Annotated in this window: 50 protein-coding genes (1 of these 50 running past the window's edge); 24 read left to right on the forward strand and 26 right to left on the reverse strand. The window is 66.7% G+C overall.

Annotated features, from left to right (window positions below; all coding sequences use genetic code 11):
* From gltB to HFP48_RS00285, 4 genes are all read left to right on the forward strand, one after another.
* On the forward strand, positions 1-2,303 hold the 3' portion of the coding sequence (gltB, locus tag HFP48_RS00270) for a glutamate synthase large subunit (RefSeq protein WP_006942166.1). It extends 2,293 nt beyond the left edge of the window; 2,303 of the gene's 4,596 nt are visible here — the last part of the coding sequence; its start codon lies beyond the left edge, outside the window; the stop codon is at positions 2,301-2,303.
* The gene (locus HFP48_RS00275; protein WP_050034272.1) at positions 2,296-3,747 is read left to right on the forward strand and encodes a glutamate synthase subunit beta; all 1,452 of its coding nucleotides are present in this window, start codon (positions 2,296-2,298) and stop codon (positions 3,745-3,747) included. The genes gltB and HFP48_RS00275 overlap by 8 nt, the downstream gene beginning before the upstream one ends.
* Positions 3,748-3,853: 106 nt before the next feature.
* Positions 3,854-4,633: a PE-PGRS family protein gene (locus HFP48_RS00280; RefSeq protein ID WP_231385978.1), complete on the forward strand. Its 780-nt coding sequence runs from the start codon at positions 3,854-3,856 to the stop codon at positions 4,631-4,633.
* A gap of 91 nt (positions 4,634-4,724) precedes the next feature.
* Positions 4,725-5,639: a cutinase family protein gene (locus HFP48_RS00285; protein ID WP_006942159.1), complete on the forward strand. Its 915-nt coding sequence runs from the start codon at positions 4,725-4,727 to the stop codon at positions 5,637-5,639.
* Between the two features lie 78 nt (positions 5,640-5,717).
* On the opposite strand, the gene HFP48_RS00290 is transcribed toward HFP48_RS00285, so the two are convergent.
* Positions 5,718-6,026 carry a hypothetical protein gene (locus HFP48_RS00290; protein WP_006942158.1) on the reverse strand — a complete coding sequence of 103 codons (309 nt, stop codon included), beginning with the start codon at positions 6,024-6,026 and terminating at the stop codon, positions 5,718-5,720.
* A 54-nt stretch (positions 6,027-6,080) separates the two neighbouring features.
* Between HFP48_RS00290 and HFP48_RS00295 the strand changes: the two genes are divergently transcribed.
* Both HFP48_RS00295 and HFP48_RS00300 read left to right on the forward strand, forming a co-directional pair.
* Entirely contained in the window at positions 6,081-6,812 is a 732-nt protein-coding gene (locus HFP48_RS00295; RefSeq protein WP_168578836.1) for a MerR family transcriptional regulator, read from the forward strand.
* Between the two features lie 279 nt (positions 6,813-7,091).
* On the forward strand, positions 7,092-7,925 hold the full coding sequence (locus HFP48_RS00300) for an alpha/beta hydrolase (protein ID WP_029546831.1): 834 nt from the start codon (positions 7,092-7,094) through the stop codon (positions 7,923-7,925).
* 45 nt (positions 7,926-7,970) lie between these two features.
* On the opposite strand, the gene HFP48_RS00305 is transcribed toward HFP48_RS00300, so the two are convergent.
* Positions 7,971-8,885 carry an SDR family NAD(P)-dependent oxidoreductase gene (locus HFP48_RS00305; protein WP_006942155.1) on the reverse strand — a complete coding sequence of 305 codons (915 nt, stop codon included), beginning with the start codon at positions 8,883-8,885 and terminating at the stop codon, positions 7,971-7,973.
* 62 nt (positions 8,886-8,947) lie between these two features.
* Between HFP48_RS00305 and HFP48_RS00310 the strand changes: the two genes are divergently transcribed.
* Positions 8,948-9,241 carry a putative quinol monooxygenase gene (locus HFP48_RS00310; RefSeq protein ID WP_102799439.1) on the forward strand — a complete coding sequence of 98 codons (294 nt, stop codon included), beginning with the start codon at positions 8,948-8,950 and terminating at the stop codon, positions 9,239-9,241.
* Between the two features lie 19 nt (positions 9,242-9,260).
* Here the strand turns inward: HFP48_RS00310 and HFP48_RS00315 are convergent, their stop codons facing one another.
* The 11 genes from HFP48_RS00315 to HFP48_RS00365 form a co-directional block, all read right to left on the reverse strand.
* Positions 9,261-9,416 (reverse strand): hypothetical protein, encoded by a 156-nt coding sequence (locus HFP48_RS00315; protein ID WP_168578837.1) that lies wholly within the window; start codon positions 9,414-9,416, stop codon positions 9,261-9,263.
* Between the two features lie 148 nt (positions 9,417-9,564).
* Positions 9,565-9,909, reverse strand: coding sequence for a YtxH domain-containing protein (locus HFP48_RS00320; RefSeq protein WP_029546834.1), 345 nt, complete (start codon positions 9,907-9,909; stop codon positions 9,565-9,567).
* 203 nt (positions 9,910-10,112) lie between these two features.
* Positions 10,113-10,712, reverse strand: a complete 600-nt coding sequence (locus HFP48_RS00325) for a histidine phosphatase family protein (protein ID WP_006942144.1) — start codon at positions 10,710-10,712, stop codon at positions 10,113-10,115.
* 68 nt (positions 10,713-10,780) lie between these two features.
* On the reverse strand, positions 10,781-14,080 hold the full coding sequence (lysX, locus tag HFP48_RS00330; RefSeq protein ID WP_168578838.1) for a bifunctional lysylphosphatidylglycerol synthetase/lysine--tRNA ligase LysX: 3,300 nt from the start codon (positions 14,078-14,080) through the stop codon (positions 10,781-10,783).
* A 124-nt stretch (positions 14,081-14,204) separates the two neighbouring features.
* Positions 14,205-14,885 (reverse strand): response regulator, encoded by a 681-nt coding sequence (locus HFP48_RS00335; protein WP_050034277.1) that lies wholly within the window; start codon positions 14,883-14,885, stop codon positions 14,205-14,207.
* Positions 14,882-17,428 (reverse strand): sensor histidine kinase KdpD, encoded by a 2,547-nt coding sequence (locus HFP48_RS00340; RefSeq protein WP_168578839.1) that lies wholly within the window; start codon positions 17,426-17,428, stop codon positions 14,882-14,884. The genes HFP48_RS00335 and HFP48_RS00340 overlap by 4 nt, the downstream gene beginning before the upstream one ends.
* A 7-nt stretch (positions 17,429-17,435) precedes the next feature.
* Entirely contained in the window at positions 17,436-18,095 is a 660-nt protein-coding gene (locus HFP48_RS00345) for a potassium-transporting ATPase subunit C (RefSeq protein ID WP_168580487.1), read from the reverse strand.
* Between the two features lie 5 nt (positions 18,096-18,100).
* Positions 18,101-20,185 (reverse strand): potassium-transporting ATPase subunit KdpB, encoded by a 2,085-nt coding sequence (gene kdpB, locus HFP48_RS00350; RefSeq protein WP_246872583.1) that lies wholly within the window; start codon positions 20,183-20,185, stop codon positions 18,101-18,103.
* A 100-nt stretch (positions 20,186-20,285) separates the two neighbouring features.
* On the reverse strand, positions 20,286-21,986 hold the full coding sequence (gene kdpA, locus HFP48_RS00355) for a potassium-transporting ATPase subunit KdpA (protein WP_006942128.1): 1,701 nt from the start codon (positions 21,984-21,986) through the stop codon (positions 20,286-20,288).
* Positions 21,987-21,993: 7 nt separating this feature from the next.
* Entirely contained in the window at positions 21,994-22,092 is a 99-nt protein-coding gene (gene kdpF / locus HFP48_RS00360) for a K(+)-transporting ATPase subunit F (RefSeq protein WP_065923246.1), read from the reverse strand.
* A gap of 301 nt (positions 22,093-22,393) precedes the next feature.
* On the reverse strand, positions 22,394-22,555 hold the full coding sequence (locus HFP48_RS00365) for a hypothetical protein (protein WP_168578840.1): 162 nt from the start codon (positions 22,553-22,555) through the stop codon (positions 22,394-22,396).
* Positions 22,556-22,559: 4 nt separating this feature from the next.
* Between HFP48_RS00365 and HFP48_RS00370 the strand changes: the two genes are divergently transcribed.
* Entirely contained in the window at positions 22,560-22,703 is a 144-nt protein-coding gene (locus tag HFP48_RS00370) for a hypothetical protein (RefSeq protein WP_168578821.1), read from the forward strand.
* 7 nt (positions 22,704-22,710) lie between these two features.
* On the opposite strand, the gene HFP48_RS00375 is transcribed toward HFP48_RS00370, so the two are convergent.
* The 5 genes from HFP48_RS00375 to HFP48_RS00395 all read right to left on the reverse strand — a co-directional run bounded on the left by HFP48_RS00375 (position 22,711) and on the right by HFP48_RS00395 (position 29,156).
* A complete protein-coding gene (locus HFP48_RS00375; RefSeq protein WP_168578841.1) occupies positions 22,711-23,469 on the reverse strand; it encodes a GntR family transcriptional regulator in 759 nt (252 codons plus the stop codon).
* 343 nt (positions 23,470-23,812) lie between these two features.
* Positions 23,813-24,979 carry a CoA transferase gene (locus HFP48_RS00380; RefSeq protein ID WP_006942122.1) on the reverse strand — a complete coding sequence of 389 codons (1,167 nt, stop codon included), beginning with the start codon at positions 24,977-24,979 and terminating at the stop codon, positions 23,813-23,815.
* A 1-nt stretch (position 24,980) separates the two neighbouring features.
* Positions 24,981-26,090, reverse strand: coding sequence for a zinc-binding dehydrogenase (locus HFP48_RS00385; RefSeq protein WP_246872492.1), 1,110 nt, complete (start codon positions 26,088-26,090; stop codon positions 24,981-24,983).
* Between the two features lie 62 nt (positions 26,091-26,152).
* Entirely contained in the window at positions 26,153-27,667 is a 1,515-nt protein-coding gene (locus tag HFP48_RS00390; protein WP_168578843.1) for an aldehyde dehydrogenase, read from the reverse strand.
* 118 nt (positions 27,668-27,785) lie between these two features.
* Positions 27,786-29,156: an MmgE/PrpD family protein gene (locus tag HFP48_RS00395; RefSeq protein ID WP_168578844.1), complete on the reverse strand. Its 1,371-nt coding sequence runs from the start codon at positions 29,154-29,156 to the stop codon at positions 27,786-27,788.
* Between the two features lie 547 nt (positions 29,157-29,703).
* Between HFP48_RS00395 and HFP48_RS00400 the strand changes: the two genes are divergently transcribed.
* From HFP48_RS00400 to HFP48_RS00410, 3 genes are all read left to right on the forward strand, one after another.
* Positions 29,704-30,990 carry an MFS transporter gene (locus HFP48_RS00400; RefSeq protein WP_006942118.1) on the forward strand — a complete coding sequence of 429 codons (1,287 nt, stop codon included), beginning with the start codon at positions 29,704-29,706 and terminating at the stop codon, positions 30,988-30,990.
* A 9-nt stretch (positions 30,991-30,999) separates the two neighbouring features.
* Positions 31,000-31,746: a GntR family transcriptional regulator gene (locus HFP48_RS00405; protein ID WP_050034286.1), complete on the forward strand. Its 747-nt coding sequence runs from the start codon at positions 31,000-31,002 to the stop codon at positions 31,744-31,746.
* Between the two features lie 96 nt (positions 31,747-31,842).
* Positions 31,843-33,105, forward strand: a complete 1,263-nt coding sequence (locus HFP48_RS00410; RefSeq protein WP_144414981.1) for an MFS transporter — start codon at positions 31,843-31,845, stop codon at positions 33,103-33,105.
* A 5-nt stretch (positions 33,106-33,110) separates the two neighbouring features.
* Here the strand turns inward: HFP48_RS00410 and HFP48_RS00415 are convergent, their stop codons facing one another.
* Positions 33,111-36,575 carry a serine/threonine-protein kinase gene (locus HFP48_RS00415; protein WP_168578845.1) on the reverse strand — a complete coding sequence of 1,155 codons (3,465 nt, stop codon included), beginning with the start codon at positions 36,573-36,575 and terminating at the stop codon, positions 33,111-33,113.
* Positions 36,576-37,138: 563 nt separating this feature from the next.
* Here HFP48_RS00415 and HFP48_RS00420 point away from each other — a divergent pair.
* Positions 37,139-37,633, forward strand: a complete 495-nt coding sequence (locus tag HFP48_RS00420; protein WP_268778314.1) for an alanine racemase C-terminal domain-containing protein — start codon at positions 37,139-37,141, stop codon at positions 37,631-37,633.
* On the opposite strand, the gene HFP48_RS00425 is transcribed toward HFP48_RS00420, so the two are convergent.
* The 4 genes from HFP48_RS00425 to HFP48_RS00440 form a co-directional block, all read right to left on the reverse strand.
* On the reverse strand, positions 37,548-38,891 hold the full coding sequence (locus tag HFP48_RS00425) for an MFS transporter (protein WP_168578847.1): 1,344 nt from the start codon (positions 38,889-38,891) through the stop codon (positions 37,548-37,550). The genes HFP48_RS00420 and HFP48_RS00425 overlap by 86 nt on opposite strands.
* A 183-nt stretch (positions 38,892-39,074) precedes the next feature.
* On the reverse strand, positions 39,075-39,854 hold the full coding sequence (locus HFP48_RS00430; protein WP_168578848.1) for an alpha/beta hydrolase: 780 nt from the start codon (positions 39,852-39,854) through the stop codon (positions 39,075-39,077).
* A gap of 115 nt (positions 39,855-39,969) precedes the next feature.
* Positions 39,970-41,286 (reverse strand): MFS transporter, encoded by a 1,317-nt coding sequence (locus HFP48_RS00435; RefSeq protein WP_168578849.1) that lies wholly within the window; start codon positions 41,284-41,286, stop codon positions 39,970-39,972.
* Between the two features lie 632 nt (positions 41,287-41,918).
* Complete coding sequence (locus HFP48_RS00440) at positions 41,919-42,650, reverse strand: GntR family transcriptional regulator (protein WP_006931474.1); 732 nt, start codon at positions 42,648-42,650, stop codon at positions 41,919-41,921.
* 280 nt (positions 42,651-42,930) lie between these two features.
* On the opposite strand from HFP48_RS00440, the gene HFP48_RS00445 reads away from it, so the two are divergent.
* From HFP48_RS00445 to HFP48_RS00500, 12 genes are all read left to right on the forward strand, one after another.
* A complete protein-coding gene (locus tag HFP48_RS00445) occupies positions 42,931-44,436 on the forward strand; it encodes an aldehyde dehydrogenase family protein (protein WP_168578850.1) in 1,506 nt (501 codons plus the stop codon).
* A gap of 31 nt (positions 44,437-44,467) precedes the next feature.
* Positions 44,468-45,580, forward strand: a complete 1,113-nt coding sequence (locus HFP48_RS00450; protein ID WP_050034293.1) for an NDMA-dependent alcohol dehydrogenase — start codon at positions 44,468-44,470, stop codon at positions 45,578-45,580.
* A gap of 218 nt (positions 45,581-45,798) precedes the next feature.
* Entirely contained in the window at positions 45,799-46,977 is a 1,179-nt protein-coding gene (locus HFP48_RS00455; protein ID WP_168578851.1) for a thiolase family protein, read from the forward strand.
* The gene (locus HFP48_RS00460; RefSeq protein ID WP_081636920.1) at positions 46,974-47,375 is read left to right on the forward strand and encodes a Zn-ribbon domain-containing OB-fold protein; all 402 of its coding nucleotides are present in this window, start codon (positions 46,974-46,976) and stop codon (positions 47,373-47,375) included. Before HFP48_RS00455 ends, HFP48_RS00460 begins: the two co-directional genes overlap by 4 nt.
* Positions 47,372-48,508 carry a CaiB/BaiF CoA-transferase family protein gene (locus HFP48_RS00465; protein ID WP_072633852.1) on the forward strand — a complete coding sequence of 379 codons (1,137 nt, stop codon included), beginning with the start codon at positions 47,372-47,374 and terminating at the stop codon, positions 48,506-48,508. The genes HFP48_RS00460 and HFP48_RS00465 overlap by 4 nt, the downstream gene beginning before the upstream one ends.
* Positions 48,508-49,446, forward strand: coding sequence for an SMP-30/gluconolactonase/LRE family protein (locus HFP48_RS00470; RefSeq protein WP_168578852.1), 939 nt, complete (start codon positions 48,508-48,510; stop codon positions 49,444-49,446). Before HFP48_RS00465 ends, HFP48_RS00470 begins: the two co-directional genes overlap by 1 nt.
* Positions 49,443-51,125, forward strand: a complete 1,683-nt coding sequence (locus HFP48_RS00475; RefSeq protein ID WP_168578853.1) for an AMP-binding protein — start codon at positions 49,443-49,445, stop codon at positions 51,123-51,125. The genes HFP48_RS00470 and HFP48_RS00475 overlap by 4 nt, the downstream gene beginning before the upstream one ends.
* 5 nt (positions 51,126-51,130) lie before the next feature.
* Positions 51,131-52,297: an acyl-CoA dehydrogenase family protein gene (locus tag HFP48_RS00480; protein WP_072633855.1), complete on the forward strand. Its 1,167-nt coding sequence runs from the start codon at positions 51,131-51,133 to the stop codon at positions 52,295-52,297.
* A 3-nt stretch (positions 52,298-52,300) separates the two neighbouring features.
* Positions 52,301-52,693 (forward strand): OB-fold domain-containing protein, encoded by a 393-nt coding sequence (locus HFP48_RS00485; RefSeq protein WP_049904081.1) that lies wholly within the window; start codon positions 52,301-52,303, stop codon positions 52,691-52,693.
* Complete coding sequence (locus HFP48_RS00490; protein WP_006931494.1) at positions 52,690-53,835, forward strand: thiolase family protein; 1,146 nt, start codon at positions 52,690-52,692, stop codon at positions 53,833-53,835. Before HFP48_RS00485 ends, HFP48_RS00490 begins: the two co-directional genes overlap by 4 nt.
* Positions 53,832-54,329, forward strand: coding sequence for a hypothetical protein (locus tag HFP48_RS00495; protein WP_050034299.1), 498 nt, complete (start codon positions 53,832-53,834; stop codon positions 54,327-54,329). Before HFP48_RS00490 ends, HFP48_RS00495 begins: the two co-directional genes overlap by 4 nt.
* Positions 54,326-55,120, forward strand: a complete 795-nt coding sequence (locus HFP48_RS00500) for an SDR family NAD(P)-dependent oxidoreductase (RefSeq protein WP_050034300.1) — start codon at positions 54,326-54,328, stop codon at positions 55,118-55,120. The genes HFP48_RS00495 and HFP48_RS00500 overlap by 4 nt, the downstream gene beginning before the upstream one ends.
* 234 nt (positions 55,121-55,354) lie before the next feature.
* On the opposite strand, the gene HFP48_RS00505 is transcribed toward HFP48_RS00500, so the two are convergent.
* From HFP48_RS00505 to HFP48_RS32025, 3 genes are all read right to left on the reverse strand, one after another.
* Complete coding sequence (locus HFP48_RS00505; RefSeq protein WP_210432790.1) at positions 55,355-56,791, reverse strand: hypothetical protein; 1,437 nt, start codon at positions 56,789-56,791, stop codon at positions 55,355-55,357.
* A gap of 153 nt (positions 56,792-56,944) precedes the next feature.
* Positions 56,945-57,103 (reverse strand): hypothetical protein, encoded by a 159-nt coding sequence (locus HFP48_RS00510; protein ID WP_006931502.1) that lies wholly within the window; start codon positions 57,101-57,103, stop codon positions 56,945-56,947.
* 231 nt (positions 57,104-57,334) lie between these two features.
* Positions 57,335-57,457 (reverse strand): hypothetical protein, encoded by a 123-nt coding sequence (locus HFP48_RS32025; RefSeq protein ID WP_006931504.1) that lies wholly within the window; start codon positions 57,455-57,457, stop codon positions 57,335-57,337.
* Positions 57,458-57,671: the final 214 nt, after the last annotated feature.

Raw genomic sequence — 57,671 nt, forward strand, 5'->3', positions numbered from 1 at the left:
ACGAGTACTTCACCGGGATGCAGTCGCAGCTCGGCGGAATCGGCCTCGACGAGATCGCCCAGGACGTCGCCGCCCGGCACTCCCTCGCCTTCATGGACCGTCCGTCGGAGCACGCCCACCGCGAGCTCGAGGTCGGCGGTGAGTACCAGTGGCGCCGCGAGGGTGAGTTCCACCTGTTCAACCCGGACACGGTGTTCAAGCTCCAGCACGCCACCCGCACCGGGCAGTACTCGATCTTCAAGGAGTACACCAGGCTGGTCGACGACCAGTCGGAGCGGCTCGCGTCGCTGCGTGGCCTGTTCGAGTTCCGCAAGGGTGCCCGCCCGGCGGTGCCGCTCGAGGAGGTCGAGCCGGCGAGCGAGATCGTCAAGCGGTTCTCCACGGGTGCGATGAGCTACGGCTCGATCTCCGCGGAGGCGCACGAGACCCTCGCGATCGCGATGAACCGCCTCGGCGCCCGCTCGAACTCCGGTGAGGGCGGCGAGCATCCGGACCGCTTCACCCCGGACGCGAACGGCGACTGGCGTCGCTCGGCGATCAAGCAGGTCGCCTCCGGCCGGTTCGGTGTCACCGCGCACTACCTGACGAACTGCACCGACATCCAGATCAAGATGGCGCAGGGCGCCAAGCCGGGTGAGGGTGGTCAGCTGCCCCCGCACAAGGTGTACCCGTGGGTCGCCGAGGTGCGTGGTTCGACGCCGGGCGTGGGCCTGATCTCGCCGCCGCCGCACCACGACATCTACTCGATCGAGGATCTCGCGCAGCTGATCCACGACCTGAAGAACGCCAACCCGCAGGCCCGCATCCACGTGAAGCTGGTCTCCGAGATCGGTGTCGGCACCGTCGCCGCGGGTGTGTCGAAGGCCCACGCCGATGTGGTGCTGATCTCCGGTCACGACGGTGGCACCGGCGCCTCCCCGCTGACCTCGCTCAAGCACGCGGGTGCGCCGTGGGAGCTCGGCCTCGCCGAGACGCAGCAGACGCTGCTGCTCAACGGTCTGCGCGACCGCATCGTCGTGCAGGTGGACGGGCAGATGAAGACCGGCCGCGACGTGGTCATCGCCGCCCTGCTCGGCGGTGAGGAGTTCGGCTTCGCCACCGCTCCGCTGGTGGTGTCCGGCTGCATCATGATGCGCGTGTGCCATCTCGACACCTGCCCGGTGGGCGTGGCGACGCAGAACCCGGTGCTGCGCAAGCGGTTCACCGGCAAGCCGGAGTTCGTCGAGAACTTCATGCTCTACATCGCCGAGGAGGTGCGCGAGTACCTGGCCGAGCTGGGCTTCCGCTCCCTCGACGAGGCGATCGGCCGGGTCGACATGCTCGACACCACCAAGGCCGTCGACCACTACCGTGCCTCGAAGCTGGACCTGTCGCCGCTGCTGGAGCAGACCCGTTCGCCGATCTTCTGCGAGCAGGACCTGCACTGCACCAAGGAGCAGGACCACGCCCTGGACAAGGCGCTCGACAACGAGCTCATCACGCAGGCGAGGCCGGCGCTCGAGTCGGGTACGCCGGTGACGATCGAGACCAAGATCGCCAACGTCAACCGCACCGTCGGCACCATGCTCGGCCACGAGCTCACCAAGGTGTACGGCGGGGAGGGCTTGCCGGACAACACGATCGACATCACCTTCACCGGTTCGGCCGGCAACAGCTTCGGCGCGTTCGTGCCCAAGGGCATCACGCTGCGGCTGTTCGGCGACGCCAACGACTTCGTCGGAAAGGGCCTGTCCGGTGGCCGGATCGTCGTCCGCCCGCCGCTGAACGCGGCGCCGGGCTTCGTCGCCGAGGACAACATCGTCGCCGGCAACGTGATCCTGTTCGGTGCCACCAGTGGCGAGGCTCTCATCCGCGGCGTGGCGGGTGAGCGGTTCGCCGTGCGTAACTCGGGTGCCACGGCCGTCGTCGAAGGCGTCGGCGACCACGGCTGCGAGTACATGACCGGTGGCAAGGTGGTCATCCTGGGCAAGACCGGCCGCAATTTCGGCGCCGGCATGTCCGGGGGTGTCGCGTTCGTGTACAACCCCGATCGCGACTTCGAGGACAACCTGAACACCGAGCTGGTCGATCTCGAGGACCTCGAGGGCGAGGACTTCCTCTGGCTCAAGGGCGCCATCGAGCGCCATCGTGACGAGACGGGCTCCGAGGTTGCAGCCCGCATTCTGGCCGACTGGTCGCAGCAGGTCAGTCACTTCGCGAAGGTCATGCCTCGCGATTACAAGAAGGTACTCATGGCAATCAAGGACGCCGAGATTCGAGGCGCGAACGTGGACGAGGCGATCATGGAGGCGGCTCGTGGCTGATCCGACCGGTTTCCTCAAGCACGGCTCGCGCGAAACCCCTGTGCGCCGGCCGGTTCCGCTGCGGCTGCTCGACTGGAAGGAGGTGTACGAGCCGTTCCCGCTCGACACCCTCCAGGTCCAGGCCAGCCGCTGCATGGACTGCGGTATCCCGTTCTGCCACAACGGTTGTCCCCTCGGGAACCTGATTCCCGAGTGGAACGACCTGGCCTACAAGGGTAAGTGGAACGACGGCATCGAGCGCCTGCACGCCACCAACAACTTTCCGGAGTTCACCGGCCGGCTGTGCCCCGCACCGTGTGAGGCCTCCTGCGTCCTGGGCATCAACCAGGACCCGGTGACCATCAAGCAGGTCGAGGTCGAGCTCATCGAGAAGGCCTTCGACGAGGGCTGGGTCGCGCCGGTCATGCCGTCGAAGCTGACCGGCAAGAAGGTCGCGGTCGTCGGCTCCGGTCCGGCGGGTCTGGCTGCAGCGCAGCAGCTCACCCGCGCCGGCCACGCGGTGACCGTGTTCGAGCGCGAGGACCGCATCGGTGGTCTGCTGCGCTACGGCATCCCCGAGTTCAAGATGGAGAAGGCAGTCATCGACCGCCGCCTCACGCAGATGGAGGCCGAGGGCACCGTCTTCAAGGCGGGCGTCAACGTCGGTGTCGACATCACCGCCGACGAGCTGCGCGAGCAGTTCGACGCGGTCGTGCTCGCCGGTGGCGCCACCGAGGCCCGTGACCTGCCGATCCCCGGTCGTGAGCTCGACGGCATCCACCAGGCGATGGAGTTCCTGCCGATCGCCAACCGCGTGCAGCTCGGCGACCTGCCGGAGCCGACCATCACGGCGAAGGGCAAGAAGGTCGTCATCATCGGTGGCGGTGACACCGGCGCCGACTGCCTCGGCACCTCGCACCGTCAGGGCGCGGCCAGCGTGCACCAGTTCGAGATCATGCCGCGTCCGCCGGAGCAGCGCGCCGAGTCGACCCCGTGGCCGACCTACCCGCTGATGTACCGCGTGTCCTCCGCGCACGAGGAGGGCGGCGAGCGCGTGTTCTCCGTCAACACCGAGCAGTTCGTCGGCAAGGACGGCAAGGTCGCCGCCCTGAAGGCGCACGAGGTGAAGATGGTGAACGGCCGCTTCGAGAAGGTCGAGGGCACCGACTTCGAACTCGAGGCCGACCTGGTGCTGCTCGCCATGGGCTTCGTCGGCCCCGAGAAGCCGGGCCTGCTCACCGACCTCGGCGTGGACCTGAACGAGCGCGGCAACGTCGCCCGCTCGACGGAGTGGGCCACCAACGTCGACGGCGTCTTCGTCGCCGGCGACATGGGCCGTGGTCAGTCGCTCATCGTGTGGGCCATCGCGGAGGGTCGTTCCTGCGCGGCGGCGGTCGATCGGTACCTCGAGGGTGCAACGGTGCTCCCTTCGCCGATCACCACCACCACGATGCCGCAGCGCTGAGCGCTGAGGTAGCAGAACCCACGACGGGCGCGCCCACCGGAAATCCGGTGGGCGCGCCCGTCCCGTTTCGTCCGTTCGGGACGGTTCGCGCGTTATGGTCGTGCGCATGGGTCACCGGATCACGAGACGATCACTTGCGGCAGGAATGCTCGGGGCCGGAACCCTGGCGGCGCTGGCGGCCGCTCCCGCCGCCGCGCAGGCCCCCGGCGAGTGCGTGCGCAACGTCGGCGGCGCCGTCACCGTGAACGGCACGCCGCAGGCGCCGCCGGTGGTCGGGTACGACGGCCTGCGCCTCCTCGGAGTCGATGGGGGAGCGGGGAACTCGTGCATCACGAACGTGGGTCCGGGCGGCGTGTCGGTGACCGTCCCGCCGCGCCCGGCCGCCGGTGCGGCCGGTGAATCCTCCGGCGCGCCCGTCGAGATGCGCGTGGACGGCGGTAACGGCAACGTCGCGGTCACCAACCTCGGCGTCGGCACGGTCACCGTCGACCGCGACCGCACTCTCGCCGGGCCATCGCCGTCCCCGGAGCGGCCGGCGGCGTCCCCGCTCGCGGGCCTCACCCCCGAACTCACGCTCGACGCCGGCACCGACGGCGTCTACGTGACGAACATCGGCGCCGGCAACGTGACGATCGCGGACCACGATCCGACCGTCGGACCGCTGCCGGCGGAGCTGCTGCCTCCCGGTGTCGTGGTCACGGATCCGTTGACCGGCAACGTCTTCGTCACCAACATCGGCGGCTCGGCGGTGACCGTCGTGGACCGTCCTGGGCAGCTGCAGCGCGTGGTGGACCGCGGCACGGTGGGGACGGCGGTCGACTACGGGGCGGGGAACGTGTTCGTCACCAACATCGGCGGAGGAGTGGTGACCGTCCTGCGCGAGTAAAGATGCTCTCCCATCCCGTTCATCTTTGTGTCATATTTCTTAGGCATCATTTCGTGACGGAGTCGAGATCGGCAGGAGACCTCAGGGGGCCGTGGTGGGGTTGAGAAGTGCGTTGACGCTGGTGGCGGTCGCCGCGGCGACCGTGGTGGGGTCGGTTGCGACGGCGCCCGCGGTCCAGGCCGACCCGGCCGGATGCCCGAAGCTACAGGTCGTCGCCGTGCCCGGCACGTGGGAAACCTCGAATACTCCCGATCCTCAGCGGGGCAACGGCATGCTCGCCGCGGTCACCTCCGGCCTTCCCGCCGGCACCCGGGTGGACTACGTCCGGTACGCCGCGACGGCGTTCCCGTGGGAGGGTGAAGTCTACGGTGCCTCGCGGCAGGAGGCCGTCGACAACGCCCGCGGCATCGTCGCCGCCACCGCGGCCGCGTGCCCCGGCGCCCGGTTCGCCCTCGTCGGCTACAGCCAGGGCGCCGACGCGGCCGGCGATCTCGCCGCCGAGATCGGCACGGGCTTCGGCGTGGTCCCGCCGCATCGGCTCGCCGCGGTCGGCCTGCTCTCCGACCCGCGCCGTTCCGAGGCGGACATCCTGGTCGGCCCGCCCGTCGCGGGCAACGGCGCCGGCGGGCCCCGCATCGGCGGGTTCGGGTTCGTCAGCGGCGACGTCCGCACCTTCTGCGCCGTGGGTGACCTGTACTGCTCGACGCCCAAGGACGATTTCGTCACCCGCGCCGCCGGATTCCTCGCGATGGCCTCCGGCGGCGACCCGTCCGCCGTCGACCGGTACCGCGCCGAGGCCGACGCCATCTACCTGGACCTGATGAACGCGGGCGGTCTGCCCATCCTGCAGTCCCAGCTCACCGAGCAGGCCAACGACGAACGCGAGATCAAGCTCCGGCAGTTCTACGAGTCGCAGATCCACCAGGACTACTCCAACTACGCGGTCGACGTGAGCGGCACCTCGGCGACGACGTGGCTGCGGAACTGGCTGGCTTCCAAGGTCTGACGCCGGCCGGTCCGCGAGCCGCGTCGTGCGCGCACGGTGATGCCGCGCGCGGCGCGCAGGGCGGCGCCTGGAGCGCCGCTACAGCGGGCGATCGGATCCTCGATCCCGGTGTTCGTCGGCCGGCGCCTTCAGCAGCCGGTCCAGTTCGTTCCCGGCCTCGTCGTACCCGGCGTCGGAGATCCGTTGCAGCTCGCGCAGGTCGCCGGCCGCGGCCGCGCGCCGAGTGAGCAGGAACCCGGCGCGCACGGATCCCTCGTCCAACAGCTCGTTCAGCTCCCCAAGGTCACCGGCTGCGTCGGCGAGGTCGGCCAGCCGGTCCAGAGCGGTCTCGTTGCCCGCATCGGCCAGTTCGCGCAGGGTCTCCCGATCGAAGTTCGTGTTCGCCATGACTCCATCGTGCAACCCTGCCCATGGGGAAAGGTCAAGTGGGACGATGGCCGGGTGATCACCATCGGGCAGCTGGCCGGGTACGTGGGTGTGTCGATCAAGACCGTCCGCGTCTATCACGACAAGGGGCTGCTCCCCGAGCCGAACCGCGATGCGTCCGGCTACCGGCGGTACGGCGCGAACGACGCCATCGACCTGATCAAGATCCGGACGCTCGCCGAAGCCGGCGTCCCTCTGGCCCGTATCCGTGATCTGAGATCAGCGACCGGCGAGGAGTTCCAGCAGGCGCTGCGCGAGATCGACGACGAGCTCACCGCCCGCATCCGTGGCCTGCGGGCAACGCAAGGGCGCCTGCGCCAGCTCGCCGCCGGGCATCTGACACCGCTGCCCCCCGAGGTCGGTACCCATCTGGAGCGCCTGGATCGTTGGGGCTTCACGCCTCGATGGGTGGAGCTGCAACGCGACCTGTGGATCCTCGTGTTCGCCACCCACCCGGACCGCGCGATCGCACTGTTTCACGACCAAGCCGAGATCCTGGCCGACCCGGCGCTGCGGCAACTCTTCCTCGACTACGACCACGCGCACGACCTCGACGCCGACGATCCCCGCATCGACGACCTCGCCCGCCGGATCACCGGGGCGACCCGGGAACGCTACGGCAGGGACGAACTACCGGAGCTGGATGAAGCCTCCGATATCGCCGCACTCATCCAGGGCGCGGTCAACGCCTCGTCCCCGGCATGGCAGCGACTCGACACGCTCATCCGCACAGAACTGGACCCGTGAGTCGACGTTGCGGACAACGGTGAATCCGTCGGCGGTCGCCGCGTAACGACAGGGCAAACGTCGCAGGATGCGGTGCTCGTGGAAAGTGCTGCTGCACAAGCTGATCTGCGTTCTCGCTGGTTCTCTGTGCCAGGGTGGGTGTGGCTCGCAGAAGTAGACGGGTATGCCGGTGTCGGCGGTGAATTCGTGGTGACGGGCGGAGATGTCCGACAGATCGCTATAGGCTCGCACCTGGCTTTCCGAAGCCAGTGGTACGTCTCCAGCTACGAGAGGACCATGATGGGCTACATCGCCGTCGGCACCGAGAACTCCACCCCGATCGAGCTCTACTACGAGGACCACGGTTCCGGGCAACCGGTGGTACTCATCCACGGCTATCCGCTGAGCGGCACGTCGTGGGAGAAGCAGACCGCCGCATTGCTCGAGGCCGGCTACCGCGTCATCACCTACGACCGTCGGGGCTTCGGACGCTCGAGCAAACCGACGATCGGCTACGACTACGACACCTTCGCCGCGGACCTCCACACCGTCCTGTCCACCCTCGATCTGCGGGACGTGGTTCTCGTCGGCTTCTCCATGGGCACCGGTGAGGTCGGCCGCTATCTGGGGACTCACGGCTCGCAGCGGGTGGCGAAGGCGGCCTTCCTCGGCTCCCTCGAACCGTTCCTGCTGCGCACCGACGACAATCCGACCGGTGTACCCCGGGAGGTCTTCGACGGACTGCGGGCCGCGGTAGAGGCGGATCGGTACGCCTTCTTCACCGACTTCTTCCGGAACTTCTTCAACACCGACGACTACCTCGGCACCCGGCTGAGCGAGGAGGCTCTGCGAGCCAGCTGGCAGGTGGCCGCGGGGGCCTCACCGTACGCGTCGGTCGCCGCCCAGCCCACCTGGCTCACCGACTTCCGCGAGGACATCCCGAAGATCGACGTGCCGGCACTGATCGTCCACGGCACCGCCGACAACATCCTGCCCATCGACGCCACCGCTCGGGAGTTCGCCAAGCGCCTGCCCGCCGCCGACTACGTCGAGATCGAAGGCGCCCCGCACGGGCTGCTGTGGACGCACGGCGAAGAGGTCAACGCGGCCCTGCTCGAGTTCCTCGCCAAGTAGAACGCCGTGCGGGGCTGCGCCGGCCGGTGCAGCCCCGCACGGCGCTCATCGGTCCGGCTCGAAGCGTGCGCCGAATCGCATCGCCGGCGGGGCGAGCCGGCTGATCCACTGCCGGGCCTTCGCTTCCGGCATCACGGTGACCAGGGCTCGGTTGTGCCGCACCGCGGCGACGATCGCCTCACCGACCTTCTGCGGTGGGTAGCTTCGGGTGCGATACAGCGCCGTGACCCGCTCGCGGAGCTTGCGCTGCTCCCGGACGCCGAGTCCCACCATCTCGGCGCTGGGAACCAGGTTGGTGCCCACCAGCCCCGGACAGATCGCGCTCACGCCGATCCCGTGGCCCATCAGTTCCGCCCGCAGGCAGTCCGTGAACATCAGTACCGCGGCCTTGCTCGTCGAGTAGGCGACGAGGCTTTTCTGTGGGGTGAACGCGGCCGCCGACGCGACGTTCACGATGTGCCCGCCGGTGCCGCGCTCGAGCATCTGGTCCCCGAACGCCCGGCACCCGTACACCACACCCCAGAAGTTGACGTCCATGACGTGCTCGAACGTCTCCTGCGGTGTGCCGGTGAAGGTGCCGATCACGGCGATGCCGGCGTTGTTGACGAGCACGTCCGGCACGCCGTGCTGGGAGCGGACCGTCGCGGCGAATCGCCGCACCTGCTCCTCGTCGGCGACATCGAGTTCGTACGCGTGCGCGCCACCACCGTACACCGCTCGGGAGCCACCGGCCTGGGGGTCGGGCGTGTTGAGCATCTCGGCGGTCTCGCGGGCGGTGTCGAGGTTGCGGTCGGCGACCACGACGATCGCCCCCACGTCGGAGAAGGCCCGGGCCGTCGCACGGCCGATGCCGCTGCCCGCCCCGGTGACCACGGCGAGCGTCCCGGTCAGGTCGTGCAGGCGCTGATGTACCACTGTCCCTGCGCGCCATCGGCGCATCTCCGCGATCCGCGATCCCATGGGTTACATCTTCCTCGCCCGGGCCGCTCGTGCACGGCAAGCGCGCGCGGTACCGTCGAGAGATGACGGAACTGCGCGTGGTGGCGACCATTCCGGCGAAGCCCGGGTCGGAGGATGCGGTGCGCGGCGTGCTGGTGGCGCTGGCGGCCGCGAGTCGCGACGAAAACGGCTGCGTCTCGTACGAGTTGTTCGAATCCGCCTCGGCGCCCGGCACGTTCGTCACGGTCGAGGTCTGGACGGGTCAGGAGGCGTTCGATGCGCACATGACCTCCCGGCACATCACGTCCGCCTTGGCGACCGTGGGGGAGCAGCTCGCGGCCGCCCCGGTGATCCATCCGCTCACGGTCGTGGCGTAGCGGCTCGACCGGTCCGAACTCACCCGTTCTCGACGTCGGTGGACGGGCCCTCCTCGGTGGCGCCGCCTTCCCCGGACCACTCGGCGGGGTCGGACAGGACGTCGTCGTCGGCGCCCGGGGTTCCGCTGTCGGTGTCGGCGGTTGCCGGGTCACCGTCGCCGTCGGGTCTGGTCATGTCGCCTCCTGTGGCAATCGTGTCGGGCCGGGCCGTTCGGGCCCCGGCCCGTATGCGTTCGGTGTACCCGTTCGGCACGCGAGTACGCCTGCCGGTGCCGCACCGGAACGCGGCCGATGCGGCACCGGGCCGGTTCGCGGCCGGGGTCCTACAGCGAGTGCTTGCCCTCCGGAGCAGGCGGGACGATCGGCGCGCCCGCGGCGGGGGAAGTGACGGCGGGCCCACCCCCGGCGGCGCCGGGCGCCGTGTTGCCGCCACCCGGGAGGTGGGCCTTCTCCGCGGCCTTCTTCGCCAGGTCGCCGGCCTTCTCCTGCACCTGCGGTGCCTTCTCCTGCACGGTCGCCCTCGCTTCGGTGACCTTCTGCTGCACGGCAGGCTTGTTCCACAGTTGCGCGGACTGATCCCGCATCTTCTCGTAGGTGTCGCGCCCGGCTCTGGTGCCCAGCACGAAGCCCACGGCGGCGCCGGCGGCGAAGGTCAGAACTCTCATCATGGCAATCTCCTGCTCGTCGAATCTCGGTCGTGAGGCCCGGCATCGTCGACGCCGGCCAGCGGTCGCCCCCGACGGATACTCACCGCCCGGTCGGCTGCGCCCTCGCGGAGCCCGCGTCGTCGCGGCTCCGCCCACCCCGTACCGATACCCGGATCCGGTCCGCTTCACACCGGTCGCGACGAACTACCGGCATCCGTCCGGATTCAGACGCGGAGCATGTCGCGCACATGCCCGGTCTCGTTGACCGATGCGGCCCGCCGGGCGCCGTTACGGGAGACGAGGATGCGGGTCACCGACGTGTACTCGATGGGGAACATCAGCGGCCGGTCGAGCCCGAGCAGATCCTGGAGCAGAACGTTGATGACGCCCCCGTGGGCGAACACGGCGACGGTGTCCCCGTGGTCGCAGGTGTCGACGATGTGCTGCGTGGCGGCGAGAACGCGGGTGCGGAATTCCTCCGCATCCACGAAATCGGGCAGCTGACCGGCGCGGATGCGCGCCACGGCATCCGGCGCGAGTTCCTGCGCGACGTGGAACGGGATGTAGTGGTCGAGGTGGTAGTCGTACTCCGCCAGGCCCTCGAGCTGCGTGATCGGTAGTCCCCGGATCTCGGCGAGCGGCGCCGCGGTCTCGAGGGCGCGGCGCTGCGGACTGCTGAACAGCCGCGCGATGCGGTAGGGCTCGAGCGCGGTGGGCAGCCGCGCGGCCTGTGCGTGGCCCTCGTCGGTCAGCGACGGGTCGGCGCGTCCCTCGCTGACCCGCGCGAGCTCGGGTAGGGCGTGGCGAATAAGGAGAAGCTGCACGTCACCACGATCCCACGGCGACCGAACGCGCGCTCGGTCGACCCGGTGTTTCACGTGAAACCGGGGCCTCAGCGTCGAGCGCGCGGCTTGGCGAGGGGGAACGCGAGGGACTCGCGGATGCTGCCGCCGGTGACCAGCATGACGATCCGGTCCACGCCCATGCCGAGGCCGCCCGTGGGCGGCATGGCGTGCTCGAGTGCCTGCAGGAAGTCCTCGTCGAGCTCCATGGCCTCCTCGTCGCCGCCCGCGGCGAGCAGCGACTGCTCGGTGAGCCGGGCACGCTGATCGATCGGGTCGGTCAGCTCGCTGTAGGCCGTCCCCAGCTCGATGCCCCACGCGACGAGGTCCCACTTGGCGGCGACGAGCGATTTCGTCGGGTGCGGGCGCGTGAGCGGGGAGACCGATGTGGGGAAGTCGGTGTAGAAGGTGGGGAACTCGGTGCGGGATTCGACGAGATGCTCGTACATCTCCTGCGCCGTCGCGCCGGCGTCCCACTCGGGGTTGTACGGGATCTCGTGCTCGTCGCACAGCCGGCGCAACTCCTCGACGGGGGTCTGCGCGTCGATCTCGGTGCCGAGTGCCTCCGAGACCGCCCCGTGGAACGTCTTCACCGGCCACTCGCCGGAGATGTCGATCTCGACGGGCCGCCCGTCGGGGCCGGGCCGGACGATCACCTCGCGTCCGTGGGCCGCGACGGCCGCGGCCTGGATCAACTCGCGCGCCAGCACCCGCATGACCTCGTAGTTCGCGTGTGCCTCGTAGGCCTCGAGGATCGTGAACTCCGGGTTGTGCTTGAAATCCGCGCCCTCGTTGCGGAACACCCGGCCGATCTCGAAGACCCGTTCCATACCCGCCACGCACAGGCGCTTGAGGTACAGCTCGGGTGCGATCCGCAGGTACAGGTCCAGGTCGTAGGCGTTGATGTGGGTGGTGAACGGTGCGGCGTTGGCGCCACCGTGCACGGGCTGCAGGATCGGTGTCTCCACCTCGAGGTAGCCGCGGGCCTGCAGCTGCTCGCGCAGCGACCGCACCACCGCGCTGCGGGCCGTGAGCAACCGGCGCGCGGTGCGGTTGATCGCGAGGTCCACGTACCGTTGGCGTACCCGCGCCTCGGGATCGGTCAGGCCCCGCCACTTGTCGGGCAGCGGGTGCAGGCACTTGCCGTCCAGCCGCCAGTCCTCCGCGAGCACCGAGAGCTCGCCGCTGCGGCTGCGGCCCGTCACCCCGCTCACCTCGACGAGGTCGCCGAGGTCGAACACGAAGCGGCGGCCGCCGACGCGGCCGCGGTCGACGAGGATCTGCACATCGCCCGACCAGTCCCGCAGCACCGCGAACAGCACGCCGCCGAAGTCCCGGAGCCGCAGGATGCGGCCGGCGATCCGCACCGCGGTGCCCTCGGGTGCGGCGACGGCCGTCGCGGCGGTGTGCGACGGGGGGTTCGCCACCGGGTACGGGTCCACGCCCGACTCCACGAGCCGCTCGAGCTTCGTCATCCGCACCCGCACCTGCTCCGGCCGCCGGGGACCGGTGCGCGACTCCGGCGCCGGCTCGACGTCGGGGGCGGCACCGTCGTCGTGCAGGGTTCCGGACTCGACGAGCGCCGGGGGAGCGGACGTCTGCGTCCCGGTGTGGCGGCGGGCGCTTCGTTCCCGGCCGAAGCTGGGCAGCGTGAGGAAGCCTTCGGCGATCGCCGACGCGATCCCGACCCGGGGCAGCACCCTGTTGTCCGCGAAGCACAGGAACCGCGGCGCCCACTCGGGCTGGTACTTCACGTTCGACCGGTACAGCGCCTCGAGCTGCCACCAGCGGGAGAAGAACACGAGCACCGAACGCCACAGCCGCAGCACCGGACCGGCGCCGATCCGTGCGCCCTCCTCGAACACCGAGCGGAACACCGCGAAGTTCAACGAGATCCGCGTGATCCCGAACTCGCCGCCGTGGGCGGCGAGCTCCGACACCATCATCTCCACGACACCGTTGGGCGCCTGCGGGTTCCGGCGCATCAGATCGAGCGACACGCCGTCGGCCCCCCACGGCACCAGCGACAGGATCGCTACCACCTCGTCGTGGGACATCGCCTCCACGAGCAGGCAGTTCCCGTCGAGCGGGTCGCCGAGACGCCCGAGGGCCATCGAGAATCCGCGCTCGGTCTCGGTGTCCCGCCATTCGTCCGCGCACCGCATCGCCAGTGTCATCTCCGCCTCGGGGACGTCCCGATGCCGGCGGATGCGCACCGTCACCCCCTGCTTGTGGGCACGCGAGACGGCCTGGCGCACGGGCCGCATCTCCCGGCCGGAGAGCGAGAATCCGGCGGTGTGGAGGATGGCCTCGTCGCCGAGCTGCAGTACCGACAGACCGGCCCGGCGGTAGGCGGTGGCGCCGGCCTCGCTCGCACCCATCACGGCCGGCGCCCAGCCGTAACCCCGAGCGAGCGCGAGCCACTCGTCGATCGCGTGCGGCCACGCCTCCGGATTGCCGACGGGGTCACCGCTGGCGAGGCACACCCCGACCTCCACGCGGTAGGTCACCGCGGCCTTACCGCTGGGCGCGAAGACGACCGCCTTGTCGCGGCGGGTCGCGAAGTAGCCCAGCGAATCGTCGCCGCCACGCTCGAGCAGGCCCCGGATCGCGGATTCGTCGCTCCCGGTCAGTGCGTTGGTCGCCCGTTGCGACCGGAACAGCACGATCACCGCCGCGATCAGCGCCAGCGCCCCCAGCAGGCCGAGCAGGGTGTTGACGAATCCGTGTGGGCGCCCGCTGAACTGGTCGTTGTCGAGCAGGGACAGGGCGGTCACCCGGTTGACCGCCCACAGCAACCGCTCGTCGGACGGCAGGGTGCCGGGGAACAGTTCCACGAGCCCCCACCCGATCAGGGTGCCGACGGCGAGCCCGGCGACGAGGACGCCCAGCGATTTCCACACCGCCCCGCGACGAACCCGCGTGTAGAACTCCGGATACGCCGCGAGCAGGAGCCCGACCGCCGCGACCTGCAGCACCAGACCGATCGCCGCGTCGATGCTGCGGTCCGACACCGCCACGAACCCGTTGTAGATCGCGAATCCGGCCAGGTACACCGTGAGGATCCACCACGCGATCCGCTTGCGGCTCGCCAGTGCCGCCGCGAGCAGGCCGAGCACCAGCGCGTACGACAGGCTGGTGTCGGGCGCGTCGAACAGGTACGTGTCCACGTATTCCCGTGGCGTATGGACGAAGTAGCGCAGGGTGGGGGAGATCGACCACAGCGCCACCGCGACGGCGAAGATCCCGAGGGTCAGGCCCACCACGTGCGGGACCGAGTTCAGGCGGCCGCGGGGCCGGGCAGGCAGGTGGGGGTGCGCCGCAGGTGCCGCAGCAACGTCCGCTGACATGCGTCGACGGTAGCGCCGCCCGGGACGTCGTGCTGCTCGGAACCGGGATTTGGTTACGAATCCGTCGTGCCGGACGTCCGGCGGCGCTGCTCGGACCGCCCCGCTTCGTCCCGCGCGAGTGGCTTCACGGTTCGAAGCGGTATCCCATTCCCGGTTCGGTGAGCAGGTGGCGAGGGTGCGCAGGATCGGGTTCGAGTTTGCGGCGCAGCTGCGTGAGATACACCCGCAGGTAATGGGTCTGGGTCGTGTAGGACGGCCCCCACACCTCTTCGAGCAGTTCCCGTTGGCCGACGAGCTTGCCGCGGTTGCGCACCAGCATCTCGAGCATCCCCCACTCGGTGGGGGTCAGGTGCACCGGTGCACCGTCGCGGGTGACCTTCTTCGCGACGAGGTCGACGGTGAAGTCGTCGGCGTCGATCGTCGGTTCGGTCGTGTCCGAGGTGGTGCCGGCCCGGCGGACCGCGGCGCGGATGCGGGCGAGGAACTCCTCCATCCCGAACGGCTTCGTGACGTAGTCGTCGGCTCCGGTATCGAGGGCGGCCACCTTGTCGAGGGCGTCGGTGCGTGCCGAGAGGACGATGACGGGGGCCGTGCACCAGCCGCGCAGCCCGGCGAGCACTTCGATCCCGTCGAGGTCGGGCAGGCCCAGGTCGAGGACGATCACATCGGGATGCTGCTGGGCGGCGGCACGGAGGGCGGAGTGTCCGTCGCCGGCGGTGATCACCTCGTACCCGCGTGCGGCGAGGTTGATGCGCAACGCACGCAGGATCTGTGGTTCGTCGTCGACGACGAGGATGCGGGTCATCGCGGCACCCTGGCCGGCGCGGCGGCGAGCTCGACCACCATGGTCGTCCCGCCACCGGGTGTCTCGGTGGCGGTGACGGTCCCGCCCATCGCTTCGGCGAATCCGCGGGCGACGGTCAACCCGAGCCCCGCCCCGCGGCTGCTGCGGTGGTCCCCGGCGCGGGGAAAGGCGGCGAAGACGTTGCCGGTGTCGCCGGGTGCGAGTCCGGGACCGCAGTCCGCGATGGTGACGGTGGTGCGGTCACCGGAGGTGCCGGCGCCGACGCGGATCGGACCGGTGGGTGCGTAGCGCAGGGCATTGTCGAGAAGATTGGCCAGGACCCGTTCGAGCAGCCCGCTGTCCGCGCCGACCACGGTGTCGTCGACGTCGACCTCGATGCGTTCGCGAACGTTGCGGGCGGTGTCCGAACCGCCGCTCGAAAGCGTGACCATGGCCCGGTGCACCACCTCGTCGAGGTAGACCGGCTGCAGGACGGGCGTGATCACCCCGGCCGCGAGCCGGGAGGAGTCGAGCAGGTTCGACACCAGGCCGGTGAGCTGGTCGGTGGATTCCTCGATGGTCGCGAGCAGCTCCGCGGTGTCTTCGGGGGAGAACTCGACATCGGTGCTGCGCAGGCTCGACACCGCGGCCTTGACGGCAGCGAGCGGGGTGCGCAGGTCGTGGCTCACCGCCGACAGCAACAGCCGCCGCAGGCGGTCGGTCTCGGCCAGGGCCGACGCCTGGGCGGCCTCGGCGGCGAGTTCCTGCTGCCGGACCAGTCCGGCGGCCTGTCCGGCCACCGCGGTGAGGATCCGGCGGTCGCGGGCGCGCAGCTGCGGACCACCGAGCAGGAGGGCGTACGCGCTGTCGTCGACCTCGCAGACGGTGTCGGCGGCCTGCATCGACGTCGGTGGCGCCGACCCGGCCGTCCCCAGGACCTGTGCCGGCTCCCGGTCGGTGCGGACGAGGCTGACGCCGTGCTGGGCGTAGGTTTCCCGGACCTTCTCGAGCAGCCGGGGCAGGTCCGCACCCCGCAGGACCGCGCCGGCGAACAGCGCGAGCAGTTCGGCCTCCTGGGACGCGAGCCGGGCCTCGCGGGCCCGGGCCGCGGCGGCATCGACCAGTGCGGCGACCGCCACGGCGACGACGAGCAGCACCACGGTGGTGACGAAATTGGCCGGCTCGGCGATGGTGAAGCTGTAGCGCGGCTCGGTGAAGAAGAAGTTCAACAGCAGGGCCGACAGCAGGGCCGCGACGATGGCCGGACCGATTCCGCCGAACAGCGCGACGGCGAGCACGACGACGAAATACAGCGTGTGCTGGCCCTCGAAGCCCGTGAAGTGGTCGATCAGCGCCATCACGCCGGTGGCGACGACGGGGATGACGAACGCCGCGATCCAGGACTGCAGTCGCCGCTCGTGGCGGCCCAGCAACGCCATCCTCGGCCCACGGGCGGTGTGCTCGTGGGTCACCATGTGCACGTCGATCTTGCCGGAGTCGCGGACGACCGCCGCCCCGATGCCCTCGTCGAGGATGCGTGCCCACCGCGGGCGCCGGGACGTGCCGAGCACCAGCTGGGTGGCGTTCACCTCCCGCGCGAAGTCGAGCAGCGTGGTGGGCACGTCGTCGCCGACGACGCTGTGCAGGCTTGCCCCCAGGCTCGCCGCCAGAGTCCGGACCTTCCCCATCTGCGGCGCCGAGACGCCGGTGAGCCCGTCGCCGCGGACGACGTGCACGACCATCAGTTCCGCACTCGCCTTGGCGGCGATGCGGCTGGCCCGGCGCACCAACGTCTCCGATTCGGGCCCACCGGTGACGGCGACGACGACCCGCTCGCGGGCCTCCCAGGTGTCGGTGATGGCGTGTTCGCCGCGGTACTTGGCGAGCGCGAGGTCGACCTGGTCGGCGAGCCAGAGCAGGGCGATCTCGCGCAGGGCGGTCAGGTTGCCCTCCCGAAAGTAGTTGCGCAGCGCGGCATCGACCTTCTCGGGCGCATACACGTTCCCGTGCGCCAGGCGCCGCTGCAGGGCCTGCGGGGTGATGTCCACCAGCTCCACCTGGTCGGCGCGGCGCACGACGTCGTCGGGGACGGTCTCGCGCTGCACCACGCCGGTGATCTGTTCGACCACGTCGTTGAGGGACTCGAGATGCTGGATGTTCACCGTCGACAGCACGTCGATTCCCGCGTCGAGCAGTTCCTCGACGTCCTGCCACCGTTTCGCGTGGCGGCTGCCGGGAACGTTGGTGTGGGCGAGCTCGTCGACCAGGGCGACGGCCGGCCGGCGGGCCAGCACGGCATCGAGGTCCAGTTCCTCGAACACCGCGTCCCGGTAGCCGATCCGTCGGGGCGGGACGGTCTCCAGGCCGGCCAGTTGTTCGGCGGTGCGGGCACGACCGTGCGTGTTCACGATCGCCACCACCACGTCACCGCCCCGGGCGATCCGCCGATGGGCCTCGCCCAGCATGGCGAACGTCTTGCCCGCGCCGGGGGCGGCACCGAGGTAGATCCGCAGCCGCCCCCGGCGCGACGCCTCGGGGGCGGCGGTGCGTGCAGTACCGGTCACGACGCCATCATCCACCCGAGGGGACCCCGTCGCAGTCGGGTGCGGTCAGTCCCAGCGCCACGTTCAGCTCGGGCACGTTCACTCGTTCGGCGCCGAGGAACCCGAGTTGCCGGCCCTCGGTGTGCGCGGCGACCAGCTCCCGGACCCGCTGCTCGGGGATGCCGGTGACCCGCGCCACCCGCGGCACCTGCACCGCGGCGTAGGCCGGGGAGACGTGGGGATCGACGCCGGAGCCGGACCCGGTGACCGCATCGACCGGAATCTCCTGCGGCGGCACCTGCTCGCGCGCGGCGATCACGGCACGCCGTTCGTCGACGAAGGCGGCCAGGACCTCGCTGCTCGGGCCCTGGTTGGACGGCAGCGCGGCGGCCGGGTCGCCCGGCGCGAAGGCGTCTGCGTCGGCGACCGAGCCGACGACCCGAGTGTGGAAGAACGGATCGGGCTCGCCGGGCGCGACCTGCGGGTCGACGCCGATCAGCCGGCTGCCGACGACGCAACCGTTCGTGTCGGTCAGTGGCGAGCCCTCGGCGCTCGCCGAACCGAGCCGTCCCACCGCCCACACCGCCGCCGGATAGGCCACTCCGACGATCACGGTCAGTGCGACCAGCATCAGCAGGCCGGCTCGCGCCTGCCGCATCAATCCTGCGAAGAAGTTACCGAATCCCATCAGTGTCACCCGATTCCCAGACGCACCACGAGGTCGATCAGCCAGATCCCGACGAACGGGGTGATCACCCCGCCGAGGCCGTAGACGAGCAGATTCCGCCCCAGCAGCGACGACGCGTTCGCCGGCCGGTACCGCACACCCTTCAGGGCCAGCGGTATCAGCGCCACGATCACGAGGGCATTGAAGATCACCGCCGACAGGATCGCGCTCTGCGGGGTGGCCAGCCCCATGATGTTCAGCCCCGCCAGTTGTGGGTAGATCCCGCTGAACAACGCGGGCAGGATCGCGAAGTACTTCGCGAGATCGTTCGCCAGCGAGAAGGTGGTCAGTGCCCCGCGCGTGATGAGCAGCTGCTTGCCGATCTCGACCACCTCGATCAGCTTCGTCGGATCGGAGTCGAGGTCGACCATGTTCCCCGCCTCCTTGGCCGCGGAGGTGCCGGTGTTCATCGCCACCCCCACGTCGGCCTGGGCGAGGGCGGGCGCGTCGTTGGTACCGTCACCTGTCATCGCGACCAGCCGTCCGCCCTGCTGTTCCGAGCGGATCAGCGCCAGCTTGTCCTCGGGGGTCGCCTCGGCCAGGAAGTCGTCGACCCCCGCCTCGGCTGCGATCGCCTTCGCGGTGAGGGGGTTGTCCCCGGTGATCATCACCGTGCGGATGCCCATCGCCCGCAGCTGGGCGAATCGCTGTGCCATGCCGGGCTTGACGACATCGGACAGCTCGACGACGCCGACCACCGATGCGCCGCGATCGTCGGATCGGGCCACCACGAGCGGTGTTCCGCCGACGCGGGCGATGTCGTCGACGACGGTGCTCACCGCCTCGGGGATCCGTCCGCCCTGCTCGGCCACCCAGCGGGTCACCGCGTCGGCGGCGCCCTTCCGGATGCGGACCGGGATGCCGGCGTCTCCGGCGGTGTCGAGGCCGCTCATCCGGGTGTGCGCGGTGAATGCGACGAACTCGGCGGAGCGCTCGGCGCCCGACGGGCTCGGATCGAGGTGGAACCGCTCGGCGCACAACTCGACGATGCTGCGCCCCTCGGGGGTTCCGTCGGACAGGCTCGACAGTCTTGCCGCAGAAGCCATTTCGAGATCCGTGACGCCGGGGGCGGGGTGCAGTGCGGTGGCGCGCCGGTTGCCGTAGGTGATGGTGCCGGTCTTGTCCAACAGCAGGGTGTCGATGTCCCCGGCCGCCTCGACGGCACGACCGGACATGGCCAGCACGTTGCGCTGCACCAGCCGGTCCATCCCGGCGATGCCGATCGCGGAGAGCAGGGCACCGATCGTGGTGGGAATCAGGCACACCAGCAGCGCGATCAGCTCGACCGGTCCCTGCTCGGCGCCGGCGTACGCACTCATCGGACCGATCGCGACGACCGCGAGCAGGAACACGATCGTCAACGCCGCGAGAAGGATGTTCAGGGCGATCTCGTTGGGGGTCTTCTGCCGGGCGGCCCCTTCGACGAGAGCGATCATCCGGTCCACGAAGGTCTGCCCGGGTGGTGCGGTGATCCGCACGACGATGCGGTCGGAGAGCACGGTGGTGCCGCCGGTGACGGCGCATCGGTCGCCACCCGACTCGCGGATCACCGGCGCCGATTCTCCGGTGATCGCCGACTCGTCGACCGTGGCGATGCCCTCGATCACGTCGCCGTCACCGGGGATCGTCTGACCGGTCTCCACCACGACGAGATCGCCCATGCGCAGCTCGGTGGCCGATACGGATTCCTCGGCGTCCGGACCGGTGAGGCGACGGGCTGTCGTGTCCTGCTTGACCTTTCGCAGGCTCGCCGCCTGCGCCTTGCCGCGCCCCTCGGCGACCGACTCGGCGAGGTTGGCGAACAGCACGGTGAACCACAGCCACGCCGCGATCGACCACGCGAACAGCGTGGGTTCGACCATCGCCGCGACGGTGGCGACCGCCGATCCGACCAGCACGACGAACATCACCGGATTCCGCGCCACATGCCGGGGATCGAGCTTGCGGATCGCTCCCGGCAGGGCCTCTGCCAGCTGACGGGGGCTGAACACGCCCCCGCCGACACGATGCGGGTGGGAGGCGATGGTCTCCCGGTGGGAATGAAGGTCGATGGTCACCGAAGTATCTCCGTGATCTCCGCCGCGGGGCGGGAGGACGAGCCGTGGTCGCGGCGCCGCAGGTGCGTGTGAGGCGCCGAGGGGGAGACGAGGGTCAATGCAGTGCCTCCGCGACGGGGCCCAGGGCGAGGGCCGGGAAGAAGGTGAGAGCCGCAACGAGGACGGCCGTTCCGGTGAGCAGCCCGGCGAAGGCCGCACCGGTGGTGGGCAGCGTGCCCGCACCGGCCGGGGTGCGACGCTGGGCGGCCAGCGATCCGGCCAGGGCCAGGACGAACACGATCGGCAGGAACCGCCCGAGCAGCATGCACATGCCCAGCGAGGACTGGAACCAGTCGCTGGTCACGGTCAGCCCGCCGAAGGCGCTGCCGTTGTTGTTCGACGCCGAGGCATAGGCGTAGAGCACCTCGGTGAACCCGTGGATCGCGCCCGGAGTGCCCGGATCCCCGGAGTTGCCGAGATACCCGGTGGTGGTGGACAGGATCACGGTGATCGCGGTGCCGGTCAGCACCAGCGCCGGCATCACCAGCACCGCCAGCGCGGCAAGGGTGATCTCGCGCCTGCGCAGCTTCTTGCCGAGGAACTCGGGCGTGCGCCCCACGAGCAGGCCCCCGACGAACACGGCGATCACCGCGAGCACCAGCATGCTGTACAGGCCGGTGCCGACTCCGCCCGGCGCGATCTCGCCGAGCAGGATGTTCAGCAGGACGGCCCCACCGCCGAGCGGGGACATGCTGTCGTGCGCCGAGTTCACCGCACCGGTGCTCGTGCCGGTGGTCGACACCGCGAACAGCACCGAACCGGGGATCCCGAACCGGACTTCCTTGCCCTCCATCATCGCGCCGGCGGCGTTCGCCGCCACGCCCCGCGTGCCGGATTCGGCGGCCAGCGCCACCGCCAGGACGGTGCCGTAGAGCAACGCCATCACGCCGAGGACGGTCAGGCCCTGCCGTCGGTTGCCGATCATCGTGCCGAACGTGCGCGTCAGCGTCACCGGGATCAGCAGGATCGCGAGGATCTCGACGATATTGGTGACGGGGGTGGGGTTCTCGAACGGGTGGGCCGAGTTCGCGGCGAGGATGCCGCCGCCGTTGGTGCCCAGTTCCTTGATCGCCTCCTGTGAGGCGACCGGCGCCAGCGCGGTGGTGACCGCGTTGCCGTCCAGTCCGGTGGCGGAGAAGCCGCTGCGGTACGACTGGATCACGCCCTGGGACAACAGAATCAACGCGATCACGAACGCCAGCGGCAAGAGAATCCGCAGGGTCCCGCGCACCAGGTCCACCCAGAAGTTGCCGATCTCGCCGCCGCGCCCGACGCGCACCAGGCCGCGGATCAGGGCGATCGCGACCGCCATGCCGACCGCCGCCGAGACGAAGTTCTGCACCGCGAGGCCGGCGGACTGGGTGAGTGGGCTCATCGTCGTCTCGGGCACGTAGGACTGCCAGTTGGTGTTGGTGACGAACGAGACCGCGGTGTTGAATGCCACCGCCGGACTCACTCCACCCAGGTCCCGGCCGAGCGGCAGGACACCCTGCAGTCGCTGCACCGTGTACAGCAAGAGCACGCTCGCGAGCGAGAAACCGAGCACACTCGCGGCGTATCCGTACCAGGTCTGTTCTGCGCGCGGATCGATCCGGCACAGCCGGTACATCAGGGACTCGATCCGCAGGTCCTTCCACCTCAGGTCGGTGTCGGTCGTGTACACCCTCGCCATGTAGTCGCCGAGTGGAACGTATGCCAACGCCAGGACTGCAACGACCAGGCCGATCTGCAGTCCCGCGGCAACAGCTGGAGTCATCGGATCGTCAGAACCTCTCCGGATCGAGCAGCGCGATCAGCAGGTACACCACCAGTGCCGTCGTGAGCACGACGAGCGCGACGCTCGCCACCCCTGCCCAGGTCATCGGCTCTCACCTCGCACATGCAGCGCGCGCAGGACCAGAGCGCATACCAGGAACCCTGCCAGGATCAGCACCACGTACGCGGTGTCGGCCATGTCGTCTTCCCTTGTCGTAGACACGAATCAGGCGCCGATCGGCGCCCCGCACCACACTGTCGCACCGCGCCCGTCCGTGGACCGCGATCCATACGGAATCTTGACGCCCGCGGCCGATGTCCTGACGAATTCTTTACACCCCGGGTCCGGCGTCCCTGCGGCGCAGCGCCCGCGGGCCCCGACGCCGGAACGGCTCGGGGCCGCCGGCATCACCGCAGCGCCACGTCGACCAGGCGCGCACGCACGTCGGCCACCTCGTCGAGCGGGGGGAGCTGCTCACGGTCGTACGAGTAGCGGGTGCGCAGGTGCCCGAGCAGCCGGCGCCGATCGGTGTGCAGGTGCGCCCGGGCGCCCACCCAGCAGATCAACACGTTCGTGCGGACACCGCACCGCTGCACCGACCGCGGCTACCGCGACCGAATCGCGGAGTGCTGCTTCGAACATGTTGTCGCAGCCGGTGATCTGAACCTGCTGCTCTACGACGTGACTACCTTGTACTTCGAGGCCGAGAAGGAATAGGACCTGTTCAGGCTCCTCGCCGCCTCAGTTCCATGCGGTACGAGTACCGACGTGGATTGAAATGAGAGGATGTGAACTCGACGAACTTGCCGTCCGCGTCGTAATAGAGACGCTCGATCAGCAGTATGGCGTCTCCAGCTTGACATCCGATCAGCTCAGCCTCCTGCTCGGGGGCGTTCATGGCGGTGATCTCCTGGCGCGCGCCCATGATCGGCTTGGTGAGGAGTTTTTCGGCCGCCCCGATCACGGTTCCTTCGCCGACCGACGGGACCCCGTCCGCGGCCAGTTTCGCACCGAGTTCGGGTTCGACGTAGTGACGTGTCAGGACGAAGGGGAGTCCCTCATAGGAACGTCGAACGGTGGCCTTGCTGACCTCGATGTACGGCAATTCCAATCGGGCCGCGATGGAGGGCTCGACGACGACGGTGAATGGTTCGATCACCTCGGTGTTCGTATCGGGCCAGACGATAATTTCGTCGAGGGAGCCGATCGAGCGGACATAGCGGCCCCGGGTGTCCTGTTGACGCCCGCTCACATAGGTTCCGCTGCCTTGGACGCGGTAGATCAGCCCGTCCGAGAGCAGTATCTGGAGCGCCTCACGCACCGTGTGGCGGCTGACGTTGTGGACCGACTGCAACACGCTTTCGGTGGGCATTTTCCGTCCCACCGAGTAGACACCTGCCTCGATGTCGGCCCGCAACTTCTCGGCCAACTCTCGGTACGCTGGGACACCACGCTCCGCGGGAGCGGCCTTCTTCGTCACCACGGGCTCCTCCTTCTCCCTGATGCGATCGGCAGGGTGTCATCCACCACACTAGCGCTCGTACGGATGAATCTTCAACGTGGGAGACTCGGTAACGGGAATTTACTGCAACGACAGCATATTCGTGGTGTCAGATTGCTTACTACTTCTGCTACCTCGAAAATTGATACTGATGAATCGAGTGTGGAGGTGTGACCGTCTGCGATCACACCTCCACACTCGGTCCTTCCGGCGCCGGAGTTGGGCGACCGATGGACGTCTGTCACCGCAGCACGACGGACCCGATACGGATGTGGGCCCTGTCGCGGTGGTGCTGGTGTCCCCGCCATCCATGTCGGCGGGCGCCTCAGGCCGTGGTCGGTTCCACCTCAGCAAGCAGTTCGTCGTTGTGGGCGCCGAGCTGGGGCGCCGAGTCGGTGCGTGGCTCCTCGTAGGTGTCGGTCAGGAACGGTGTCCGGATCATCCTTCGGCGACCGGCATACGGATCGTCGATCTCGAGGAACATGCGACGCGCGTCAAGGTGAGGGCACCGGTAGAGCTCGTCCACGGTCTGGGTTTCCCCGGCGGGAAGCCCATGGGCGGCGAAACGTTCGACGATCTCGCGGCGGGTGCGCGACCGTGTCCACCGTTCGACTTCGGGGCGGATCACCGATGCAAAGTTCTCGGCCCGGTGAACGACGGTGTCCAACAGTGGATGGTCGAGCAGGTCGGTCCGCTCGATTGCCACACACAGCCGCCGCCACATTTCGTGGGTGGGCAGAATCAGTGCAACATAACCATCCTCGGCCTCGAGGGCACCGAGTGGAGAGTAGCGATCCACCCCGCGCACTCGATGCTCGCCCGTGAAATCCCACAGCATCAGTTCGCGTTCGAGCAGGGACGCCACGGAGTCGTACATGCTCTGATCGACGAACGCGCCCACACCGGTATTCTGACGTCCCTGTAGAGCGGCGAGCACGCTGACGGTGGCGTGGACCGCGGTGAAGACGTCCGCGAAACCGGTCACCGTCGGCAGCGGCGGGCCCCCGGGTTCTCCGGTCACCGACATCAATCCGCCGACTGCCTGGATGGCGGTGTCGAAGGCCGGCCGTTCGGCAAATTCACCTCGATGCGTCCGCAACCGTCCGTAGCCGCTGATGGCGCAGTAGATCAGGCGTGGATTGGCCTCCTTGAGCGCTTCGTATCCGACTCCCATACGGTCGACGGCACCGGGACGGAGGTTTTCCACGACTACGTCCGCGGTCGCCGCAAGGGTCCGGTATCGGGCTCGGTCGCCTTCTGTGCTCAAGTCCAGCGTGACGGACTTCTTGTTGCGGTTGTAGCTCAGGAACCCGCCGCTCATAGATCCGGTCTCGGTCTGCTCGAGCGGATCGTAGATTCTGCGCGGATCGCCGCCGTCGGGCTTCTCGATCTTGATGACCTCCGCGCCCAGGTCGGCCAGCATCATCGCACAGTAGGGGGCGGCGATGTACTGGCCCATCTCGAGCACCCGAATGCCGTCGAGGGGCCTCACGTCAGATTCCTTCGGTTGCGTGCGGGACGAGAATCGGCTTGATGTCCTCCTGTGCCCGCATCCGCGTCAGTGCCTCGGTCGCCTGGTCGAGCCGGTACCGGTTCGGGACCAGTGCGCCGAAGTCGTACTTACCATGTGTGTTCTTCATGAAGTCGAGAGCCTTGCGATATTCGGCGATGTGCCCGGACCAGGTTCCCATGATGGTCAGCTGCTGTCGGGTGATGAAGCCGGGCCGGACCGGGACTTCCTTGCCTGGACCGTCGATCTGGCCGGTGACCATGTAGCGGCCGCCCTCCTTGATCATTCCCAGACCTTCTGGGAACGCGGTGCGTGCGCCGGAGAACTCGAAGACGACTTCGGCGCCGTGCCCGCCGAGCAATTCGCGGACCGCGGCGACCCGGTCTTCGGGTTCGGGATGTTCGGCGACAGAGACGAGGTCGGTTGCCCCGTACTGCTTGGCAATGGCAAGGCGGGTATCGGGAGCGCCGACGGTGATGATTCGTCCGGCGCCGAGATGATCGGCGAGGGCGGTAGCGAACAGGCCGAGCGGGCCCGCTCCCTGGATAACGACGGTTTCCCAGGGATTCATCTTGCCGATGCGTTCGAAAGAGTGCACAACTGTGCGCAGTGCGCAGCTGGCCGCCGATGCCCAAGAGGTTTCCACCTCGTCCGGCACGCGCACTCGTCCCGAATTGGGGAAGACATAGGCGTACTCGGCGAAGCCGCCGACCAGGTACGGGGGACGCTCGCAGTTGGTGAACATGTAGTACTGCCGGTTGGTGCACAGGGTGGGCTGGTTGTCGAACCGGCAGTGGTCACATTGGTTGCATGAAGCGTGGGTGAAGCAGATGCGATCGCCGATTTCGAGCGGTGTCCCGAAGGTGTCTCGCTCGGCGCCGTCACCGAATGCGATCACCCGCCCGACCATTTCGTGTCCGGGAATGACGGGTAGGTCCAGCGCCTGGCTGCCGCCGAGGGAGCCGTCCCATAGGTGCAGGTCCGAGCCGCACACCGTCGCTGCTTCGATACGGACCAGGAGTGCGCCCGGTTCCAGGGTCTGGGGTACCGGAATTTCGCGTATCTCGAGCGGCTCACTGTGCTTGGTGAGCACCGCCGCCTGGCTGGTCTTGGGGATGTCGAATGTGGTGGTCATCAGTTTCTGCTCCTGTTGGTTCAGCCGAGCTTGAACGGGTCACGGCTTTCACCGGTGAGTTCGACCCAGATGGATTTGGTCTGCAGATACGCGTCGAGGCCTTCGATGCCGTTTTCGCGGCCGATTCCGCTCTGCCCGAAGCCGCCGTACGGGACGTTGTTGGCGAGCACACGGTAGGAGTTGATCCAAATCGTGCCGGCATTGAGCCGGTGCGCCACGCGGTGCGCGCGTTGGACGTCCTTCGTCCACACCGCCGCGGCGAGTCCGTAGGTCGTGTCGTTGCCGAGTTGGACCGCCTCTTCTTCCGAGGTGAAGGTGATGACCGACAGCACGGGTCCGAAGATTTCTTCCCGTGCCACGCGCATCGAATTGTCGACGCCGCTGAGGATGGTGGGCTGGAAGAAGTACCCGTCGGCCAGTTCGGTGTCCTGCGGACGCTCTCCGCCGCACACCACTGTGGCTCCTTCGTCGACTCCGAGGTCGACGTAGTAGCGGACCTTCTCGAGTTGCTCGGCGAAGGCGATGGGGCCCATCTCGGTTTCGATGTCGAGCGGATCCCCCATCTTGATCTGGGGTGCGCGTCGTGCGAGTCGCTCGACGACGGTATCGCGGATCGATTCGTGGACCAGCAAACGGCTTCCGGCGATGCAGGTCTGGCCGGTGGCGGCGAAGATTCCTGCCATCACCCCGTTGACGGCCGCATCGATGTCGGCGTCGGGGAAGATGATGTTGGGGGACTTGCCGCCGAGTTCGAGGGTGACCTCTGCGATGTGGTCGGCGGCGCTCTTCATGACCGCGATTCCGGTGGCAGTGGAGCCGGTGAAGGTGACTTTGTCCACGCCGGGTTCGGCGGTCAGTGCGGCTCCTGTGTTCCCCGCGCCGGTGACGACGTTGAACACTCCGGGCGGGAATCCGGCTTCATCGACGAGCTCGGCGAATTCGAGGGTCGACGTCGGCGTCTGCTCTGCGGGCTTGGCGACAAATGTGCAGCCGGCGGCCAAGGCGGGCGCGAGCTTGCTCGCCAGCAGGAACAGAGGGCTGTTCCAGGGAAGGATCGCGGCGACCACGCCGACTGGCTCGCGGCGAGTGTAGGTGAAGAAGTTCGTCTGGGGCGCGGAGATGGTGTCACCGAAGATCTTGTCGGCAGCGCCGGCGAAGAACTCGTAGGTCGCCGGCAATCCGGCCATCTGGCCGCGCGTCTCGCGGATGACCTTGCCGTTGTCGGTGGTCTCGATACGCGCGAGCTCGTCTGCGTGGGGCTCGATCAGCGCCGCCAGTCTACGGATCAGGGCGCCTCGCTGCGCCGCGGACATCGATCCCCACGGCCCGGACAGCGCGCGTCGCGCGGCCGCGACAGCATTCTTGACATCTTCCGGTCCGGCGAGTGGGGCAGTGGCCCAGGCCCGCCCGTTGTAGGGGTTGACGGTCTCGAAAATCTCACCGGAGATGGCGTCGACCCATTCGCCGTCGATGTACATCTTTCGGTGTTGGAGTTCGCTGTTTCGCCGTTCGGCGATGGCGACGTTCTCGGTCATAGTGCTCTTTCTCGTTTCTCGGCCGGATCGAGTGCCCGGCACTGTTGAATTGGGAGCGTCGGTTTCGGGTTTCGATGTACCCCGCATGTCGAGGGGGACGCCTGGAAAAGAGCTGTCCTCACGTTCTGACGGAGATACCCGCCAAAGTCGCACGGATCAACGGGTCGATGGACGGCGCGTCGGGCAACGTGGCCACGCTGTCGATCAAGGTTTCCAGTTCCTTTGTGGACAGCGGAATTTCGTCTGCGATGCGTTCGGCATTGCGTACGACGCCGTCGGTGTCCCACGACAGCATCGCATCGGAGTCCTCGATGGCGTCTTGGACCGCGGTCCCGTCGACCAGGCCCACAGTGGCGTGTGCGGTTTTCGCCGGGCGTGCCGACTCGGCGACGAGGTCGATCTTGCCGATGAGGTCGAGCACCTGCGGATCGGTGAAGTGTTGCAACAGGCCGTAGGTGATGTCGCCGTGGACGAGCCCGGTTGCGAAGGCGAATCTGGCGCTCATCAGTGTCTGTGAGGTACTGGTGAAGGGCCCGCGCGAGGGCATGCCCGGATAGGTTGCCTCGCGTTCGTTCATCTGCAGCCGGATCGATGCGACCTCGTCGGCGTGGAGACCGGACTCGCGCAGCCGCACCGCGAGCATGGCCGGCGCCTGATTGAACGCACACACCGGGTAGGGCTTGAAGGTTACTTCGAGCATGTTCCAGGACCGCCCGAGGTCGCGGGCGATCATTTCCGCTGCCTCACGCGATCGCGAGAAGCAGTCGAGGAATCCCGCTTCGGCTTCGAAAGCGGCCCGCGAGCCCGCAACTCCGGCTTCGGCAAGTTGCGCTGCCATCAGTCCACTCGTCGCCGCAATTCCCGACTGGAAATGCCATTCGTCTGTTCCGGCACCGAACGATTCCGACGTGCCACCCGAGATCGATGCGGCGATCGCCAGCGCGGAGGTCGTGCGTTCGCCGCTCAGGCCGCGGATTCGTGCGACGGCGGCAGCGGCAGCTACCGGTCCGAACACCGCCGTGGCGCGAAAGGGCGGGGTGGTCAGGTCCGTGAGTGGCTTCGACAGCGCGATGCCCACCTCGTAACCCGCGACGACCGCTGCAAGCAGAGTCCGACCGTCGACAGCGCTGGCCTCTGCTGCCGCCAGAGCGGCGGGTACGACGCTTACGCCTGGATGGAACGTGCCATGTGTGTCCTCCTGCGCCCGGGCATGTAGATGCACTCCGTTGATGAAGGCCGCCGTCGAGGCCGGATGCCACTGGCCGGTCACCAGCGAGCGGGCGTATCCCCGGCGGTTCGGTGGCGAGCTCACTCCGGGGGTAACCTGCTCGGCCCGTCGCCCGAAGCCAGCGGCCGAGCCGGCCATCCCCACCGCCAAAGCGTGGATGAGGCACCCTTTCGCCCGCTCGACGACTGGTAGCGGAAGCGCATCGACCTCCAGATCTGCGGCGAAGACACCGAGTCGTTCGGCGATCGTGCTGCCAGCCATGCGCACATCCCTTCCGTGATTCGTGGACACGTCAGTTGCAGTTCCTGCCGGAGCTGCCCGCGGAAGCGGATCCGACCACCACCGTTTCACAATTTGTCCGTATGACTTGAGACACTATTGCGCAACGATGCGTCTGTCAATCACGACGCGAATCGAACCCGTCCACCTCCTGGATCCGACCACGACGGTCCCGTTATTTGACGGTAATTGCCTGTTCAAGACGTTTCCGTTGTCCAAGTTCCACGTAGCGGCGAACCCGCTCACTCCAAGGGGTTGACGCAAGCGTCGACCATGACTACCTTCCAATCATCCGTACAACTGTGGCTCATCTCACTGTGGGCCGCCAGGGCGGAGGATCATGGGCGCGCCAGAAACACCATCAGATTCGCGCAGGACCAAATTCACGTCGTGGCGAAAGAAGTCCACGACGCTTCCCGAGGAGACCTCGATGACGAACCCACCCCCCGTATTGCCGTCACCCCCCACCACTCCGGGAGAGGCGCCGACGACTGATGCGCTGACCTCATCGGGGACGCTGGCACCCCGGGTGTCTCGACGCGTCGCCGTCGCCGCGGGCATCGGCCACTTCCTCGAGTGGTTCGACTTCGCGGTGTACGGGTTTCTGGCCGCGACCATCGGACAGCTGTTCTTTCCGTCCGGCAACGCCACGACGTCGCTGTTGGCCTCCCTCGCCGTTTTCGGCGTCGCGTTCCTCTTTCGTCCGCTCGGCGGGCTGCTGATAGGGGCTTTCGGCGATCGTGCCGGTCGCCGCGCGGCGCTCTCGTTCGCGATTGTCGTCATGGGCATCTGCACGATCGGCATCGGCGTCCTGCCGACGTACGCCACAATCGGCGTCGCTGCTCCCGCTCTTCTGGTGCTCCTTCGGTGTGCCCAAGGTTTCTCTGCGGGTGGCGAATACGCGGGCGCGGCTGCCTTCCTCGTCGAATATGCACCGGCCCGCCGGCGCGGGCTGTGGAGCAGTGTGGTCTCCGCCGGCGCCGGCATCGGGGTCATGGCCGGGGGTGCGGTGACCTTGCTGTTGACGGCCCTGCTGTCCGACGACCAGATGACGAGCTGGGGGTGGCGTGTCCCCTTCCTCGTCGCCGGCCCACTGGCCGTCCTGGGTCTCTACGTCCGGCTCCGGCTCGAGGACACTCCCGTGTTCCAGGAGCTCCAGCGCGCTCACGAGGTCGAGCATGCCCCGCTGCGCAACGCCGGTAAGCACAGTCGATCCGGAATCCTGTTGGTGTTCGTCTGCACCGCGGTGACCGGCCTCGGTTTCTACTACCTCGCAACCTTCGTGGTCACCTTCCTCAGTGTCGAGGTCCACATGGCCAAGACCTCCGCCCTCGAACTCGCGGTGCTCGGATTGCTCATCTACTCACTCATGTGCCCCGTCGCAGGCATGATCGGCGACCGCATCGGCCGCCGACGCACGATGCTGCTCGGCGCCGTCGGCATTGCTCTGACCGCGGTCCCCTGCTTCGCGCTGCTCTCGACCGGCACCTGGTACCTCGCACTGATCGGTCTGGCAATCCTGGCGGCGTTCGAGGCACTGGCCAATGTCATGCTCGGAGTTCTCATGGTCGAGCTCTTCCCGGCCCGACTGCGGGTGACGGGTAGCTCGATCGGCTTCAACGTCGCGCAGGCTCTCATCGGCGGGCCCGGCCCGTTCATCGCTACCGCCATCGCGGCGGCGGCCGCGCTCATCGTCGCTCCCGCCTTCTATCTGGTCGCGGTTGCAGCGCTGTCGTTCTTGATCCTGCTGCGGTATCTCCCCGAGACTCGCGGAGTGTCGCTGTTCAGTGACGAAGCACCCTCGGTGAGGGACTGACAGGCAGGCATGATTGTGGAGACGCATTCGAATCTGAAGCGTCCCGCGTACCGGCTCGTCGCCGAACAACTTCGGCGGCGAGCCGAACGCGGTGAGTACGCCGTGGGTGACAAGTTGCCTACCGAGGATCAACTTCGGCACACTTTCGGCGTCAGCAGGCACACGATCCGGCAAGCAATCGGACACCTGGTCGAGGTGGGCATGGTGCACCGTGTTCAGGGCAGTGGCACGTATTTGATTGGGTACGAGACGAACTCCGTTCGCTATCAGCGTGCGATCGGATCGCTCGACGAGATCATGAGCTGGCCGGGTACCACCACTCGGCTGCTCGAGCCTTTCCGGCGGGGGGTGAGCGAGCCTGCGATCGCTCGTGACCTCGGCGCGGACATCTCAGATGTCCGCTGTGCCCTCGTCCAACGCTGCTACAACGATGCGCCCTTCGCCCTGACTCGGCACTACATGGTTTCCTCATTGGCGGACAACGTGATCGATCGGGCAGCATGGGAGACCGACAGCACGATCATTCAATCGGCGGAGCGGTTACTGCCCGAGGGCATCGTCTCGGCGACCCAGAGCATCCACGCCACTCGAGCCGAAGAAGCTGAGAGCGAACTGATCGGATGCTCGGTAGGGGACGCCGTCTTGCTCATCGAGCGGCTGTACCACGACGCCGGTGGGCGGCCGGTCGAGTTCACCGCCTCCCGCTTCAATCCCCGCCGCTACAGCTACCGGATGGACCTGCGCCGGCACCGCTGATCGGGACGTCCGCGGTCCGCACTGAGCCACCACGAAGTGGTCGGGGTGGCAATCGATTACACGGTTGACCTACCAGGAACGCACGAAGGAGGCGGTGTGGGTCGAGAGACGAGCACCGATATCGGTTCGATCGACGTCGTCCGGGATCGGTATGTCCCGCCCCGGCGAGTGATTATCATTCTCACCGCCACGGCTGTCACCGCGGTAGGACAGATGTACTCGGTATTGGCGCTGTTACCGCAGATGGCCGCTTCCTTCGATGTCAACCCTGCACAGGTGACGGCGACCTCCACTGTGTTCGGCGTCGCCTATGCTGTCGGGTTCCTCGCGGCGGGGCCGCTGGCGTCGCGATTCGGTTCCCATACCGTGATGTCTGTGGGTCTGTGCACCGCTGCCGTCACCACGCTGCTGGCAGCCCTTCCTTCCACGCTGCTTCTCGAACTGATCGCTCGCGCGGGGCAGGGCTGTGCGGCAGCCGCCTTCGCCCCCGCCGCGTTCACGTATATTGCCGAGAACATCGATCCGCGCCAGCGTCTGCTGGCTTTGAGCTGTTTGACCAGCGGTTTCCTCGGAGCGGCGGCAGTCGTTCCCGTCGCCGCACAGGTGATCGCTGTTGCGGCCGGTTGGCGCGCGGTCTTTGTGCTCGGTGCGGGTGCGCTCGCGGTGGCCGCCGTGGTCGTTGTTGTGTTCGTTCCGAGGGCGCGGGCCATCGGCCACCCCCGTGGTGCGCGGCTGTTCGGGGTCTTGGTGACGATTCTGGGCAGGTGGCGGTTGGTCGCGCTGTTCGGTGCTTCGGCCACATTCCTCGGTGGGTATGTCAGCGTCTTCACCACCATCTCGCTGGTGGGCCCGCCGTCGGTTGCCGGAAATCCCGAGGCCCTGCAGGTGCTGCGCTTGATCACCGTGCCAGCACTTCTCGTCATTCCATTTCTGGGTCGAGTGCTGAGGCGGTGGCGACCGGCCCGCCGGGGCGCGGCGGCGTTGGGTGTGGCGGCGATGTCCGTGGCCGCCGGATCGGTGTCGTCGGACTACCTGATAGGACTGTCGATAGCGGTGTTGCTGCTCGTGGCGGCGATTTCCGCTACGGCGTCAGCCATTGTCGAGTCACTTCTGGTGCAGGTGCGTCCGGAGGAAACGGGCGGTGCAACGGCACTGTACGGATCCTTCACCTTTCTCGGTGCCAGCGCCGGACCAGCCCTCGCCTCGGTGGTCAGTCCTTGGGGTTTCCGGATCGGCATGCTTGCCGCGGCCATCTGGCTCGCCATCGGGGCGGGGTTGATCCTCGTCTCTTCCGCAGGAGCCGGGGCCCGACGATCGATTCAACACGGCACCGAGGGCGCTGTGTCATCCCTGCGGTAGGGAGCTCAGGGCAGGCCGGCATCAGCCGCGAGCGCGGCCGACACGAATTCGTCCGGCAGGTCCGACGACAGCGGCGGATGGCTGGGGGGATGGACGTTGCCGGCGATTTGTCGGAGGGTGTCCATGACGTGTACTCCGCCATCGGCGAGAAACCGCACCAACCCGGCTTTCGCGCATTGGGCTGCTACCCCGGTGAGCAGGCTTCCAGCCTCTTCGCTACGGCCGGATGCGGCGAGGCATCCGGCCAGCAGCCTGCGGGCCCGTAGCTCAGCCCGGTGGCGTTCGCTGCCCGCAAGTCGCTCCGCCCACTCTCCGGCCCACCGGCATGCGAGCTCGGTATTCGCCAGGGATCCGGTTCGCACCAATCGCGTGATGGCCGCCTCCTCCCGGTTCTGCGCGATAACCTCGTCGAGACCGGACACCTGCTCCGCACGTTCGGCGTAGGTGAGATCTGCAGTCTGCGAGGCATCTGAGGATGGTAGGACGAGATCCAGGCGCACCGATTCGTTGACGATGGAGCTGTAGAGCCTCGGCAGTTGCATCTGCATGGAGAATCGTGCTCCCTCGTCCAGTCGTGCAACGGCCGCTGACCGGTCGCCGTGTATCACTTTGATCCGGGCTCCGACGACGTACCGGGCAATCTTCAAGTCGACAGCGCCCGCGTGTGGTCCGAGGTCGTATCCGTCGTCGAGTAGGCGCTCGGCCTCGGCGGTGTGTCCCTGTTCGTACAGAACTTCACCGAGGAGCCCGCCGGCTAACCGAGCGGTGTAGGAGCGTCGACCATCCACTTGCTGAGCGATCTTCATCGCGGTGCGGAAACTCGCTTCCGCCAGCTTCACATCCAGTTGCTCGAAGGCCGCTATACCCACCCAGCAGTGTCCGTGTACCGAGTTGTACGGTCCGTTGTTCCGCTGGTGATACGCTGCGGCCCAGTGCTGAAGGGCATAGGCGGCCCGGTAGTCCGCCCGACAGATCTTGGCGAACGTGGCAACGTTCGCTGCGACGGATACGACCCACGGCCGGAAGTCATCGGGACGATCGAGACACGGACGCACCAAGTCGTCGATTCGCGAGGCTCGGTCTGCACGCAATTCCACGACCGCTCTGATCACCGAGGCTTCGGCACGCAGCGCGGGGGTCTCCGACGCGCTGAGGTGGGTGAGCGCGGTATCGACGCGGTCAAGTGCCTGCAGAGCGGGGCCGGGGTTGTAGAGCAGGATGTTCGACCACGCGGCGGCGAGTTGCAGCCGCGGATTGGACATTGTGCTGTCTGTCGGCAGCTTGTCGACAAGTCCACGCAACGTCGACATCTGCGAATGCTCGAGCAGATACGTCCCGTCGCGTTCGACCAGTTTCACTGCACCGGCTGTATCGCCGGCACGCAGTGCGTGATCGACTGCTTCGCTGAGAAAGCGGTGCTCGGCGAACCAGGTGGATGCGGATCGATGCAACTGCGCCGATCGCCCGGGGAACTCGGTGTCGAGTCGGCCACGCAGGAATTCTGCGAACATGTGGTGGTATCTGAACCAGTGCCCTTCGTCGTCGACTCGGCGCAAGAAAAGGTCACGCGCTTCGATCAGCTCGAGCATCGCCTGACCGCGTCGCACATCGGTCAGGGTCGAGGCCAGGTCGGCGCAGATGCGGTCGGGGATGGCGGTGGCCAGTAGGAATGCGCGCGTATCCGTATCGAGGGAGTCGAGGACGTTCTCGGCGAGGAAATCACCGATCGCGTGGTGGCGGCCCGAGAGGTGGGCAATGAACTGGGCAGGGTCCGCGGACGAGCGCAGAGAAATCGACGCCAGCTGTATGGCGGCGGCCCAGCCGTCGGTCGACCTCGCCAGGTCGGCGATGTCCTCTGTTGCCAGGTCCAGTCCCGAGGCTTCCATGAGGAAGCTGCGTGTTTCATCTTCGTCGAATCGCAATACTGCCGAATCGATCTCGACTAGTTCGTTGCGAACGCGCATCCGGCTCATCGGCAGTCCAGTTTGCGTGCGACTGGTCACGATGATCTGGACGTGGTGGCAACCGTTGTCCAGTAGGTACGTCAGCGTAGCCACACTCGAGGGATCCGAGACCCGATGCCAGTCGTCGAGGACGAGAGCCAGGTGTTGGTCTTGATCGTGCAGTGTGTTGATCAACGTTGTCAGCACGTGTGGGCACGCGCGGTCACCGTGTGCTTCGAAGGTGTCACGTAATTCGGTCGCCAAGGCCGGCAACGCGGTGGTGATGGCTTCGATGAGATGTGCGAGAAACCAGAGAGGATTGTCGTCGTCTCGGTCGATGGTCAGCCATGCGGTGGCAATGCCCTCGTCGGCGAGCTGATGGAGCCACTGTGCCGCTGCGGTGCTCTTTCCGTATCCGGTGGGTGCGTGGATGACGGTCAGGCGTCGCCGTCGATCGGTGTGAAGGGCCTGCATCAGACGGTCCCGGGTGACCAGCGTACGGCTCGGTGGTGGGGGTCGGAATCTGGTGGCGGGTGTTGGGGGTGCAGAGTACCGGCCGGAGGGCATCGGGGTCCGTGAGTGCGGTGCCGGGAATCCGAATCCGAACGCTGGTGAAGTGTAGTCCGGAGCGGCACCTGAGTCTGTCGCGCTCCCTTCGGCGTTGTGGTGGGCGCGGCGTAATTGGTCGGCGAAGTCGGCTGCCGTGCGGGGACGATTGCCGCGATCGCGTGCCATCGCGTGCTCGATCACAGTGCAGACCTCCTCCGGAATCTCTCCATACCAGTCGCGTAGCAGGGAGCCGCTCGGATTGGTGATGCGCCGAAACTGGTCGATCAGAGGCTCTCCGCGGCGCCGCTCGAAGGCCGCGTGCCCGGTGAGCGCGCAGAACAGAGTGGCTCCGAGGCTATAGAGATCGCTCGCCGGGCTGGGGGGACGCCCGAGTAACACGTCGGGGTCGGTGTAGGCGGGTGACCCGGTGACGACACCGGCCGCGGTCTCGAATCCGCCGGCGATGCGCGCGATGCCGAAATCTGTCAGCTGCGGCTCTCCGTAGGTGTCGATCAAGATGTTCGCGGGTTTGACGTCTCGGTGCAGGATGGATTGCTGGTGGGCAGTCTCGAGCGCGTCGGCCACCTTGATACCGAGGTGTAGGACACGGGGCCAGGGGATCGGACCCGACTCGATCAGCGACTGAAGGGAGCCCGGCTCGTGGTACTGCATGACGAGGTACGGGTGACCGGCACCCGTCGTCCCGACGCGATAGATAGTGACAATGTTGGGGTGCCCGGATAAGCGTCCCATTGCTCTTTGCTCACGGAGAAACCGATCCACGCCTTCCGGGTCGTGATAGGTCGTGAGCACCTTGATCGCTACGACGCGATCGAGAGCCCGCTCTTCGCAGCGATAAACCACACCGAAGCCGCCCCGTCCGATCTCGGTGGCGCCCTCGAATCCCTCCGCAGCCAGCTCCGTGGCGATGGCTGCAGTCTGGTCGCGCTGCGTTGCCCCCGGATCGGTCTCGGCCACCTACGACCTCGAACCGGCACCTGGTGCCTTGAATCGGCTCATCACCCACCTCGCGCCTACTGAATCAAGGATAATCTGGTAGCCGACCGAACCGGCCCTGAACGCGTCAATACACGCTCGATGACCGCGATGGTGGCTGAGGAGGGGTCAAGCAGGATTCGCGGCCTCGTCCGCGGCACTACCCGTCATCCCCCACCCTGTGTGGGCGGGTGCGGAGCATCGAATCGAGGGCCGTAACCGTGTCAATCGTTACTGGGATAACGATGGCGCTCCCAGCACCGCATCTCTGAAGGACCGACGACCTGTCATCGAAGCCTGTGTGAACCTCGACCCCGTCTCCCGCAGCACGATGGCCCTGTCGGCTCCGACCCCGTTGGCGTCGTCGATGGCGGCAGTCGAGCCAGACGCGTACAGCCACCGTGCGGTGCAAGATCGCGGTCAGTAGCGGTGGCACGGCACGGGACCGCCGCGAGGGACCAGGTGGCGGTCAACTGCGAACGTTCACCTCGAGCAGGTGCCGCGGTGACCTGCGTTTCGATCCGGTCCATGCCGACCTCGGTCGGGTGGCAGAGAGGGACTGTTCGGTCGCTCTGCTGCCCGTGGGGCACGCGGACGGGAGCTCGCGTGCGCTGGGCCGCAGTATGCCGGTGCTGCTGGGCGGTAGGTGGCGCCCTCGGATCGGGCTGGTGTGCATGGATCGGATTGTGGTCTACCTCGGGACGGACACCGATGTCACGGAAGGAGATCGTGCGGTGTTGTTCGAGGAACTGAGGGCACCACCGGGGGCGCGCATCGGTGGGCTCGCGCGTTCGGAACGACCCCCGCCGAGATCCTCGGCGGACTGCGTAGTCGGATCGAGTGGCGTTATATCATTGGCGCGCAGCATATTTCCGGTTCAGAGCGCCGCGGGTGCGCTGTCCACCGAGCGGACGGAACAGCACACCCGCGGAAATTGTCGTGAGTGCCGGTCAGTTAACGTGTCGCACCGAGCCGGTGTTCCCGGTCGGTATCGGCCGGTCGCTGCCCGGCATCGTCGATCGCACATGGTCTCCTGCTGAGCGCGATCGTCGAGACGGCCCCAGCCACGCTCCAGAGTGCGAGCCAGGTGCAGATCAGCCAGGTGGAGTGCGTCCAGCTATAGAACAGCGTCGCCATGAAGGGGGCGGTGCCGCCGATGACGCTGACCGACAGCGCCTGACTCAACGCGACGCCGCTGAACCGGACATCGGCACTGAATCGTTCCGCGAGGAAGGCCGGCTGCGGGGCTTGCAGTGCCGAATGCACCACCGCCAGCATGAAGGTGATACCCAAGAACGCGGCCCAGCCCGATCCGGTGTTCATCAGCGCGAACAGCACGAACCCTCCGAACAGGGCGGTGAAGCACCCGGCGAGAAGGACAGTACGGCGTGAGAACCGGTCACTCAGATGACCGGATACCGGCAGACTTATCAAATAAACGATCGATGCGGCGAGCAGTGCATTGAGCATCGTGGTACGGCTGATATCCAGGATGGTGGTGCCGTAGGAGACGGCATAGGTGGAAACCAGATAGAACAGGATGCCTCCGGGAGCAATGACGCCCGCGGCCCATGCGACGTCCCGCCATTGACTGCGCAGTAGTGTGCGCACCGGGGTGCTTTGCTGGGCCGATGCGGTCTGCAGTTCGGTGAAGTCCGGGGTTTCCTCGACGCCGAGGCGAATGAACATCGAGATGGCGAAGAGTCCGGCGCTGAGCAGGAACGGAATCCGCCATCCCCACGTTTCGAAAGCGTCGCCGGAGATGTGGTCACTGACGGTGACGGCGATGGTCGACAACAGGAGTCCACCGGGCACCCCCATCTGGACGGTGCTGCCATACAGCCCGCGCCGGCGCGGGGGTGAATGCTCGACGAGCATCAGTGCAGCTCCACCCCACTCTCCGCCCATCGCGATGCCTTGCACGAAACGGAGAGTGACCAGCAGGAGCGGTGCAAGCCAGCCGACTTGCTCAAATGTCGGAAGTATGCCGATCAGAACCGTTGCGGTGCCCATCATCAACAGCGAGACCACGAGCGTCTTGCGCCGGCCGACCTTGTCACCCATTCCGCCGAAGAGCACGCTGCCCAATGGCCTCGCCAGGAATCCCACCGCGAAAGTCGCGAAGGAGGCGAGGGTCCCCGCCAGCGGGCTGTATGACGGGAAGAACAGGGGTCCGAACACGAGGGCTGCGGCGGTGCCGTACAGGAAGAAGTCGTAGTACTCGAGTGCGGTGCCGGCGAATCCTGCTGCAGTTACACGAAGCATCTTTGTGGTGGAGCGCTTTTCAGGCACGCTCATGATGGTTCCTCCAGAGAGAACAGTAATGTGAGGAAGCGGCAACCGTTGCGTAGTGCACGGTTTCCGGGAGTCGGGCAACGTTCACGCGGACTGTCCTCCGTCGATCATGATCGGCACCGGTGACGACGATGCTCGACGGGAGACCAGGTAGTCCACGGATGCTCGATGACCGTCCGGCCGGATCTACCAACGCGGTAGGGCATCGAGGAAGGTCGTCAGCGCGGTTGTCACGGCATCGGGGCTTTCTTCAGTCACCAAGTGACCCGCGCCTGGGATTCGGGCAAAGGCCGAGCCCGGTATCCGGGCATGCATCCGTTCGGCAGCTGCAATGTCGATGCCGTTGTCGTCCTCACCGTGCACGATGAGGGTCGGGATCTCTATCTCCGGCAGGCGGGAAAGGCGTTCGTGCTTGCCGATCCACGAGTTGTATTCGCCCCACACCGACCGCGATGGTCTGGTCCGCCACTTGCGCACCCACGAATCGACCAAATCGGGACGGTTCGCGATGGCCTGCGGGCCGAAAATGATGGGAACGAAGGTTTGTGCGAAGCTTGCGGAGATGGGGGCTTCGCTCTTCATGGGTCGGAATACATCGGCGAACCGAGCCTTCTCCTCGCTGGTATAGGCGTCAGCCATCGTGTCCATCAGGACCAGCCCGGCCAGCCGTTCAGGGTGCTTCAGGGCCAGTTCGATCGCCATGAAACCGCCCACGGACATTCCCACCAGTACGAATCGGTCGATTCCTGCTCGGGCGGCCACCTCCAGGCAATCGGAGACCAGCGAGTCGAGGTCGTAGTCGGTGGCATATTCCGATGTTCCGGCCCTGCTGGTGTAGGCGAAGGTTCGGTAGCGATCGGCCAGAGCAGCGGTTTGCTCGGTGTACATGGTCCGATCCAGGAGCGTGCCGTGGGAGAAGAGCACCGCTGGTCCGTGTCCCTGGTCTACAACGTCGAAAACCTTCATCGGCTCTTCCCTTTCATGTCATTGGGCCTGAGGCGGAGGGCCGAGGCTCGGGGAGGTTGTGTTCGACAACGGCGGCGAAATCCTCCGGATCGCTCGGAGTGTGCGGGGGAGCATGTCAGTGCAGCAGGTCTTCGAGGTTGGAGTTGAGCGCCTTCGGTCGCGGAACCAGCCACAGACCGATCAGCGCGATCAGCGGCAGTACGGCACCAAAGACGATGACCAGTACATTCCAGCTGTAGACGGTCAGCAATGGAGCGACGATGAGCGCAAGAGTTCCGTAGCTGGCCCACAACATGCCAGAACCCCATGCTCCACCCGTGCCACGAATACGGGTGGGAAAGGCTTCTTGCAAGAAGTTCGAGGATCCGCCCCATAGCCCGATGGTGATCAAGACGTAGACGACGAACCAGGGCAAGATCGTCGACGGTGTGGCCAGGTACACCATGAAGATGGCGCAGACAGATCCGAGCACCCCGACGGACGTGAGGGTGTAGTGGGCGCCTTTGCCCCGCGTGAGGAAACTGGCGGCGAGGATGGTGACGATACCGAGCCAGTTTGCCCAGGTTATTGCGCGGTTGGCCTCGAGAAACGAGATGTCCTTCGCCTGCAGGAAGCTCAGTCCGAAATAGGACATGATGGCGTATTGGGGCACGATGAAGAGGAAGAACAGAGTTACTCCGATGGTGCGGCGACGCATATCCGCTGCCCACAGCTGAGCGAGCACACTTTTCTCCGTCTTGGCGACGTCAACGTGGAACTTGCTCGCCCCCGTCCGACGGGCATGCTGGAGGTCCTGGAAGTGCGGTGTTTCCTTGATGACGAAGAAGACCGCGATACCGAAGGCCAAGGGGAGTACGCCGACGATCCAGAACACCGCCCGCCATCCCATGCTGGCTGCGATGTGTTCGGAGAAGAAGGCCGATGTTCCGAATCCGATGGCCCACCCCACTGGTACGGTCCCGGTCATCCATCCCCGGTGCTTCGCAGGTACTGACTCGGCAATGAGCACGGTGGCCAGTCCCCACGAAACGTACCCGACTGTTGCGATCGACCGCATTACACCGAATGACACAGTGTTCCAGGAGAATCCAGCAAGAATCGTGAACGCAGAGCAGATTGCGATAGCTGCGACGAAGAGTGGCTTACGACCGAACCGGTCCGTCAACGGGCCGATGAGGAACATGGCGATGACGCCGCAGGTGAAGAATCCGGCCGCATAGATGTACCCGACGGCATTGTCGGAGAACCCCAGACTCTGCTGGATGAGGGGATAGCTCGTGGGGAAAATCGCGGCGTCGGCGGCGATGGTCGCGTAGCCGAGCACCCCGAGCACCATGACAGCCCAGTGGTAGGGCCTCAGACGGTTGCTCTCCGCGGAAAGTGGAGTGGATGGGCGTTCGCGCAAACCATCGTCGATGGCTGTTTCTGGCATCGGGGCTCCTGGGGACATCGAGGAGGAGGGGATCACGCAGTGGCGTGCGCCACACAGTCTGCGGTTTTTTGCATCATTTATCAAGTGTGCAGCCACGAGGGAGGTCGGGAGTGGCACGTATGACCGCTCTGAACTGGTACTTTTACCGACAGGACAGTGCGGCTAGGGTTCAGGTCGACGAATATCCCCCGGATATTTGATACAAGTTACCTGCTCCTACGGGGAAGGAAGGTGGGGGAGTGCCGACACCCCGGCCGATCGCTGTCACTCGCGGAACGAGACCGATCTCGGCGCAGCGGATGGTCCGTCCTCCACCGTGCCATGAGGGGCCCGGCGTTCAGACGGGCTGGATGACCGGCAGCCCGACGCGCGGCTCTTCACATCCGTGGTCAGCTCACCGCGTTTCTTCCCACGTCGATGGCGCGGGCCCTGGACGCGCTGGACATCATCGAACGGTCGAGAGCGCAAGTTACGCGCGCGTACACGGGCCGAAGCCATCGCGCTGGGATGGATGCAGCAGCAACTCGACCTGCCGAGTTTCGGACGCACTCGCCCGCCAAATCACCGGCCGGTTCACCGTCTCAGCCCGGCCGGTGACCTGCGCCGTCTTCCGACGTGTCTGTTCGCCGTCCTCAGTCGTCGTCGGCGAGGATGCCGTCGCGCTTGAGCTTGGCTATCACGTACTCGCCCTCGAACTGAACGTGTTCGCGCGACGCAGCTTCCGCTGCTGCCCCGTCCCCACGCTTCAAGGCGTCGAGCATTTTCTGGTGACTCCGAGTGGCTTCGGGACTCGCGCCGGGCGGTGCCTCGTACACGGCCCGTGGCAGGTTCTTGGCCAGCTGCCGCAGCACCGACAACAGGCGCCGGCTGCCACCCGTCTGATTGATGAGGGCGTGAAACTCCCAGTTCAGGTTATGAAGCACGTCAGGATCGTCGCTGTTCTGCATGAGTTCGTGTAGCTCCTGCAACCGGGCAAGCGTTGGCTGGGTGATACGGGACGCGGCGCGTCGTGACGCGAGCCCCTGCACCATTCCGTAGATTCGGTAGTGATCGTCGATGTCCTCGCGCCGGATGGGGACAACATAGGAACCGCGATGCGGCTCGGAGTCGATCAATCCTTCGGCCTCGAGAGTGATGAGCGCTTCCCGAACCGGCAGACGACTGACGCCGAGATCTTTGGCGATTTGGTCCTGCGGCACTCGCTGTCCCCGAATCAGAGACCCGTCGAAGATCATATTCTTGATGTAGTCGACGACCTGACCACTCATGTTTCGTCGCGCCACCTGCGGACGAGCGTCCTCACGCCGGCCACCGTTCTGTGCAGCACGAATCGGTAGATCGATTCCGGCGTCAGACGCAGTCATCTCGACTCCTAATTTGATCAATCATCAACACGGGCTAGTGTACGTGATCCGTAGGGGGCACCGCTGACGCATCGCCGTGTGCAACACGCCGCCGCACGCCAATCGTCCCCCAAGTAGCGCATCGACGGCTCTGAACAGCGGGTTTGTGCAGTTCGTCAGCCGACCGCTTCTCCTGGCTCGACACTTCGCTGTCCGCGGCGCCGGGGCCGGACTCGACTTCGAGGCCACTCGGGCGTAACGTGAGTCACATCTGATGTATCACATATCCAATCTGAGAGGCATGATGACACCCATCGCATCGACCGATCACCTTCTCTCCTCGGCTGTCGTCAACCGCCTGAAGACCGCCCCGCACGTCTTCATCGATGGCGGACAGCGCGCAGCGCGCAGCGGCGAGGAGATGCCCGTCTTCGACCCGGCAACCGGGCGCCAGATCGCGGTTGCGGCTTCCGGAGGAGTGGACGACGTCGCCGACGCGGTCGATGCGGCCCGGCGCGCGTTTGCCGAGTCGGCCCCGTGGCGGCAGATGAGCCCCCTCGACCGCGGACGCATCCTCCACCGGATCGGCGATCTGATCTACCAGCACGCCGATGACTTCGCTCAGCTCGAGGTCCTCGATGCAGGGAAGGTCCTCGGCGCAGCACGAAACATCGATGTCGAGTTCGCCGCGCGGGCGTTTCACTACTACGCCGGCTGGCCCACCAAGATCGTCGGTTCGACCGTCCCGGTATCTCATCCGAGTATCCACGTGCGCACCGAACGCGAACCGGTCGGAGTGGTGGGCGCGATCACCGCATGGAACTTCCCACTTCTGCTGTGCGGATGGAAGATCGGCCCCGCACTTGCCTCCGGGTGCACGATGGTCCTCAAGCCTTCCGAAGAAACGCCCCTGTCGGCGTTGTGGCTGGCGGAACTCGCCGGCGAGGCCGGACTGCCCCCCGGCGTGCTCAACGTCGTTCCCGGCACCGGCGGGACCGCTGGTCAAGCCTTGGTTGCCCATCCTGGGGTCGACAAGCTCACATTCACCGGCTCGACGAAGGTCGGCAAGCACATCGCTCGCCAAGCCGCGGCCGACGTCAAACGGGTGACACTCGAACTTGGTGGCAAGTCCGCCAACATCATCCTGCCCGACGCCGACGTGACGGAGGCGGTGACCGGTTCTGCGGGCGGCATCTTCTGGCACTCCGGTCAAACCTGCAGCGCACCATCACGATTGTTTGTACACAGAGACATCCATGACGAGGTCGTCGAGCAACTCACCGCGATCGCCGGGCAGTTGAGGATCGGACATGGGCTCGACGAGGGTGTCGATTTCGGCCCTTTGGTCAACAATGCGCAACTCGAGCGCGTCCGGGGATACGTCGAACGTGCAAAAATCAAGGGCGCCAAGGTCTATCAGGCTGCGCAGGTTCCCGGCGATCTGACCGGGCACTTCCACCCCCCGACGATCATCGCCAATGCGACCGACGACATGGAATGCGCACGTGAGGAGATCTTCGGTCCGGTTGTCGTCGTTCTCGCCTTCGACCACATCGACGAGGTCATCGAGCGGGCGAATGCCGGCGACTACGGCTTGGCCGCGGGTATCTGGACGACGAATGTGAATACCGTCCAGACGATGACGCGCAGACTGCAGGCCGGGACCGTCTACGTCAACGGCTGGGGGCTGACCGATCCAGCAGCTCCGTTCGGCGGGTTCCACCAGTCGGGCTACGGCCGTGACCTGGGCCCGGACAGCCTCGACGGATATCTGGAAACCAAGTCCGTATGGACCATGCACAGCTGAGAAAATCCTTCGAACGACGATCGGAAGAACAATGAAGACACGCGCCGCCGTACTGACCGCACCCCACGCCCCGTTCGAAATCATGGAACTGGACATCGACGATCCCGGGCCCGGGGAGGTCATGCTGCGAATGTCCGCGGCTGGACTGTGCCACTCGGATCTGCACATGATGGACGGAGATCTGTCGGTGCGCTATCCGATGGTGGGAGGGCACGAAGCCGCGGGCATCGTCGAGAAGATCGGCCCAGGCGTGAAGAAGGTCGCTGTCGGAGACCACGTGGTCTGCAGCTTCACCCCGAGTTGTGGCATCTGCCGGTACTGCTCGACCGGGCACCAGAATCTCTGCGATGCCGGATCGACAATTCTCGAAGGCAGCATGCCGGACGGCACCTTCCGCCTACACAAGGACGGCACCGACTACAGCGCCTTCTGTATGCTCGGCGCCTTCTCGGAACTCGCGACCGTGTCCGAGTACTCGGTCGTGAAGGTCGACGACTGGCTTCCCCTCGACTCTGCAGTGCTCGTTGGGTGCGGCGTCCCGACCGGATGGGGCACCGCCGTCAATGCCGGCAACGTTCGCCCCGGTGACACCACCGTGATCTACGGCATCGGCGGATTGGGCGTCAATGCGGTTCAGGGTGCGGTGCACGCCGGAGCGAAGTACATCGTCTGTGTTGACCCCGTCGAATTCAAGCGAGACACCGCGCTCAAATTCGGAGCGACTCACGTCTTTTCCAACGCCGAGGAAGCACATGCGAAGGTCAATGAACTCACCTGGGGCCAGGGTGCCGATCAGGCCCTCGTGCTGATCGGCACCATGGACGAGGAAACCATCACCGCAGCATTCAAGGTGATCGGGAAGGGCTCGACGGTCGTGGTCACGGGCGTGTCCAATGCCGCCAACCTCACCGTCCACGTGTCGGGCCAGGAAATGGTGTTCATGGAGAAGACCATCAAGGGCACTCTGTTCGGTTCGTCGAACCCGCAGTACGACATCGTCCGGCTATTGCGACTCTACGATGCAGGACAGCTCAAACTCGACGAACTCATCACCACCCGTTACAAGCTCGCCGAGATCAACCAGGGCTATCAGGACCTGCGAGACGGTAAGAACATCCGCGGAATCATCGACTTCTCACTCTGAGCGCTTCTACCGCGGCCGCTTGGGGCTTCCGGTCCCTTCCAAGGGACCGGAAGGTCGCCGTGGCATGCTCGCACATCCGGTGAACTCACTCTTAGCCCAATGCCTCAGCAGCACAAAGGTATACGGTACAACCCTCACGTCCGCCCTCTTGCGAAAACACCGCGGGCATGTCACAGTGAATTTGTCCGTACGTATCATTTATCAAATCGGGAGTTGTAGTGCAGACGCACCGTCACGCAGATCGCGCCGCACTTCGCGCGGCCACCGCAGTGGTTGGGGTCGGCACGACCGAATTCGGCAATTTCCCGGGTTCCTCCGCCGACGATTTGGGCTTGACCGCCCTCGAGGCTGCACTCGCCGATGCCGGACTCACCACGCGCGACCTCGACGGCTTGATCGTGAACCGGGTGAGTAGCTACGAGGTGGTGGCCTCGCGGATGGGAATTGAACCCCGCTGGTCGGCGCAGCTGCCGGCGGAGGGACGCATGACCGGCGTCGCCATCCAGATGGCGGTGCTGGCCATCGCTACCGGAGTGGCCTCCACCGTCGCGCTGGTGTACGGCAACAACGGGCGCTCGGGTGGGCACACCTATGGAGGCGGCGGCGCGAGCGCCAGCGCGGCCGCCGAGGGATACGGCACCAACCCGGCGTTGACCCTGCCGTATGGGATGACCTCGCCCGGAGCCTTCTACGCGATGATGTTCCAGCGGCACTGTGCGCAGTACGGCACCACCGCCGAACAACTTGCGCAGGTTGCGGTCACCCTGCGAGAGCACGCATCGCGGAATCCGCAAGCCGTATTCAAAGATCCCATCTCACACAAGATCTACCTCGAGTCCCGTTTCATCGTCGAACCGCTGAAGATCTACGACTACTGCCTGATCAACGACGGCGGCGTGGCCATGATTCTCACCTCAGCGGACCGGGCCCGCGACTGCGCTCAACCACCCGTTCACGTCCTGGGGTTCGGACAACAAGGGCAGCTGCGCAACTCCGATTTCCCGCCGGACGACTTCTGGCGCGAGGCAATCGGCACCGCCGGGCAACAAGCGTATGCAATGGCCGATTGCACTCGGGCCGACGTGGACGTCCTGATGGCATACGACAACTTCAGCCCCAATGTGCTCTTTACCTTGGAGGGCCTCGGATTCTGCGCTCCCGGCGAGTCCGGAGCATGGATCCAGGACGGCCGCATCGGACTGCGCGGTGAACTGCCGATCAACACTTCCGGCGGACATCTGTCGGAAAGCTACATGCAAGGGTGGGGGCTGAACGTCGAGGCCATCCGCCAGTTGAGGAAAACGTGCGGCGACCGCCAGGTGCACGATGCGACCATCGCTCAGTACCTGTGCGCCGCTCCCGTGGTGACCTCGGTCGTGTACGGAGCACAGGCATGAACCCCCGCTATTCGTTGACCGCCCACCTCGAAGGACTGGCCCGGCACGAGCTGTTGATCAGCGCATGCGCAGCCTGCGAAAACCATCAGTTTCCCCCGAAAGCGGCCTGCACTCGCTGCGGAAACACGGAAAGCCCGCAGTGGACCACGGTGAGCGGTGAGGGCCGGTTGTGGTCCTACGCCGCCTTCCACAGGACTTACCTGACCGACTTCTACCTGCCGAGCCCGTACGTCGTCGCGGTCATCGAACTCGACGAGGGCGCCAGGATCTACGGCAACGTCGTCGGCGCGCCGATGTCCTCTCTCCGGATCGGGCAGCGAGTCCGCGCCGACTTCACCACCATCGACGACGGAGAGTCGCACCTGATCTTCGTCGCAGCCGACAAGGAAGGCACATGACCGACACAGCCCCCTCCCTCGGCCCGCTCCGTGGACTGCGCGTCGTCGAGATTGCCGCACTCGGGTCGGCACCGTTCGCCGCGATGATGCTCGCCGACGCCGGCGCGGAAGTTCTGCGCATCAACCGGCCCGGGCAGCGCACCGACGACCCCGGCATCCTCGGCCGGGGACGGACCGCACTGAGCCTCGATCTGAAGGACCTACACGATCGCGACCGTGCTCTGGAGGCCATCGACCACGCCGACGTACTCATCGAAGGATTCCGGCCGGGCGTGATGGAACGGCTTGGGCTCGGACCCGGCACCTGCCTGAACCGCAACCCGGCCTTGATCTACGCCCGAATGACCGGCTGGGGGCAGGACGGACCACTCGCCGCTACCGCTGGGCACGATATCAACTACCTGGCCCTGACCGGTGCCCTCCGGTCCATCGCCCGCCAGGGCGAAGTCCCTGTTCCGCCACTGAACCTCGTCGGCGATTACGGCGGCGGCGGGATGCTGCTGGTCACCGGAATCCTCGCCGCACTCTACGAGCGGGTATCCAGCGGTACCGGCCAGGTCGTCGACGCCGCAATGATCGACGGAACCAGCCTGCTCATGAGCGGTATCTGGAACCGTAAGGCCACCGGGAACTGGTCGGGCGAACCCGGCACGAACAGCATCGACAGTGGTTCGCACTTCTACAACGTCTACCGGACCGCGGACGACGCCTTCATGGCCGTGGGCAGCATCGAGCCGCAGTTCTACCAGCGACTGCTCCTCGGTCTCGGGCTCGCCGACGCCGACCTACCGGCACAGCACGACCGGGCGCAGTGGCCCGCCATGAAGGACCTGTTTGCGCGAATCTTCCGGATGAAAACGCGCGCAGAATGGACACTGGTTTTCGCCGAACTCGACGCGTGCGTATCCCCCGTTCTCGCGCTCGACGAGGCGGTGACCGATCCGCATATGCAGTTTCGGAACACCCTCGTCCGTGGTGATCGCGTCGAGCCGGCGCCCGCTCCCCGCTACAGCAGAACACCGGGCACCGCCGGTGGCCGCGGCGAGAACACAGAGCCAGCCGAGACCCTGATGACGCGTTGGGCGTCGACCGTCCGCGCGGCACCGGCGACAATCAGAACAGGACAGCACTGATGGCGGCACCGACAATTATCCGCAGAACAGTCCACGACGGCCTGACACTCGGGAAGAACATCGGTTTCACCGAGGGGCCCGTATGGACCACAGACGGCCGATTGTTCGTCACGAGCGTCAGTCGAGGCGCGCTGTACGAGATCTTCCTCGACGGGCGCCCGGCTGTGGCAGTCGCCGAAACCGGTGGTGGACCCAATGGCATGACGCTCGGCTGCGACGGGCGACTGTGGATCACCCAGAATGGTGGCGGCGCGATGCCCACCCGATCACAGGTGCCGGTCTCGCCGTCCATCCAGGTCTGGGATCACCGGGCGGCCGCCGCGCCGAGCACCATCTTCAACGGAAGGGTTCACGCTCCGTCGGATTGTACGTTCGGACCGGACGGCGCCCTCTGGTTCACCGACCCGAACGGCCACGACTTCGGCAGCGCAGCCCTGCCGGGTCGCGTCTGGAGGTACGACCCCGCGGCCGATCACGCCTCAGTCGTTCTCGACGACGTCTTCTTTCCCAACGGCATCGCGTTCGGGCCCGACCCGGAACACCTGTATGTCGCCGAGACCGCTCGTAATCGGGTACGCCGCTATGTGGTCACAGCACACAGCGCGACCGTCGATCATGACTTCCCGCAAATCACCGTCTCGACCCCCGACGGCATCACCATCGACGCTCAGGGCGGTCTGTGGGTAGCAGGCAGCAAATCGGGAAAGGTCACCTACTTCGACTCGACCGGCCAGATGTGTGAGCAGTTGGCGATCGGTGTAGGAACGATGCCCACCAGCGTCTGCTTCGCCGGCGACGCGCTCGACCGTCTGATCGTCACCGTTGCCAAGGGCGGGCGCGTACTCGCCTTCCCTGTCGAAACCTCCGGCTTACCCGCCCCGCCTGCTTCTCCGGCCCCACCCGATTCGTCGCCTGCACACCGCGAGGAACTCCAATGACCGCATCAGCTCCTGCCGCTCGCACCTGGGGGGCCCTGCTGCACGAAATGGCCGACCGCTTCCCCACCCGGGCCGCGATCTCGTTCGAAGGGACGGCCACCACCTTCGCCGAACTCGATCACAGGGTCAGCCAATGGTCGAAGGCGCTGCTGGCCATGGGAATCGGCCGTGGTGACTCGATCGCAATACTGGCCGGAAACCGCCCCGAATGGTTGTACACCGCGATGGCCGGGGCGCGGATAGGCGCAGTTGTCGTGCCCATCAACACCTGGTACAAGACCGATGAGCTCGCGTACGCGCTCGACCACGGTGACGTGAAGGTCCTGCTGTTCTTCGATCGGCTTCGCGATACGGACTACGTTCCCATCGTCGCGGGCACCGTCGCGGCGGTCACCGAGGCACCCGGCCCCGACGGCATACTCCATGACACGAAACTGCCGGCCTTGCACCACGTCGTCGAGCTCGGGCAGCACCGCCTCCCGGCTGCCGTATCGCTCCGTCAGTTCCTCGGCTGCGGAGAACAGATCAGCGACGACGCGCTGGCCGATGCGGAAGCCGCAGTCGAGCCGGACGACCTCGCGTACCTGATCTATACCAGCGGCAGCACGGCGCGACCGAAATGTGTCGCGCTCGAACATCACCACGCCATCGTCAACACCTTCAACATCGGCGAACGGCAGGCGCTCGACGAACACGACCGGTCGTTCCTCGCGACACCGCTGTTCTACGGACTCGGTGTCATCCAGGCCCTCGGCGCGACCTGGACCCACGGCGCCTGTGTGGTTCTCATGGAGGTGTACGAACCGGGCCGAGCCCTCGAACTGCTCGAACGTGAGCGCTGCACCGCGTACTACGGGCTCGGAAACATGACCCGAAGCCTCGTCGACCATCCCGACTGCGCTCGCCGCCAACTCAGCCTTCGCAAGGGTGTCCTCGGCCTGAGCAAGGCGGACCGTCGACTCGCCCGCACCGAACTCGGGCTGACCCTGGGCACCAGCATTTATGGATTGACCGAGTCCTACGGGTTGTGCGCGCTGACCGATGCCCACGACCCCGTCGAGCGGGCCGAGGACACCATCGGGCGTCCCCTCCCCGACTGGGACATCCGCATCGCCGACCCGGATACCGACGAGCCCGTACCGACCGGTGAAATCGGACAGATCCTGATCCGCGGCCACGTCATGCGGGGTTACTACAAAGATCCCGACCGCAATCGCGAGGTCATGACACCCGACGGCTTCTTCCGCACCGGTGACCTCGGATACATGGACGAGCACGGATACCTGCACTTCCACTCCCGGCTCTCGGAGATGATGAAGCCCGGCGGCATCAACGTCAGCCCACTCGAAGTGGAACTTCTGGTGGGGGAGATCGCCGGCGTCCGCGAAGTGCATGCCGTGGGCATTCCCGACATCGCGCGCGGGGAGGCGATCGTTGTCTTCGTCGACGCCGACCGAGACGACGTCACCCTCGACCGGATCCAGGACCACGTCCGCAGCAGAGCCGCCAAGTACAAGGCCCCGCACCACGTGATCTACGGAACCAGTGCCAGTTTCCCGCGGGTCGCGAGCGGCAAGGTACCCAAGGCCCGCCTGCGCGAACTTGCGCTCACCGAACTCGGGCTCGACGCCGCCGGGATGCCCACCCCGGCGGTTGACACTCCGCTCTCCGACCACTGACGCAGATGGACTCTCACGTGAATATCGACATCCCCGAGGAAGAACAACTCCTCGTCCAGACCGTCCGCGACTTCATCGACCGCGATGTGAAGCCAGTCGTACACGAGATGGAACACCAGAACGAGTACCCCGAGGAATTCATCGAACAGATGAAGAAGATCGGCATCTACGGACTGGCCATTCCCGAGCAGTTCGGGGGCGCTCCGGTTTCGATGCCGTGCTACGTCCAGGTCACCGAGGAGCTCTCGCGCGGCTGGATGAGCTTGGCCGGCGCCATGGGCGGTCACACCGTCGTCGCGAAACTGCTCACCACCTTCGGAACCCCCGACCAGAAGGCCACCTACCTTCCTCGGATGGCCACCGGCGAACTGCGCGCGACCATGGCCCTGACCGAACCCGGCGGCGGATCCGACCTCCAGGCGATGCGTACCCATGCACGCCTCGAACGGGACGAATACCTCGTCAACGGTTCGAAGACCTGGATCAGCAATGCGCGCCGCTCCGGCCTCATCGCCCTGCTCTGCAAGACCGACCCCCAGGCCACCCCGACGCACAAGGGCATCTCCATCCTGCTCGTCGAGCACGGCCCCGGACTGACCGTCTCGCGTGACCTCCCCAAGCTCGGATACAAGGGCGTCGAGAGCTGCGAGCTCTCCTTCGACAACTTCCGAGTTCCCTCTTCGGCCGTGCTCGGCGGCGCCGAGGGCCACGGCTTCGCCCAGATGATGAAGGGCCTCGAGACCGGCCGGATCCAGGTCGCCTCCCGCGCCCTCGGGGTCGGCCGCGCCGCGCTCGAAGACGCGCTGCAATACGCACAGGATCGGCAGTCGTTCGGCAAGCCGATCTGGAAGCATCAGGCAATCGGTCACCAACTTGCGGACATGGCAACCAAACTCACTGCCGCGCGTCAGCTGACCATGTTTGCCGCCAGTCGATTCGACGCCGGACTCCGATGTGACATGGAGGCGGGAATGGCGAAATTGTTCGCCTCCGAGACCGCGATGGAGGTCGCGCTGTCCGCGCTGCGCATTCACGGCGGATACGGCTACTCGACCGAGTACGACATCGAGCGGTACTTCCGCGACGCCCCCCTGATGATCGTCGGCGAGGGTACGAATGAAATTCAGAAGAACATCATTGCAGCGCAGCTGGTCCAGAGAGGCGGAATGTAGCCCATGACTTCCACGGGTTCACCACTGAGAAGCGACGTTGTCAGCTTGGAGCCCCAGGGCCTCAAGGGTATCGCCTGCCGGGCGTGCAGCCGGCGTTCGTTCCCGGAGCGGCCGCTGTGCCCCATTTGCGGCGCCGACGCCGTCGACAACGTCCTGCTGGCCGACCGAGGTCGAGTCACCAGCTGGACCATCGTTCACCAGGCTCCGCCCCCGTTACAGACGCCCTACACCTTGGTGACCGTCGATCTCGACGACGGTGTCCGGTTGTTGGGCGCGGCGACAGGCACCGTCGCGATCGACGACGAAGTTGCCGTCGAGTTGTTTACGTTGAAGACCGATTCCTCCGGAGAACCACTGTGGTGGTACCGATTCCGGGGCACCGAGGAGAACCGATGAGCGAGACCTACATCGCCGGCGCCGGCATGGTGCGATTCGGCAAATACCCCGTCGACATCACGTTCGAGAAACTCGCCGTCGGCGCTGCCCGCGAAGCGATGTCCGACGCGGGCGTGACCACCAAGGATATCGAATCCGTCTACGTCGGGCACGTGTTCGGCGGCCCGGTCGCCGGCCAACGCGTCGCGGCGCAGATGGGTCTTGGCGGGCTTCCCGTCTCCAACCACGAAAATTACTGCGCCAGCGGGGCGACCGCGATCCGCGAAGCGTGGATCGCGATCAAGGCCGGGCTGTATGACATCGTCTTGGTCATCGGTGCGGAGAAGATGACCGACCGTGTCTCCGGCGGCGTCATGCCCGACCCGACGGACCTCGATGCCATCAACGGCCTGGTCATGGCCGCCAATCATGGAATGAGTGCGCGGCGGTATATGTCCGACCACGGTGCCACTCGCGAGCAGATCGCCGCGGTGGCCGTGAAGAATCACGCCCACTCGGTGCACAACCCGTTCGCTCAATACCAGCGACCGATCAGTTTGCAGGAAGTTCTCGACGCCCGCACCATCGCCGAGCCACTGGGACTTCTCGATTGCAGTCCCATCAGCGACGGTGCCGCCGCAGTGGTTCTGTGCAGTGCGGCCGGTCTCGCCAGACTAGGGCGTTCATCAGCTCCGCGTATCGCCGGCTGCGCCCTGGTCAGCGGCAAAATCGTCACTGCCGACACCAACCTCAACGACGAGGACGTCTCTCGTCGAGCGGGTGAACAGGCGTGGAACATCACCGGATACGGGCCGGAAGACATCGACCTGGTGGAGATGCACGACTGCTTCACCATCGCCGAGATCGTGCGCCTGGAAGGCCTCGGCGTCGTCCCGGTCGGTGAGGGTGGGCGATGGACAGAGAGCGGTAACACCTCGATCGGGGGCAAACTTCCCGTCAACGCCAGCGGCGGCCTCCTCAGCCGTGGACACCCGGTGGGTGCCACCGGCGTCGCGCAGATCTGCGAGCTCACCTGGCAACTCACCCACCGAGCCGGTAGACGGCAAGTCGACGAAGCGAACGTCGGGCTCGCCTATTGCAAGGGAGGCACCGTCAGCGGCACCGACGGTGGCTCGGTCACAGTCCTGCTGGTGACGCGATGACTGCCTCCACGGTCACTACAATCGACCTCACCGATCCCGCGAACCCCGCCGACGTAGCCGCCTCCCCGGTAGTGGTGCTCGTCTTCCGCGGCGCAGACGGTGATCAGACGCTCGACACCGCAGACCTCGAGCATGCGGTGGCACATCCGCTGCTGTCCGCGTTCTCCGCCGTTCAGCATCACTGGCCGTCGATAACCGAAACACACGGTCGCGGTCGGGTGGTCGTCCTCGCCCCCGCGTCTGCGGCCCTGGGGGATCCGCTCAGACCATTGGATTGCGCGGTTACGGGGGCTCTGATCAGCTTCGTCCGGTCGGTCGCGATCGAGTTGCAGCGGCACGGCGGTGCCGCGAACGCGATCTTCTTCGACACCGACCCCAACGAGCCGGCCGTTACCGAGCTGATCGCTACGGTGACCGCTGAGCATGCCACTGCGGTGACCGGCCAAGAAATTTACGCCGCCAATGGCGCCGACCTCGGGAGGCTGCACCCATGAACCCCGACCACCAGCAATCCACGCCGCGTGCTCGTGTCGCCTTCATCACCGGCGCTGCGGGCGGCATCGGACGGGGTATCGCCGAACACCTGGCCGAACTCGGATACAGCCTAGGGCTGTCGGACATCTCCGAAGTTGCGTTGCAAACCGTAGCGAACGACATCGCCGACGCAACCGGTGTAGCTGTGTCGGCCCGAGCCGCAGACCTCGCCGACCGGCAGTCCATACAAGCCGCCGTCGATGCCACCGTCGCCGATCTCGGTGGACTCGACGTTCTGGTGAACTGCGCGGGAATCCTCAAGGACGCCCGCATCGAGAAAATGGACCCCGCGGTTTTCCGCCAGGTCATCGAGGTCAATCTGATCGGGATGCTGACCACCACCGCCGCAGCTCTGCCGGCGCTGCGCTGCTCAGGAAGTGGCCGGATCATCTCGTTGACTTCGCGTGCCTGGCTGGGCAACTTCGGCTCCACCAACTATGCCGCCTCCAAGGGTGGGATCGCCGGCGTGAGTAGAAGCCTGTCGTTGTCCCTGGCGCCCGACGGCATCACCGTCAACTGCATTGCACCCGGGTTCATCGAAACACCGATGTCGAATTCGATGCCCGCCCACATCCTCGATCGGGTCCGGCACTCCATCCCGGTCGGCCGGGTAGGACGGCCCATCGATGTGGCCCGCGCGGTTGCCTTCCTCGGCGACGCCAACGCCGGTTACGTGACCGGACAGAGCATTCCGGTATGCGGGGGTCGAAGCATCAGCGGCTCGATCAGAAGGGACACCGTCTCCGCGTAACGAGAAGACCCGTCCGGACATTGCGCAGAAGACCGCCCTTTCAGCTGAAGTCAAAACACCACGAAAGGGTCAGCATGCCTTCCAATCCCGTTTACGCGAATCCGAACGATCTTACGAACAAGGTCGTCGCCCCGCTGGTAGCCGATGTCACCGATGACTGTCGCACCGCGCCCGTCCGCGGACCGCGATCCATACGGAATCTTGACGCCCGCGGCCGATGTCCTGACGAATTCTCTACACCCCGGGTCCGGCGTCCCTGCGGCGCAGCGCCCGCGGGCCCCGACGCCGGAACGGCACGAGTCCGGCGGCATCACCGTCTCGTCGCGGCGCCGCCAGGAACGCCACGGCCAGGGCGGCGGACACGGCGGCCGGCACGAGCGCCGGGGGGTGCAGATGCTGCAGCGGGACGAGCAGCGCCGCCGTCGCCGCTGCCGGAAGTGCGATCGCCGACAGGACGGCGGGCGCGGCGGGCAGCGGCTGCGGCCGGGGGCGAGCGGTGTGCAGGCGCCGGTGCAGCACCAGGTCGGCGGTGGCGCACAGCTCGGTCAACTCGGCTCGTGCCCCGTCGATCTCCGCGCTCGCCCGGTGTGCGAGCAGCGAGCGCAACCGCGTCGGCGCGATCCGTCCCGGCGCGTCGTCGGGGGGAGCGCACAGCAGCGCCACCTCGACCAGGCGCGCACGCACGTCGGCCACCTCGTCGAGCGCGGTGAGGAGCTGCGCACGGTCGTATGAGCGGTGGGTGCGCAGGTGCCCGAGCAGCCGGCGCCGATCGGTGTGCAGGTGTGCCCGGGCGCCGACCCAGCAGATCAGGTGGTAGAGCATCTCGCGGGTGCCTTCCCCGAGGTAACCGTGACGGTCTGCGGCGCCGAGATCGACGAGCATCGCCCGGGCGTCGTCGCGGACGCCCAGCCGCGCCCCGGCCCGCACCGGCGCATCGGCCAACGGTTCCGGATGCCAGGTGCGCAACCGTCCGGATGCCCGCGACACCCCGTCGGCGAGGGTGCCGGAGCGGGGAGGTCCGACGAGCCGGCGCACCGCATCGAACCCGTCCCCGGCGACCTCCACAACCAGTCCCTCGACGGTGCGCTCGCCCGCAAGGGAACGAGCGGTGCGAACGACCACCTCGCGGAGCGGGCGGTACACCGCGGGGTCGGGCAGCCGGGTGTCGAGCCGGGGGAACACGTCGACCAGGCCGGCATCGGCGGTCACCCGGAACGGCGCCAGAAATGCGTCGAGCGCACGACGGAATCCGGTGTCGGCACCGTCGAAGAGGGGATCGCTGTGCCAGGTCAGCACGGTGCCGGGCGCCTCGGCGGTCAACTCCTCGCACACCAGCACCAGTCCGCCGCCGGGCACCTCCCACAGGGACGCACACGCGCCGGGCGCGCCGACACGGGTCCGGCCGGGCGCCGACGGTGGAGTGTTCGCCGCCGGACGCCGGACCGGACCGAAGGCGACGGGGCCGTCGCCGGGATCCGTGAGGTGCCGGAACGCCAGCAGGCTCGGTGCCCGCTCGACGTGATCGGCACCGGGCGCGTCGGCTATGCGTGCCGGGAGGAACGGCTCCGTGCCGGCAACGGCGGGAACGGCGGCGGGAGGAAGCCTGCTCGCTGCGACGTCCAGCGGCAGGAACATCACCTTCAGCACCCCGGCCCGAGCCGGGGAGGGCATCGGTTCGGCGTGCGTGGCAACAACATCGGTATACCGGCGCGGCATCTGATTCTTCGCTTTCGGCACGGGGACGAGGTCGGCGCCTCCGGCGCGAAGCGCTCCGCCCCGGCCCGGGGACGCAGCGCCCGGGCCGGGGCGGAGGGATCCGGAGGGTCAGCCCGCGGCGGTGGCGTCCTCGAGTTCCGTCACGCGAGTCAACGCCTCACGCAGTCCCCGGCGGAACCCGCGGGTGTGCTCGGCGCGGGCGAGTGTCTCCAGATCATTTTCCAGGTTCGCTCGAATTCTCCCGAGCGCGTGCTGTGCCGTGTTCATGGGAGGTGCGATTCTCTCGTCGTTTTTCTGATGGTGGCAGGCAGTGCGGAATGGCGAGCCAATTCGTCGAGGACGTACAGTCGCGCGGTCCGAATTCCCCGGTGATATCCCGGAAGGAATTCGTCCCCGGGGTCCACGAGGGCGATCTCGATTCCGAGCTGCGCGTAGAGTCTCTCGAGAACTGTTGTTGTGAAATCCATTTCGTTCGGATCGGTCGTCGTCGATCCGCGGTCAGCTCTTCCGCTTGCGGAGGAACTGGGTGGACTCGAGCGCCTTGGCTCGTTTTTCCGCGCGCCGCTCCTTCAGGGTGCGGGCGGACTGTTTGGAACTCTTGACGGCGGGCTTGGCGGCCATTGTCAATCCTTTCCGAATCGGCAATCGCAAACTGGCCACGACCATACCCAACAAAAAAATAAAGTCCAGTTCGCCGGAACGGCGCCCGGCGTCGGTACCCGCCCGCGGTGGCGGCGTCGCCGGGGACGCAATTTTCGAGGTGGTGGGGGTTCGGGCCGTAGCCCGCGCCACCGCCCGAGAAGTCCCCTCTGGGGTATTTGCCCGAAATCCGTTG

This window comes from Rhodococcus sp. DMU1 (assembly GCF_012272955.1).
Lineage (GTDB): Bacteria > Actinomycetota > Actinomycetes > Mycobacteriales > Mycobacteriaceae > Rhodococcus > Rhodococcus aetherivorans.

Coding starts and splice junctions, on each gene's coding strand:
- HFP48_RS00470 (WP_168578852.1), top strand. CDS start 48,508: ATGGCGGCACCGACAATTATCCGCAGAACAGTCCACGACGGCCTGACA.
- HFP48_RS00315 (WP_168578837.1), bottom strand. CDS start 9,416: ATGACCAGACCCGACGGCGACGGTGACCCGGCAACCGCCGACACCGAC.
- HFP48_RS00485 (WP_049904081.1), top strand. CDS start 52,301: ATGACTTCCACGGGTTCACCACTGAGAAGCGACGTTGTCAGCTTGGAG.
- HFP48_RS00395 (WP_168578844.1), bottom strand. CDS start 29,156: ATGGCTGGCAGCACGATCGCCGAACGACTCGGTGTCTTCGCCGCAGAT.
- HFP48_RS00465 (WP_072633852.1), top strand. CDS start 47,372: ATGACCGACACAGCCCCCTCCCTCGGCCCGCTCCGTGGACTGCGCGTC.
- HFP48_RS00290 (WP_006942158.1), bottom strand. CDS start 6,026: ATGGCGAACACGAACTTCGATCGGGAGACCCTGCGCGAACTGGCCGAT.
- HFP48_RS32025 (WP_006931504.1), bottom strand. CDS start 57,457: ATGGCCGCCAAGCCCGCCGTCAAGAGTTCCAAACAGTCCGCCCGCACC.
- HFP48_RS00495 (WP_050034299.1), top strand. CDS start 53,832: ATGACTGCCTCCACGGTCACTACAATCGACCTCACCGATCCCGCGAAC.
- lysX (WP_168578838.1), bottom strand. CDS start 14,080: ATGTCAGCGGACGTTGCTGCGGCACCTGCGGCGCACCCCCACCTGCCT.
- HFP48_RS00500 (WP_050034300.1), top strand. CDS start 54,326: ATGAACCCCGACCACCAGCAATCCACGCCGCGTGCTCGTGTCGCCTTC.
- HFP48_RS00445 (WP_168578850.1), top strand. CDS start 42,931: ATGATGACACCCATCGCATCGACCGATCACCTTCTCTCCTCGGCTGTC.
- HFP48_RS00345 (WP_168580487.1), bottom strand. CDS start 18,095: ATGGGATTCGGTAACTTCTTCGCAGGATTGATGCGGCAGGCGCGAGCC.
- HFP48_RS00335 (WP_050034277.1), bottom strand. CDS start 14,885: ATGACCCGCATCCTCGTCGTCGACGACGAACCACAGATCCTGCGTGCG.
- HFP48_RS00460 (WP_081636920.1), top strand. CDS start 46,974: ATGAACCCCCGCTATTCGTTGACCGCCCACCTCGAAGGACTGGCCCGG.
- HFP48_RS00450 (WP_050034293.1), top strand. CDS start 44,468: ATGAAGACACGCGCCGCCGTACTGACCGCACCCCACGCCCCGTTCGAA.
- HFP48_RS00480 (WP_072633855.1), top strand. CDS start 51,131: ATGGACTCTCACGTGAATATCGACATCCCCGAGGAAGAACAACTCCTC.
- HFP48_RS00390 (WP_168578843.1), bottom strand. CDS start 27,667: ATGACCGAGAACGTCGCCATCGCCGAACGGCGAAACAGCGAACTCCAA.
- kdpF (WP_065923246.1), bottom strand. CDS start 22,092: ATGACCTGGGCAGGGGTGGCGAGCGTCGCGCTCGTCGTGCTCACGACG.
- HFP48_RS00430 (WP_168578848.1), bottom strand. CDS start 39,854: ATGAAGGTTTTCGACGTTGTAGACCAGGGACACGGACCAGCGGTGCTC.
- HFP48_RS00510 (WP_006931502.1), bottom strand. CDS start 57,103: ATGAACACGGCACAGCACGCGCTCGGGAGAATTCGAGCGAACCTGGAA.
- HFP48_RS00505 (WP_210432790.1), bottom strand. CDS start 56,791: ATGCCCTCCCCGGCTCGGGCCGGGGTGCTGAAGGTGATGTTCCTGCCG.
- HFP48_RS00475 (WP_168578853.1), top strand. CDS start 49,443: ATGACCGCATCAGCTCCTGCCGCTCGCACCTGGGGGGCCCTGCTGCAC.
- HFP48_RS00320 (WP_029546834.1), bottom strand. CDS start 9,909: ATGATGAGAGTTCTGACCTTCGCCGCCGGCGCCGCCGTGGGCTTCGTG.
- HFP48_RS00405 (WP_050034286.1), top strand. CDS start 31,000: ATGATTGTGGAGACGCATTCGAATCTGAAGCGTCCCGCGTACCGGCTC.
- HFP48_RS00440 (WP_006931474.1), bottom strand. CDS start 42,650: ATGACTGCGTCTGACGCCGGAATCGATCTACCGATTCGTGCTGCACAG.
- HFP48_RS00300 (WP_029546831.1), top strand. CDS start 7,092: ATGGGCTACATCGCCGTCGGCACCGAGAACTCCACCCCGATCGAGCTC.
- HFP48_RS00310 (WP_102799439.1), top strand. CDS start 8,948: ATGACGGAACTGCGCGTGGTGGCGACCATTCCGGCGAAGCCCGGGTCG.
- HFP48_RS00435 (WP_168578849.1), bottom strand. CDS start 41,286: ATGCCAGAAACAGCCATCGACGATGGTTTGCGCGAACGCCCATCCACT.
- HFP48_RS00425 (WP_168578847.1), bottom strand. CDS start 38,891: ATGAGCGTGCCTGAAAAGCGCTCCACCACAAAGATGCTTCGTGTAACT.
- kdpA (WP_006942128.1), bottom strand. CDS start 21,986: ATGACTCCAGCTGTTGCCGCGGGACTGCAGATCGGCCTGGTCGTTGCA.
- HFP48_RS00490 (WP_006931494.1), top strand. CDS start 52,690: ATGAGCGAGACCTACATCGCCGGCGCCGGCATGGTGCGATTCGGCAAA.
- HFP48_RS00305 (WP_006942155.1), bottom strand. CDS start 8,885: ATGGGATCGCGGATCGCGGAGATGCGCCGATGGCGCGCAGGGACAGTG.
- HFP48_RS00280 (WP_231385978.1), top strand. CDS start 3,854: ATGGGTCACCGGATCACGAGACGATCACTTGCGGCAGGAATGCTCGGG.